48 protein-coding genes and 1 pseudogene (1 of these 49 running past the window's edge) are annotated in these 46,172 nt (G+C 60.0%); 25 read left to right on the top strand and 24 right to left on the bottom strand.

The annotated features are described in order from the left end of the window. The 3 genes and pseudogenes from QRN41_RS13480 to QRN41_RS13470 all read right to left on the bottom strand — a co-directional run. Nucleotides 1-1,253 (bottom strand): annotated as a pseudogene (locus tag QRN41_RS13480) (type IV secretion protein Rhs); the annotation flags it as partial. Between the two features lie 198 nt (nt 1,254-1,451). After that, nucleotides 1,452-2,933 (bottom strand): methyl-accepting chemotaxis protein, encoded by a 1,482-nt coding sequence (locus QRN41_RS13475; protein WP_167417607.1) that lies wholly within the window; start codon nt 2,931-2,933, stop codon nt 1,452-1,454. A 96-nt stretch (nt 2,934-3,029) separates the two neighbouring features. Further along, nucleotides 3,030-3,836 carry a TatD family hydrolase gene (locus QRN41_RS13470; protein ID WP_167417606.1) on the bottom strand — a complete coding sequence of 269 codons (807 nt, stop codon included), beginning with the start codon at nt 3,834-3,836 and terminating at the stop codon, nt 3,030-3,032. 234 nt (nt 3,837-4,070) lie between these two features. Here QRN41_RS13470 and QRN41_RS13465 point away from each other — a divergent pair, with 234 nt between their 5' ends. The 3 genes from QRN41_RS13465 to QRN41_RS13455 all read left to right on the top strand — a co-directional run bounded on the left by QRN41_RS13465 (nt 4,071) and on the right by QRN41_RS13455 (nt 6,599). Continuing rightward, a complete protein-coding gene (locus QRN41_RS13465; RefSeq protein ID WP_167417605.1) occupies nt 4,071-5,492 on the top strand; it encodes an MltF family protein in 1,422 nt (473 codons plus the stop codon). 103 nt (nt 5,493-5,595) lie between these two features. Further along, complete coding sequence (locus QRN41_RS13460) at nt 5,596-6,030, top strand: DoxX family protein (RefSeq protein ID WP_123480400.1); 435 nt, start codon at nt 5,596-5,598, stop codon at nt 6,028-6,030. Between the two features lie 260 nt (nt 6,031-6,290). Further along, a complete protein-coding gene (locus QRN41_RS13455; RefSeq protein WP_094066176.1) occupies nt 6,291-6,599 on the top strand; it encodes a hypothetical protein in 309 nt (102 codons plus the stop codon). Between the two features lie 4 nt (nt 6,600-6,603). Here QRN41_RS13455 and QRN41_RS13450 read toward each other — a convergent pair whose 3' ends face one another. From QRN41_RS13450 to QRN41_RS13440, 3 genes are read right to left on the bottom strand one after another with little or no spacing between them, the layout of a single operon-like run. Continuing rightward, the gene (locus QRN41_RS13450; protein WP_167417604.1) at nt 6,604-8,349 is read right to left on the bottom strand and encodes a Gldg family protein; all 1,746 of its coding nucleotides are present in this window, start codon (nt 8,347-8,349) and stop codon (nt 6,604-6,606) included. Between the two features lie 15 nt (nt 8,350-8,364). Next, nucleotides 8,365-9,090 (bottom strand): ABC-2 transporter permease, encoded by a 726-nt coding sequence (locus tag QRN41_RS13445; RefSeq protein WP_123480398.1) that lies wholly within the window; start codon nt 9,088-9,090, stop codon nt 8,365-8,367. After that, nucleotides 9,087-10,013, bottom strand: a complete 927-nt coding sequence (locus QRN41_RS13440) for an ATP-binding cassette domain-containing protein (protein ID WP_094066179.1) — start codon at nt 10,011-10,013, stop codon at nt 9,087-9,089. The genes QRN41_RS13445 and QRN41_RS13440 overlap by 4 nt, the downstream gene beginning before the upstream one ends. A 224-nt stretch (nt 10,014-10,237) precedes the next feature. Between QRN41_RS13440 and QRN41_RS13435 the strand changes: the two genes are divergently transcribed. Both QRN41_RS13435 and greB read left to right on the top strand, forming a co-directional pair. Next, nucleotides 10,238-11,239 carry a hypothetical protein gene (locus QRN41_RS13435; RefSeq protein ID WP_167417603.1) on the top strand — a complete coding sequence of 334 codons (1,002 nt, stop codon included), beginning with the start codon at nt 10,238-10,240 and terminating at the stop codon, nt 11,237-11,239. Between the two features lie 116 nt (nt 11,240-11,355). Then, the gene (gene greB / locus QRN41_RS13430) at nt 11,356-11,829 is read left to right on the top strand and encodes a transcription elongation factor GreB (protein ID WP_094066273.1); all 474 of its coding nucleotides are present in this window, start codon (nt 11,356-11,358) and stop codon (nt 11,827-11,829) included. 34 nt (nt 11,830-11,863) lie between these two features. Here the strand turns inward: greB and QRN41_RS13425 are convergent, their stop codons facing one another. Continuing rightward, the gene (locus QRN41_RS13425; RefSeq protein ID WP_285421655.1) at nt 11,864-14,374 is read right to left on the bottom strand and encodes an ABC transporter permease; all 2,511 of its coding nucleotides are present in this window, start codon (nt 14,372-14,374) and stop codon (nt 11,864-11,866) included. Further along, nucleotides 14,374-15,057, bottom strand: a complete 684-nt coding sequence (locus tag QRN41_RS13420) for an ABC transporter ATP-binding protein (protein ID WP_034112578.1) — start codon at nt 15,055-15,057, stop codon at nt 14,374-14,376. Before QRN41_RS13420 ends, QRN41_RS13425 begins: the two co-directional genes overlap by 1 nt. A gap of 10 nt (nt 15,058-15,067) precedes the next feature. On the opposite strand from QRN41_RS13420, the gene QRN41_RS13415 reads away from it, so the two are divergent. The 3 genes from QRN41_RS13415 to QRN41_RS13405 all read left to right on the top strand — a co-directional run bounded on the left by QRN41_RS13415 (nt 15,068) and on the right by QRN41_RS13405 (nt 17,077). Continuing rightward, nucleotides 15,068-15,673 carry an arylesterase gene (locus QRN41_RS13415; protein ID WP_034096578.1) on the top strand — a complete coding sequence of 202 codons (606 nt, stop codon included), beginning with the start codon at nt 15,068-15,070 and terminating at the stop codon, nt 15,671-15,673. A gap of 58 nt (nt 15,674-15,731) precedes the next feature. Then, on the top strand, nt 15,732-16,025 hold the full coding sequence (locus tag QRN41_RS13410; RefSeq protein WP_003172705.1) for a hypothetical protein: 294 nt from the start codon (nt 15,732-15,734) through the stop codon (nt 16,023-16,025). Between the two features lie 83 nt (nt 16,026-16,108). After that, a complete protein-coding gene (locus QRN41_RS13405) occupies nt 16,109-17,077 on the top strand; it encodes a L,D-transpeptidase family protein (RefSeq protein ID WP_034096579.1) in 969 nt (322 codons plus the stop codon). A gap of 133 nt (nt 17,078-17,210) precedes the next feature. On the opposite strand, the gene oprI is transcribed toward QRN41_RS13405, so the two are convergent. Continuing rightward, nucleotides 17,211-17,462, bottom strand: coding sequence for an outer membrane lipoprotei OprI (gene oprI / locus QRN41_RS13400; protein WP_003172710.1), 252 nt, complete (start codon nt 17,460-17,462; stop codon nt 17,211-17,213). 611 nt (nt 17,463-18,073) lie between these two features. Between oprI and QRN41_RS13395 the strand changes: the two genes are divergently transcribed. Further along, entirely contained in the window at nt 18,074-18,355 is a 282-nt protein-coding gene (locus tag QRN41_RS13395; RefSeq protein WP_034096580.1) for a GNAT family N-acetyltransferase, read from the top strand. Nucleotides 18,356-18,425: 70 nt separating this feature from the next. Here the strand turns inward: QRN41_RS13395 and QRN41_RS13390 are convergent, their stop codons facing one another. After that, entirely contained in the window at nt 18,426-19,502 is a 1,077-nt protein-coding gene (locus QRN41_RS13390; protein ID WP_034096581.1) for a 3-deoxy-7-phosphoheptulonate synthase, read from the bottom strand. Nucleotides 19,503-19,632: 130 nt separating this feature from the next. Further along, nucleotides 19,633-20,067, bottom strand: a complete 435-nt coding sequence (locus QRN41_RS13385; RefSeq protein WP_167417602.1) for a PilZ domain-containing protein — start codon at nt 20,065-20,067, stop codon at nt 19,633-19,635. Between QRN41_RS13385 and QRN41_RS13380 the strand changes: the two genes are divergently transcribed. The 5 genes from QRN41_RS13380 to cysB all read left to right on the top strand — a co-directional run bounded on the left by QRN41_RS13380 (nt 20,066) and on the right by cysB (nt 23,988). Next, complete coding sequence (locus QRN41_RS13380) at nt 20,066-20,452, top strand: YbbN family protein (RefSeq protein ID WP_094066185.1); 387 nt, start codon at nt 20,066-20,068, stop codon at nt 20,450-20,452. The two genes, QRN41_RS13385 and QRN41_RS13380, sit on opposite strands and share 2 nt — an antisense overlap. After that, a complete protein-coding gene (locus QRN41_RS13375) occupies nt 20,449-21,411 on the top strand; it encodes a putative 2-dehydropantoate 2-reductase (RefSeq protein WP_167417601.1) in 963 nt (320 codons plus the stop codon). The genes QRN41_RS13380 and QRN41_RS13375 overlap by 4 nt, the downstream gene beginning before the upstream one ends. A gap of 15 nt (nt 21,412-21,426) precedes the next feature. Then, entirely contained in the window at nt 21,427-22,338 is a 912-nt protein-coding gene (locus tag QRN41_RS13370; protein ID WP_285421654.1) for a 5'-nucleotidase, read from the top strand. A 71-nt stretch (nt 22,339-22,409) separates the two neighbouring features. Beyond that, entirely contained in the window at nt 22,410-22,910 is a 501-nt protein-coding gene (locus QRN41_RS13365) for a universal stress protein (protein ID WP_034096586.1), read from the top strand. Nucleotides 22,911-23,013: 103 nt separating this feature from the next. Next, nucleotides 23,014-23,988, top strand: a complete 975-nt coding sequence (gene cysB / locus QRN41_RS13360) for an HTH-type transcriptional regulator CysB (RefSeq protein WP_003189876.1) — start codon at nt 23,014-23,016, stop codon at nt 23,986-23,988. Nucleotides 23,989-24,067: 79 nt separating this feature from the next. Here cysB and QRN41_RS13355 read toward each other — a convergent pair whose 3' ends face one another. After that, nucleotides 24,068-24,550 carry a GreA/GreB family elongation factor gene (locus QRN41_RS13355; protein ID WP_034096791.1) on the bottom strand — a complete coding sequence of 161 codons (483 nt, stop codon included), beginning with the start codon at nt 24,548-24,550 and terminating at the stop codon, nt 24,068-24,070. A 5-nt stretch (nt 24,551-24,555) separates the two neighbouring features. Then, a complete protein-coding gene (locus QRN41_RS13350) occupies nt 24,556-24,927 on the bottom strand; it encodes a hypothetical protein (RefSeq protein WP_285421653.1) in 372 nt (123 codons plus the stop codon). A 132-nt stretch (nt 24,928-25,059) separates the two neighbouring features. On the opposite strand from QRN41_RS13350, the gene earP reads away from it, so the two are divergent. Both earP and QRN41_RS13340 read left to right on the top strand, forming a co-directional pair. Next, nucleotides 25,060-26,193 carry an elongation factor P maturation arginine rhamnosyltransferase EarP gene (gene earP / locus QRN41_RS13345; protein ID WP_285421652.1) on the top strand — a complete coding sequence of 378 codons (1,134 nt, stop codon included), beginning with the start codon at nt 25,060-25,062 and terminating at the stop codon, nt 26,191-26,193. Between the two features lie 49 nt (nt 26,194-26,242). Continuing rightward, nucleotides 26,243-26,815: an elongation factor P gene (locus QRN41_RS13340; protein WP_003172723.1), complete on the top strand. Its 573-nt coding sequence runs from the start codon at nt 26,243-26,245 to the stop codon at nt 26,813-26,815. A 63-nt stretch (nt 26,816-26,878) separates the two neighbouring features. Here QRN41_RS13340 and QRN41_RS13335 read toward each other — a convergent pair whose 3' ends face one another. The 4 genes from QRN41_RS13335 to QRN41_RS13320 form a co-directional block, all read right to left on the bottom strand. Continuing rightward, a complete protein-coding gene (locus QRN41_RS13335; protein WP_285421651.1) occupies nt 26,879-27,895 on the bottom strand; it encodes an alpha/beta hydrolase in 1,017 nt (338 codons plus the stop codon). Between the two features lie 27 nt (nt 27,896-27,922). Beyond that, nucleotides 27,923-28,342: an organic hydroperoxide resistance protein gene (locus tag QRN41_RS13330; RefSeq protein ID WP_034137508.1), complete on the bottom strand. Its 420-nt coding sequence runs from the start codon at nt 28,340-28,342 to the stop codon at nt 27,923-27,925. A gap of 230 nt (nt 28,343-28,572) precedes the next feature. Then, nucleotides 28,573-29,025, bottom strand: coding sequence for a MarR family winged helix-turn-helix transcriptional regulator (locus tag QRN41_RS13325; protein WP_034137509.1), 453 nt, complete (start codon nt 29,023-29,025; stop codon nt 28,573-28,575). 78 nt (nt 29,026-29,103) lie between these two features. Continuing rightward, nucleotides 29,104-30,054 (bottom strand): LysR family transcriptional regulator, encoded by a 951-nt coding sequence (locus QRN41_RS13320; RefSeq protein ID WP_034096592.1) that lies wholly within the window; start codon nt 30,052-30,054, stop codon nt 29,104-29,106. Between the two features lie 108 nt (nt 30,055-30,162). On the opposite strand from QRN41_RS13320, the gene QRN41_RS13315 reads away from it, so the two are divergent. Then, a complete protein-coding gene (locus QRN41_RS13315; RefSeq protein WP_285421650.1) occupies nt 30,163-30,912 on the top strand; it encodes a sulfite exporter TauE/SafE family protein in 750 nt (249 codons plus the stop codon). Here QRN41_RS13315 and QRN41_RS13310 read toward each other — a convergent pair. Next, the gene (locus QRN41_RS13310) at nt 30,902-31,783 is read right to left on the bottom strand and encodes a LysR family transcriptional regulator (protein ID WP_034137512.1); all 882 of its coding nucleotides are present in this window, start codon (nt 31,781-31,783) and stop codon (nt 30,902-30,904) included. The genes QRN41_RS13315 and QRN41_RS13310 overlap by 11 nt on opposite strands. A 70-nt stretch (nt 31,784-31,853) precedes the next feature. On the opposite strand from QRN41_RS13310, the gene QRN41_RS13305 reads away from it, so the two are divergent. Together QRN41_RS13305 and QRN41_RS13300 are read left to right on the top strand one after the other, a co-directional pair. After that, on the top strand, nt 31,854-32,060 hold the full coding sequence (locus tag QRN41_RS13305) for a DUF1127 domain-containing protein (protein ID WP_034137513.1): 207 nt from the start codon (nt 31,854-31,856) through the stop codon (nt 32,058-32,060). Nucleotides 32,061-32,105: 45 nt separating this feature from the next. Continuing rightward, entirely contained in the window at nt 32,106-33,335 is a 1,230-nt protein-coding gene (locus tag QRN41_RS13300; RefSeq protein ID WP_285421649.1) for a winged helix-turn-helix domain-containing protein, read from the top strand. 98 nt (nt 33,336-33,433) lie between these two features. Here QRN41_RS13300 and QRN41_RS13295 read toward each other — a convergent pair whose 3' ends face one another. Continuing rightward, a complete protein-coding gene (locus tag QRN41_RS13295) occupies nt 33,434-34,780 on the bottom strand; it encodes a class II 3-deoxy-7-phosphoheptulonate synthase (protein ID WP_034137515.1) in 1,347 nt (448 codons plus the stop codon). A 124-nt stretch (nt 34,781-34,904) separates the two neighbouring features. Between QRN41_RS13295 and QRN41_RS13290 the strand changes: the two genes are divergently transcribed. Next, nucleotides 34,905-35,660: a spermidine synthase gene (locus QRN41_RS13290; protein WP_167417595.1), complete on the top strand. Its 756-nt coding sequence runs from the start codon at nt 34,905-34,907 to the stop codon at nt 35,658-35,660. A gap of 4 nt (nt 35,661-35,664) precedes the next feature. Here QRN41_RS13290 and QRN41_RS13285 read toward each other — a convergent pair whose 3' ends face one another. Next, nucleotides 35,665-36,456: a crotonase/enoyl-CoA hydratase family protein gene (locus QRN41_RS13285; protein WP_034137517.1), complete on the bottom strand. Its 792-nt coding sequence runs from the start codon at nt 36,454-36,456 to the stop codon at nt 35,665-35,667. A gap of 423 nt (nt 36,457-36,879) precedes the next feature. Between QRN41_RS13285 and QRN41_RS13280 the strand changes: the two genes are divergently transcribed. Next, nucleotides 36,880-38,553: a DEAD/DEAH box helicase gene (locus QRN41_RS13280; RefSeq protein ID WP_014717677.1), complete on the top strand. Its 1,674-nt coding sequence runs from the start codon at nt 36,880-36,882 to the stop codon at nt 38,551-38,553. Between the two features lie 75 nt (nt 38,554-38,628). On the opposite strand, the gene QRN41_RS13275 is transcribed toward QRN41_RS13280, so the two are convergent. After that, nucleotides 38,629-39,396, bottom strand: a complete 768-nt coding sequence (locus QRN41_RS13275) for a DODA-type extradiol aromatic ring-opening family dioxygenase (protein WP_034112660.1) — start codon at nt 39,394-39,396, stop codon at nt 38,629-38,631. A 103-nt stretch (nt 39,397-39,499) separates the two neighbouring features. Between QRN41_RS13275 and QRN41_RS13270 the strand changes: the two genes are divergently transcribed. After that, a complete protein-coding gene (locus QRN41_RS13270) occupies nt 39,500-40,156 on the top strand; it encodes a thiopurine S-methyltransferase (protein ID WP_034096600.1) in 657 nt (218 codons plus the stop codon). Nucleotides 40,157-40,214: 58 nt separating this feature from the next. Here QRN41_RS13270 and htpX read toward each other — a convergent pair whose 3' ends face one another. Beyond that, complete coding sequence (gene htpX / locus QRN41_RS13265) at nt 40,215-41,102, bottom strand: protease HtpX (protein ID WP_034096601.1); 888 nt, start codon at nt 41,100-41,102, stop codon at nt 40,215-40,217. A gap of 303 nt (nt 41,103-41,405) precedes the next feature. Next, the gene (locus QRN41_RS13260; RefSeq protein ID WP_213549160.1) at nt 41,406-42,617 is read right to left on the bottom strand and encodes a pyridoxal phosphate-dependent aminotransferase; all 1,212 of its coding nucleotides are present in this window, start codon (nt 42,615-42,617) and stop codon (nt 41,406-41,408) included. Between the two features lie 202 nt (nt 42,618-42,819). Between QRN41_RS13260 and msrB the strand changes: the two genes are divergently transcribed. From msrB to QRN41_RS13245, 3 genes are all read left to right on the top strand, one after another. Beyond that, the gene (gene msrB / locus QRN41_RS13255) at nt 42,820-43,212 is read left to right on the top strand and encodes a peptide-methionine (R)-S-oxide reductase MsrB (protein WP_034096603.1); all 393 of its coding nucleotides are present in this window, start codon (nt 42,820-42,822) and stop codon (nt 43,210-43,212) included. Nucleotides 43,213-43,362: 150 nt separating this feature from the next. Beyond that, nucleotides 43,363-43,848 carry a glutathione peroxidase gene (locus QRN41_RS13250; protein ID WP_167417593.1) on the top strand — a complete coding sequence of 162 codons (486 nt, stop codon included), beginning with the start codon at nt 43,363-43,365 and terminating at the stop codon, nt 43,846-43,848. Continuing rightward, nucleotides 43,845-44,336: a MarR family winged helix-turn-helix transcriptional regulator gene (locus QRN41_RS13245; protein WP_167417592.1), complete on the top strand. Its 492-nt coding sequence runs from the start codon at nt 43,845-43,847 to the stop codon at nt 44,334-44,336. Before QRN41_RS13250 ends, QRN41_RS13245 begins: the two co-directional genes overlap by 4 nt. On the opposite strand, the gene QRN41_RS13240 is transcribed toward QRN41_RS13245, so the two are convergent. Continuing rightward, nucleotides 44,290-46,172, bottom strand: partial view of a response regulator gene (locus QRN41_RS13240; protein WP_167417591.1) — the 3' portion only. It continues 427 nt past the right edge of the window; only the last 1,883 of its 2,310 coding nucleotides appear in the window; the start codon falls outside the window, past its right edge; its stop codon occupies nt 44,290-44,292. The genes QRN41_RS13245 and QRN41_RS13240 overlap by 47 nt on opposite strands.

Raw genomic sequence — 46,172 nt, 5'->3', positions numbered from 1 at the left:
GCAGAAGCCGCCGCATCGCCGTTCGGGTTTTTTCCCGAAACTGGCACGTCATCCACAGGCTCCTGCCGCACCAACACCGTTCGTTGAGCCTTGCGACGAACCGCCGGCACCGCGTTCGTAACCACCTGCTCCCCAGCCTTCAACGGCGCAACCGGCACTGTTTTGATCGGCGTCGGCGCGCTGCCCAGCAGCAATGGCCTGGCCTCTGCGACATGGGGTTCCAGCCTGGGCCCCTTGAGGTGCTTGGCGAGCAACGCCAACAACGCTCGCGCCCGCGCGGATTTGATGCTGCTGAGCGTCTGAGCACCCAGGCGCAGTGCCACGCCCATGCCTGCTGTGGCCCAGATCAGCAGCAGATTGATCAGCACTTCCCCGGTCAGTTCGCCGACCAGTTCGTACATCTCGGGCGGCGGTAGCAGGCGCATCCAACTGACCATGGCCGCCAGATAAATGAACAGCAGCGGCTCATCGCTGAGCACCAGCAAACCCTGGGCAATCGCGTCGCTGCCGAGTGCCAGCAGCGCATCGAGTTCGGCCTGGGAGATGTAGGCCAACAGCTTTTCGCTGTGGGCCTTGAGGTCCGATAGCAGCTCATACAACTGCGTGACGTTGTCCCACAGGTTGTACAGCGCCTTGGCCAAGCCACTTGAAAACGCCATGCCCTGCATGGCGCTGCGCTCAAGCGCGGTGGCGTGGGAAAAATCGTCCCAGCGGGGTTTGAAGGTCTTTGCCCATTCATCGCGCAGGTCCGTTTCCAGCCCCGCGATCACCGCCTGATAAGACGCATACAGCGCCTTGACGTGATCCTGGGAAACGTTGGGATAAAAGGTGATCTGGTAGGCCTGGTCGCGGGTGCATTCCTTGAGTTCAAGAATGCCGCTGGGGCCGATGGTGTGATGCTGGGGCGCGCCCATCGCGCTGCCATCGGCGGCCAAGGCTTGAAGCATCACCGGCGTGTTGCCGATGGGGACGAAGCGGGTGCTTTCGAACAGGTGCACCAGGGTCAACGAGCCCTGGGCATCACACTGAGCAACAACCGCGTTGGGCTTTTTTGAAGAAACCGGTTCGACCAGCCCGACGTCATCGCCGACTTTAAATACCTGCTCCACCTGCAGGGCCGAGCCACTCCAGAAGCTCTCGGCCCAGTCGTCGAAGGTGTTGAGGCAGTCGCGAAAATCACGCAGGACGCCTTCGATGTCTGGCGCCTTGGGGTCCATGGGAGCCAGGACGAAGCTGGCGATGACCGGAATCAAGAGACAGCCCTGTCGAGCAGGGCCATAAAAGCGGAGTGCATCAGCGATCCCTCGCACTGAATGATCAGGCGAGAGACTTTGGAGGGATTATCAGAGCAAAGAAGTCGGCGTTATTCGCCGGCAGGGTGAGGACGTTTCGCCAAAAGCGCGGGCAAATCGTGGGGTTGCTGTAGGGATAGGATTACAGCTTGAACAGCCTTACAGCTTCAGTTGCCCAATCGCCTTGCTCAACTCCCCAGCCAAGGTGGCCAGGTCATTGCTGGTGGTGGCGGAGCCCACTGTCTGTTGCACGGTGTTTTCGGTCACGTCGCGGATGCTGACCACTGCGCGGTTCATCTCTTCAGCAACGTGGCTCTGCTGCTCGGCCGCGACGGCGATCTGAGTGTTGCTCTCGCGCATCTGCGCCACGGCGTCGGTGATTTCGGCAAGGGCGCCGGCGGCGTCCTGGGCCTGTTGCACACAATCGTCGGCCTTGAATGAGCTTTCCTGCATAAAGTCCACCGCATCGCGGGTGCCGGCCTGCAAGGCCGAAACCATGCGGGTGATTTCGTCGGTGGAGCTTTGCACGCGTTTGGCCAGGTTGCGCACTTCGTCGGCGACCACGGCGAAACCGCGGCCCATTTCACCGGCGCGGGCGGCCTCAATGGCAGCGTTGAGGGCCAGCAGGTTGGTCTGTTCGGCGATGCTGTGGATCACGCTGACCACGCCGTTGATTTTCTGGCTGTCTTCGGCGAGTTTCTGGATCATTTCCGCGGTTTGCTGCACGCCAGTGGACAGCCCGGCGATCGAGCGTTGCACGCGGGTGACCACTTCGCGGCCGCTGCCGGCCAGGGTATCGGCGGTTTTGGACAGGTCGCGGGTAGCGCCGGCGTGCTGGGCAATGTGGTGCACGGTAGCGGTCATTTCATTGATCGCGGTGGCGGCCTGGTCGGTTTCGCTTTGCTGGCCGAGCATGCCGTGCTGCACATCGTTCATGCTGCTGGCCAGGCGCGCGGCACCTTCGTCGAGCAACCGGGCGGTGCTCGCGACAGTGTTGACTACCCGCTGGTAGCCGGCCTGCATGGCGTTGAACGCGCTGGCCATCTGGCCGACTTCATCTTTGCATGCCAATGGCACACGGGCCGACAGGTCGCCGGTTTTCTCCACATGCAGCATCACGTCCTTGAGGGTGTTGAGCTGGCTGAGCAGGAAGCGGATCAACAGCTGCGAGGCGCACAGCATCGCCAGCATCAGGATCAACACCGCTGCGGCGTACTGGGTAAAGCGTTCGCTGAACACCTGGCTGAAGCTGGGGGCGTAGGCGAGTGCGGCGATTTGTTGGCCGTCCGCGCGGGCGACAACTTGCGCCCCCGCCACAACATTCTCACCGAACAATGGCATAGGGTTGAGTTCGACCCAGCCGCTGGCGCCGTTCAGGGCTGACAGATCCTGGTCGGCCAGTTGTGGGGCTTGGCCGCGCGGGAACGTCAGCCACATCTCGCCCTTGGGCAAAGCCTTATCGGCCGGCCAGGCGCTGAGCAGTTGCGCCTGGGCCTGCGCCGACGCGTAGGATTGCGCGGTGCGGGCCTGCTGTTCGAGGTGCACGGCATAGAGCACCAGCAGCAGGGTGGTGACAAAGGCGACCGCGTTAACGGCCCAGAATTTGTATTTCAGCGAGATATTGCTAAGCCAGGCACCCATGGAAGGTTTTCTCTGATAGCGAAAGCAGCATTGGCAAGGTGCCAGTATTGTGCCTTTATCATAAAAAACCCTTTTGACATGGGTCAATGCGCCGCATCAATCCAGAGTGGGCAACCCAAAAAACCGACGGGCGCAGGCGGTGGTGTGTAGGGCCAGGTCCTCTACGCGTTCCTGGCGGTGCAGGGCGACTTCACGCAGCACTTCCACGAGATAGGCTGGTTCGTTGCGGCCATTTTTCGGTTTGGGGCGCAGCGTGCGTGGTAACAGATAAGGCGCGTCGCTCTCCAGCATCAGACGTCCTCGGGGGATTTCTCCGACGAGCGGGTGCAAATGGGTCCCACGGCGTTCGTCGCAGATCCAACCGGTAACGCCAATGTGCAAATCGAGGTCGAGATAGCTGAACAGTGCCTGCCGTTCGCCGGTGAAGCAATGCACCACAGCAGCGGTGAGGTGGTCGCGGTAGTCCTTGAGGATTTCCAACAGGCGCTGGTTGGCATCACGTTCATGTAGGAACACTGGCAGTTTCAGCTCTGCGGCCAGGGCCAGGTGAGCTTCCAGGACCTTTTCTTGTTGCGGGCGCGGGGAGAAATCCCGATTGAAATCCAACCCGCATTCGCCGACGGCACGCACCCGGGGCTCACTGAGCAAAGCACGCAGACGCTGAGCGCTGTCACCGTTCCAGTCACTGGCGGAGTGGGGGTGAATGCCCGCCGTACTGAACAGGCGCTGGCTGCTTTGATCGAGTTTTACGCACAGCTCCAAGGCCTGTTCGCTGCCTTCGACACTGGTGCCGGTGAGTACCAATTGCTGCACGCCGGCGGCATAGGCGCGGTCGAGAACGGCCTGGTGTTTATCGTCGAAACTGGCATTGGTCAGGTTGACGCCGATATCAATGAGCTGCATGGTGCTATCTCCGCCTGCGGCCGGAAAGCATATCAGAGCTGTAGATTTATAAGAAAAACCAAGAACTACAACGGTTTATAGCTGTCTTTGAACGTTGCGACCGAGATGGCTGATGGCTAAATGCCTTGCCCATGCTTGCGTTGCTCGCGAAGCCTGCGCTCAAAGCGCTCTGTTTCTGACTCCCAGCCCCTCGTTTTTCCGAGGGTGTTGACCAGTATTCTTTCCGGAGAGCGGATGATCCGACCCTCGGCGTTATTAATGTTATGCCTCACGCTGCTGCTGCCCGTGGCGGCGGTCGCGCGACTGGAAGGGCCGCTGGAGGTGACCAAGCCCAGCAAAGTCCGCGATCTGGCGGAGATTCGCTCAAGCCGTACCTTGCGCGTACTGGTCAACCAGAGCCGTAACAGTTCCGGCGAAGTGCAGGGGCAGGCCATTGGTGTCGAATACCATCGCCTGCGTGCGTTCGAGCAATACCTCAATGGCCATGCTCGCGATGGTCAGCAGATCAATCTCAAGATCATTCCCAAAGCCAAGGATCAGTTGCTCGCCGCGCTGGCCCGTGGCGAAGGCGATCTGGTGGCCCCGGGTGAATTGCTGGATATAAACGCAGCTCACAAGATCGCCACCAGTGACCCGATTGTCAGCGATGTGCCGTTGTGGTTGGTGGGGGTCAAGGGCGAGCGGCGGTTTACCAAGCTGGAGCAGTTGTCCGGTCGTACCGTGGCGCTGACCACCGGCAGCGCGGCGGCGGATGCTGTCAGCCAGGCCAATCAGAAACTGGCCCTGCACAAACGGCCGCCGATCACGGTGGAGTGGGTGGACCCGAGCTTGGCGGTGGAGGATGTGCTGGAGATGGTCCATGCTGGGATTTTCCACCTGACCATCGTCGAGAAGCCCATTGCCGAGCGCTGGTCGAAGATCCTGCCCAAGTTGCGCTTCGACAAGCAGGTCGCGATTACCGCGCCCGGCGACGAGTTTTGGTTTGTGCGCCAGGATGCGTCGATGCTGCGCGCCAGTATCGACCGATTCCTCAAGACCTATCGAACCCCGGCGGATCAGGATGTGGCGTTTCAGCGCATCTACCGTCGTCTCTACCAGGTGCGTAATCCGCTAGCCCGCATCGACCGCCAGCGTCTGGAGAAACTGCGTCCGGTCCTGCAGAAGTACGCTGAGGCGCAGGGCATGGACTGGTTGAACCTGGCGGCGTTGGCGTTCAAGGAGTCGGCTCTGGATCCGAGCGCGCGTAACAGCGGCGGCCCCACCGGGTTGATGCAGATCACCCCGTCGGCTGCACAACGGGTGGGTGTCAACAATATCGAAACGCTCGACAGCAATGTGCAGGCCGGCGCGCGGTATCTGGCGATGATCCGTCGCAAATTCTTCGCCAGCCCCATGCTCAACGAGCGTGAGCGCATGGCGTTTGTCCTGGCGGCCTACAACATGGGCCCCGAGCGCGTTCAGGGCATGCGCACCGAAGCCAGGCGCCGCGGACTCAACCCCAATCAGTGGTTTTTCCAGGTGGAACGCATCGCCATGGAGCAAGTCGGGATGAGCGCCGTCAGCTATGTGAATAGCGTCAATAAGTACTATTTGGCGTTCGACAGGGAGCGAGAGTCGCTGGAGCCGACGGCCACCAAAATTGCCTCAAGGAAGTGATCGATTTTATTGATATTAATCAGGCATTTTTTGCGCTTTTATCATCCTTTAAGCTGATTAATATAGCGGCCAACCAACCTCTACTTCAAAAAGGATGTACGCCATGAGCCCACTGATCAAAAGCCTTCTGTCCACCCGCGCCGGTTATGGCCTGACGATTCTGCGTATTGTCGTCGGCATCATCTTCGCCGCCCACGGTTCGCAAAAACTCTTTGGCTGGTTTGGCGGCTACGGTCTGGCGGGCACTGCCCAGTGGATGGAAAGCATTGGCCTGGCGCCGGGTACGCTGATGGCACTGCTGTCGGGCGGTACTGAGTTCTTCGCCGGCCTGGCGCTGATCATTGGTTTGCTGGTGCGCCCTGCGGCGCTGGGCTTGACCATCCTGACGCTGGTAGCGATCTTCTCGGTGCATATCCATAACGGTCTGTTCATGGCCAACAACGGTTATGAATTCGCCCTGGCGTTGCTCGGCGGCGCACTGGCAGTGTTGCTGGAAGGTGCTGGCAAGCTCTCTGCCGACCGCGCCATCGCCAACTGACTGACTGGCAACGCTCTGAAAAGGCCCACGCTTGCGTGGGCCTTTTCGTTGCTGGCGATTCTTGACACCGCCCCACCGGCTTCTCTAGGATGCCGTCCATGCGCCGATTTAAACAGCTAATTGCGGGGCGCCACTGGGACTCGATGCAGCCCGACAGAAGCGTGTTCTCCCGTGCGAGATACCTTCGAAATACCGCTAAAGCGCTGGTTCGGTGTTGCCTCTCACCTGCCCGCAGACTTTTGAGGCAGAGACACGACACGATGAATGCACTACGTCCTCTGATACGCCTGGCCCCGATCACCGCGGACCTCACTCAACGCAATCCGAAAATCCTCCTGGGCGGCAAGCACCAACCGACGCTGTTGCGTTATCTGGACGGCTGGCCGCGTCGCACTGGGCGGCCCTCCGCGTTCCTGATTCAGTTCGTCGAAGACGGCGATTCTCTCGCTCGATTTGCCAATGACAGCTTCGATCTCGCGGTCATCCAGGCCCCCAGTGCCGATGACGCTGAAGAAGTGATTCGGCACTTGACCCGAATTGCCCGGCAGGGGTTGATTGCGCGGCGGTAAGTATTCAGTAGAGCAGCGAGTATGGCTGCGAGCGACGATGCTGCTGACGCAGCCACACGGCCCAGGCTATCAGGCATAGCGTCAGAGGCACCGCAGCGATCAACCCCAGCTTGATCATTAACTCCAGACGGTGCACTGGCTTGTACGTCTGGGCTTTCAGCGCATGCAATTCCATAGGCAGGCGCAGTCGCTCCTTGTTGAGGGCTTGCAGCTGGATATTAGGGTCTACCGCTTGGGTTCCGACGCTGTTTGCCGGCGGGGTCAACAGTTGCCATTCCTGCTCGGTTCGCTGAAGACGTCGCTCCAGCTCGGTGGCTTTCTCGCGGTAGGCTTGTGCGGCCTTATCGCGCATCGTGTGCAATGTTCGTGGCGGGTTGTTCGTCACTATCCGAGGGCGAAGGCTGGCGAGGGGGGCAGGCACGGACAAGTTATCCAGCGTATTCAAAATAAACTGCGCGTTGCCGCCAGGTGCCGTGTTGGCGACCTCATCCATCAGTAAATCGGTGTCGGCCACTACGACCACATGGATGCGTTCGGCTTTTTGCAAACCGGGTGGTTGTCCCTTGATACCATTGGGGAATGCCGAATAGGCCGGGCCTTCGATACGCGCGGCAAGGGTATGGCGTTGGACGTGTGGGGATATTTCATCGCTCAGCGCATCGAATTTGAGCGCCGAAGCGAATCGGTCGGTTTCCAGCAATGCAGACTGCCAGGAGCTTTGCAGGAGAGGGGTGAAGGTGGTGCGACTTTTCGTTCGCGGCGAAAGGGCACCGCTGCTCGATACCGTCACCGTTTTGAGTTTCCAGCTACTGATGTCACTGGAGCTCATTGCTTCACGCGGCAGATTCAATCTGGCCGGATGCCGTACGGCTGGTTTCCCGGCACCGGTGATCACCGAGGACGCATAGAGGTGATCGATCAGCAGTTTGTCGGGAAATACCTGAATACCCCAGGCCGTGAGCATCTCGTCCAGGCGAGAGTTGGCGGGCAGGGCACCAGCACCGTGCTCACTGATGGGGTCGATAAACATCAGTAATCTGCCGCCCCTCAACGTAAATTGTTCAATCGCATACAGCGTGCGGTAAGGCAGTGCGCGGGGTTGGACCACCATCAACGTCTTGATGCTTGCAGGCACTTGTTCAAGGGCCGGTTCCAGATTGATCAGGTCGAAGTGGCGCTGCAGTTCCCCCATCAGGCGCCCTGCGGATTCGCCCATGTTCAACCCGCTGAGCAGCCCGATTGTGCGGGGCTCTGGATGCTGCAACTGGTAGATCAGGTGGTTGATTTCATATTCAAGCAATGGCTCACGGTCGAGGCTGAATGCTCCGATTCGTTGTGCTCCATGGCCCGCCCGGTTGCCGATCAACCCCAGAAAGCCCGTTTGGTCATCGAGACCATATAAAGCGGCTTTGTAGGCGTCTTCTGAAAAAGGCGCAGGCTCAATCAGGTGCAGATTGATCATGCCTTTCGCGGTTTTTTCATATTCGCGAAGCAAGTCTTCGATGCGCTTGCCGTAGCGGTTTAACGCATGGGTTCGTTTTGGGTTGTTGTGTGCATTGAAATAATACAAGTCCAACGGCGCCTTCAGTGACATAAGCAAATTCTGCGTCGGTGGCGATAGCGTATGGATTTGGTGTTGCGTAAAGTCCCAGCGAAGCTCAGGAAGTTTGGCGGTCCAAACCAGGTTTAATGCAAGAAATAACAAAAAAATGACGGCAAGTGTCAGTCCGGTGCGCAGAGTGGAACGCATGCAGGGCTTTCCTTCTCAGCGGAGTTTGTAATTGAGTGTGACAATCGACGCAGTGAGGAAGGCGACGATCATGCTGACGAAATAAAGACTGTCATGAAGGGTAAACTTTCCATTGTCGATTGTGCTGAATCTCGACTGTGGGTTAAGGGCGCTTAAACTGTCGATAATCCAAATAGGGGCTTGGCGCTCCAGAGCGTCTACCCATGAAGAAAGTGCAGTGGCTGCCAGTAATAAACTTATCGTCAATATAAAAATAACCACACGTTGACGTGCCAACGTACACACAAAGCAACCGACGGACAGGTAGCTTCCCGCCAATAACCAGCTCGCCGCGAATTGCGAGGCGATGAGGCCATTATCGGCGCTACCCAAGTAATTGGCGGCCACGACCAGAGGGAAGCTGAGGATCAATGCCATGCCCGCCACGACCCAGGCGGCGACGAACTTGCCGATCACCCGTTCGGCGGCCGTGATGGGTAATGCGCTCATAAGGTCGGCAAAACCGGGATCGGCCTCATCTGACCAGAGTTGTATGGTCAACGCCGGTATCAGCAATAGATAGAGCCAGGGGTGCCATTGGAAAAACACCAGCAGGTCACCACTGTCCTGTTCCACCCAGCGGTGAAGATACAACCCCGCCATGGTGGACAGGGCTAGAAACAGCGCAACGCTGAGATAGGTCGCGGGCGAAGAGGCATAGTTGGCGAGTTGGCGCTTGAAAATAACCGGCAGCAGCTTCAATGGGACCTCTCCTGGCTCAGTTGCTGAACCACATCGTTCACGCGACCGGGCTCCAGGTTCAATGTGTTGATTTTCCAACGGCGGTTGGCAATGAGCGTGTGTATATGTGGATAGATGGCATGCCCGGGCATGGCCAGAACGGTGACCGTGCCAGGCGCGTGGCGATGCTCCTCAATGCCGGCGACGCCGGGTAGTACCGCCAGGGCCAGTAAGTCCAGAGGGGTGTCGGCTGAGAGGGTGACGGCCTGGAAGTGACGGGAACTACGCTGCAAATCGGGCAGAGGGGTGTCGGCTACCAGGCGACCACCGGCGATGAGCAGGGCTCGCGTGCAGAGTTCGGCCAACTCCTCACTGTTACGAGAGGCGATGATGACCGTCATCTCCTGCGCGAGCGAACGGATCAGCGCCTTGAGCGACAGTGCCTGATCCGCCGCCAGTCCCGCAGTCGGCTCGTCCAATAGCAGCAGTGCAGGCGTATGCAGGATGGCCTGGGCGACGGACACCCTACGTTTGGTACATGCGCAGAGCGCGTCGAGGGGAGCATTGAGCGCTGGGTACAAATCCAGTCGTGTCACCGCTTGTTCCACTCGAGCGCGTTTTTCGGCTCCGCAGTAACCACGGAGCGCGGCGATATAGTTGAGAAATGTTTTAACGGACATTGTCGGGTGACTGAGGTCCTTAAAACGTTGGTAGCCGATAACTTGCTTGGCTTTATGTGGATAGATTTGCGCGTTGATCCCGTCGATGTTTATGTGACCGCGGGTTGGGTGTGTCGAACCCGATAGCAAGTTCAAAAGCGTGGTCTTAACATCAGGCCCCTCCCCAAATAATCCTAGGCACTCTTGCTGACGGGCACTGAATGAAAAATCGCTGATGATATTTTTCTTGTTCAGGGTTTTAGTCAGATTGCTTATTTCGATCATTTTTTTACCGAATAAGTTAGGCATGACGTAGGGCTAGGATTTAAAAAGGGTACGGTTAATGCTCGCCCTTGGGAACGACGGTCAGTGTTAATAAGACAAGTCCTACGTGCGCGCCAGGTGAGTCACTGAAACAATTGTTTTGTGTTTTTAGATGTTTGTGTTGGTAAGTGTTTATTCGGCGTTTATATGAACATTCGATTCATTTTTAATGAGGCCCGATTACTATGATGCTTCTACGTACCCTTGTTCTTGAGCGTAACGGTCAGGATGCTCCGGTCAACGGCGCGCTGCTCTGTGGGTTCGCGGTAGGGCAGATCGCCTCTAACTTCCTTGTGTATAGTCTGGATGAGGAAGTTGAACCTGGGAGCTCCAGGGTTTATATCGCGGCGCTGCGCAAGAAACTCGAACGCTACTTCCTCAGCGGTGTTGAATCCAAGGAAGACCTGCAAATAGCCATGCATGTGTTCAAACAGATTCTTATGTTGGCCGCAGCGTCAGGTACCAAGGCGGCCGGGGTCACCGAAACCCAGGTGCCTTATCATTTTGTCGATCTGAGGGGGTGTAAATTGCCGCCCGCGCGGCCTGAAGATCATCATTCGGTGACCATCAAGAAGGCGCTGGTGATGAAGGTGATCACTTTAGGCATGAATGCCTCCACACTGCCGGCGATCGAAAGTACCTCGTTGATCGTGCCCTCCATTCGCTTTTCCTCCCAAATGATCTCCCCGCCCAAAGCGACAAACTCATCCGAAGCGGATGCTCAATCGGTGCTTGAACATCCTGTTGAAGAACCTCGACCGCTGCCTGTCGAGCCACCCGAAACGGTCGTTCAGGTTGAGACGCCCATCGCCACCGCGCAAGAACCTGAGCCGTCGCCGCCGCCGCCTTCGAAACTGCCCGCACCGATGGAGCAAAGCGCACTGTTTGAAGTGGACAGCACATTGTCCAGTCTGGCCCGGGTCGCCCATGAGTTGACTCAACAGAAGCTCGCCGCGGCTGAGCGAGAGACCGCGTTGGAGCAGTGGCAGAATCGGCTGTTGCAGGAGCAGAACCAGATCGGCGAGCAGGTCAAGGATCTGGAGCAGCGCACATTTCAACTGCGTGATCAGTCGCAGGACATCCAACGCAAGACCGAGACGCTAGCCGCGTTGAAGTCGCAGTTGTCGGGCCTGCGTCATACGCTGCGGGGCATGTTGCATGAATTGGATCAGGCGTTGGATAGCTAGGAGTGAACGGCCCTGGCTACTTTCTTCGGTTCATTTATCATCAAGCGCAGCCCGTCGACGCCAGGGCCATCCCTGGTGCATCGGTGTTTATGGATATTGCCTGGGGATGCGAGCGTTTGAGTACCAAGCTGATCACCAAAGAAGGTCATGAGGCGCTGAAAAAAGAGCTGGATTACCTGTGGCGCGAGAAGCGCCCGGATACCACGCGCAAAGTGACATGGGCGGCGTCGCTGGGGGACCGCAGCGAAAACGCCGATTATCAGTACAACAAGAAACTGCTGCGTGAGATCGATCGCCGTGTGCGCTACCTGCGCAAGCGTCTCGAAGACATGCGCGTGGTGGAATACGCACCGGAGCAGGAAGGCAAGGTGTTCTTCGGTGCTTGGGTCGAGATTGAAAACGAGCAGGGCGAAACCAAGCGTTTGCGCATTGTCGGCTATGACGAAATTTATGAGCGGATGGATTACATCTCCATCGATTCGCCGATGGCTCGTGCTCTGTTGCGCAAGCAAGTCGACGATGAGGCCATCGTGCAGACGCCAACGGGCGAGGTGTGCTGGTGGATCACCGCGATCGAATATGAGAAGTGAAAGTAACAGGCCCGCCGAGCGGGCCTGAGGTGTCTCAGCCTTCGCGCAGCACCGTCAGCGGGCTGGCATTGAGTGCGCGGCGGGTGCCGAACACGCCTGCGCCGCCAATCAACACGGCACCGATGACGGGCAGCAGCAACAGCCACGGATGAGGCTGCCAGACCAGGTCGAATGCATAGCGGTACAGCGCCCAGGTCACCAGTTCAGTGCCCAGCGCCGCCAACAGTCCGCTCGCGGCGCCCAGTAACCCGAATTCGATGCGCCTGGCTTTGACCAGTAACTTGCGTTCGGCTCCCAACGCGCGCAGCAGCGCACCCTGGCGGATGCGCTCATCCAGCGTCGCTTGCAGGCCGGAGAACAGCACGGCCATCCCGGCGGCCAATACAAACAACAGCACGTACTCCACGGCCAGCGTCACTTGCGCAAGGATGCTGCGCAATTGCTCCAGCAACGCCTCCACCTGCAGGATGGTCACGGCCGGGAAGGCGCGGGCCAGGTCGACGATCTGCTGATCATGACCGGGAGCCAGGTAGAAGCTGGTCAGGTATGTGGTCGGCAGATTCTTCAACGTACCAGGCTGGAAGATCATGAAGAAGTTGGGCTGGAAGTTATCCCAGTTGATGGTGCGCAGACTCGTGACCCGCGCTTCGCGATTTTCCCCACCTATCGTAAAGACCAAATGGTCGTCGAGTTTGAGCTTGAGGCTTTCGGCCACCTTGGCCTCAACCGAGACGCCGGGAATACCATCGGAGGGTTGCTGGGACCACCAAGTGCCCGCCGTCAGGGCATTGCCCGGTGGCAGGTCGGCGGCCCAGGTCAGGCTGAGGTCGCGTTGCACGGCGCGGTCGCCACTGGAGTCCTTGCTGACGATCTCCTGCACCGGTTCGCCGTTGATGCTGATCAGCCGCCCCGGCACCACCGGGTACAGCGGTGCCGATTGCGCCTGGACGTCCAGCAGGCGTGCGCCGAAAGCATCTTTGTCGGCCGGCAGGATGTTCAAGGCAAAATAATTGGGTGCATCTTTGGGCAACTGGTTTTGCCAGGTGTCGAGCAACTCGCCGCGCAACAGGGCGATCAAGCCCATGGACAGCAGTATCAGCCCAAATGCCAGGGCCTGACCGGCGGCGGCCAGCGGGTGGCGCAGCAATTGGCCCAGGCCCAGGCGCCAGGGCAGGGTCGCACCGGCTAACAGCCGACGCAGACTTTGCAACAGCAGCAAGAGCAAGCCGCCGAGCACCAATGCGGCCACCACGCCACCTCCCAGCAAGGCGAAGGTGAGCACCAGGTCGAGGCTCAGACGCCACATGATCAGGCCCAAGGCGAACAGCGCAGCTCCGTAGACCATCCAGGTACTGGACGGGATGGGTAGCAGATCGCGGCGCAATACCCGCAGCGGCGGGACGCGCCCTAGCGCAGCCAACGGCGGCAAGGCGAAGCCCGCCAGCGCGACCAGCCCGGTGCCGATTCCTGCCACGGCCGGCAGCAGCCCGCCAGGTGGCACGTCCGCCGGCAGCAGATCCCGCAGGAAATAAAACAGACCGAACTGCGCCAGCCAGCCGAGGAGAGCGCCAGCGAGACTGGCCAGCAGGCCCAGTACGCTCAATTGCAGACTGAACAACAGCATGGCTTCGCGGCGCGACAATCCCAGGCAACGCAACAGCGCGCTGGCGTCAAAGCGTCGCGTGGCAAAGCGGTTGGCCGACAAGGCCACCGCCACCCCCGCCAATAGAACGGCCACCAGGCTGGCCATGTTCAGATAGCGTTCGGCCTTGCCCAGGGCGCCGCCGATCCGTTGGTTGCCGTCTCGGGAATCCTGCAAGCGCTGGTTGGCGGCGAGGCCGGGCTTGATCAGGTCGCGATAGGTTTGCAGCGCGGTACTGCCCTGGGGCGCGCGCCACAGTTCGCGGTAGCTGACGCGGCTGCCGGGCTGTACCACGCCGGTGGCTTGCAGGTCGGCGAGGTTGATCATCACCCTGGGGGTGAGGCTGTAGAAATTGCCGGCGCGGTCCGGTTCATAAGTAAGTACCCGCGCCAGGCGCAGGGTTTTCATGCCCACGTCGATGCTGTCGCCGACTTTTAGGTCGAGGGCCGTCAGCAGCCGCGCTTCTACCCAGGCTTCGCCGGGTTTCGGGCCGCCGCCTGGGGTTTCCTCGGCAAAGGGCGCGGCGGCACTCTTGAGCGCGCCACGCAGCGGGTATTGCTCGTTGACCGCCTTGATGCTGGAGAGCTGAATACCATTGTCGGTGGCAATCACGCTGGAGAATTCCACCACCCGGGCATGATCCAGGCCCAGCTCGGTACCGGACTTGATTTGCTCAGGGCGGGCGGGCGAGCTGCCTTCCAGCACCAGGTCGGCGCCGAGGAACTCGGTAGCGCGCAGTAGCATCGCGCCGTTGAGGCGGGCGCCGAAGTAGCCGATGGCGGTGCTGGCGGCCACGGCGACCAGCAGGGCGAAGAACAACACGCGCAATTCGCCGGCACGGGCATCGCGCAGTAATTGGCGCAGGGCAAGGCTGAACAGACGCAACAGCGGCAAACGTGCCATCAAGGCTCCAGGGGCGCGACCATCAGGCCGGCTTCAAGGCGGATCAGGCGTCGGCAACGGTGGGCCAGGCGCTCGTCGTGGGTGACCAGCACCAGGGTCGTGCCGCTCTCTTTATTGAGTTCGAACAGCAGATCGCTGATGCGCTCGCCGGTGTGGCTGTCGAGGTTGCCGGTAGGTTCATCGGCGAACAGCACGTCGGGCTCGGCGGCGAACGCCCGAGCAATCGCCACCCGTTGCTGTTCGCCACCGGACAACTGACGGGGCGAGTGGGTCAGGCGTTGCCCCAGGCCCACGCGCTCAAGCAAGTGCCTGGCGCGTTCGCGGGCGTCTTTGCGACCGTCCAGTTCCAGCGGCAGCATGACGTTTTCCAGCGCATTGAGGCTGTCGAGCAATTGAAAGGATTGGAAGACGAAGCCCACATGCTCGGCGCGGATGCGCGCCCGTTGGTCTTCGTCCAGGCGGCTCAGGGCTTGCCCGGCGAGGGTGACTTCGCCGCCGCTGGGCAGGTCGAGGCCGGCCAGCAGGCCCAGGAGCGTGGATTTGCCGGAACCGGAACTGCCGACGATAGCCAGGCTGTCGCCCTTGTTCAGTTCCAGGCTCAGTTCGTGCAGGATAGTCAGTTCACCTTCCGCGCTGGGAACCACTTTGCTAAGGTTCCGCGCGGTGAGAATGCTTGCGCCCATGGAGAATCCGATGCGAATGTGGTTTTTGAGTGCTGGCCTGGCCTTGATGTGCATGGCCCAGAACGCAGCGGCGGGTACAGTCCTGATCGTTGGCGATAGTATCAGTGCCGGTTTCGGCCTGGATACCCGCAAAGGGTGGGTGGCGCTGCTGGAGCAACGGCTCAAGAACGAAGGGTTTGACGATACCGTGGTCAACGCTTCCATCAGTGGCGATACCAGTGCGGGAGGGCTTGCGCGGCTGCCGGCGGCGCTTGCAGCGCATAAGCCGGAGGTGGTGATCATTGAGCTGGGGGGCAACGACGGGCTGCGCGGTCAGCCGCCGGCGCAATTGCAACAAAATCTTGCTTCGATGATTCAGCAGTCTCGGGACAGTGGAGCGAAGGTGTTGCTGCTCGGCATGCAGATCCCACCCAATTATGGAAAACGCTATGTCGAAGCCTTTAATAAGGTGTTCGGCGATGTGGCGCAGGAAAAAAAGGTGCCGCTGGTGCCGTTTTTCCTGGAGGGCGTGGGAGGGCATCCCGAGCTGATGCAGGCCGACGGTCTGCACCCGGCGGTCGGTGCTCAGGACAAGTTGCTGGAAAATGTCTGGCCATCGCTCAAACCGCTGTTATGACGCTTTTCTACCGGCAGGCTTTCGGCTAAGGTGGCGCCCCCTTGATTTGGAGCCCTCGATGTCGCGTCCTGCCTGGTCCCTGTTTAACTACCAACTGATCGAGCCGGACGAGCAGCTGGATCTGTTCGCCTGCCAGGAAGTGCGGGTGCATCTGGTGACGCGTCAATTGGAACTGGGCGGCTCCATCGATCGCACGCTGTGCGGCACGTTATTGCCGGCGCAGCCGCGTTGGTCGCTGGTGGATCGGTCGATTTTCCAGGACCAGCGTTTGTGCCCTCTGTGCCGGGCTATCCTTGAGTCTCAGAAGCGCGGCACACCGCCGATCTGGCCGGAGCTGCGCTTTGAACTCTAGAAGCAGCTGCAAGCGTCAAGCTATAAGCTGTAAGCTAGCAATTGGCTTTTAACTTACCCGTCGTTCTGCGAAGGATTTTTCGGATGTTGTCGCGCCTTTCCGTCGTTACCTGCTGCCTGTCGCTTGCTGCCCTGTGTGCGGCCGGTTCGGCAGCGGCCCTGCAGTTGCCCTTGCCACCCCCGGGGGAAGACATCGTCGGCCAAGTCCAAGTGATCAAGGCCAAGTACGAAGACACCTTTGCCGATCTTGGCACTGCGTATGACCTGGGCTACTCGGAGATGGTCGCGGCCAACCCGGGCGTGGATGCCTGGTTGCCGGGCGCGGGCACCGAGATCGTGCTGCCGACGCGCTTCATCCTGCCGCCGGGGCCGCGCGAAGGCATTGTGATCAACCTCGCGGAATACCGGCTCTACTACTACCCCAAAGGCCAGAACGTGGTTTACACGTTCCCGTTGGGGATCGGTCGTGAAGGCTGGGGCTCACCGATTGCCCACACCAGCATTATCGCTAAGACGCCCAACCCGACCTGGACACCGCCGGCCTCGATCAAGGCCGAGCACGCCGCCAATGGCGACCCGCTGCCCAACGTGGTGCCGGCAGGGCCGAACAACCCCTTGGGGCCGTTCAAGTTCACGCTGGGAACGCCGGGGTACCTGATCCACGGTTCCAACATGAAGTTCGGCATCGGCACGCGTACCAGTCATGGCTGCTTCCGCATGTTCAACAATAACGTGTTGGAGATGGCCGATATGGTGCCGGTCGGCACATCGGTGCGCATCATCAACGATGCCTATAAGTTCGGCAGCAGTGGCGGCAAGGTGTATCTGGAGGCGCATACGCCCCTGAACGATGACGGCACGCCATCGGTAGTGGACAAACATACGGCGGTGATCAACGCCTTGCTCAAGCGCGAAGACTTGGCCAATAACCTGCGGGTCAATTGGGATCAGGTGCGTGACGTGGTGGCGGCGGAAGACGGTCTGCCCACTGAAATCGGTGTGCCAGGCGCGGCGCCCATGGTATCCAGTACGCCGATCGATCTGCAGCAGTAAACCTGCAACCTGCCAAGCCCGCCCCGGCCCGGTGCCGCGGCGGGTTTTTTATTGGCCGGGGTTACGGGTGAATCCCAGGCAATAAAAAGCCGATCCAAAAATGGATCGGCTTGATAACAACCCCGAGGGGTTATTACTTGCGGCTAGCTTTTTCAAGCATGCGCAGAGCGCGCTCGTTAGCTTCGTCAGCAGTCTGTTGTGCTTTTTGAGCAGCAGCCAGAGCTTCATCAGCTTTACGGTAGGCTTCGTCTGCACGAGCCTGGGAGCGAGCTGCTGCGTCTTCAGTTGCAGTCAGACGAGCTTCGGTTTCTTTGGAGACGCTGCTGCAACCGGTAGCCAGAACTGCGGCCAGAGCCAGAGCAGAGAATTTCAGAACGTTGTTCATCGTGTTCCCCTTCAAGGACTTTCTATTAAATGGCTACTTCTCAGATTGAGCTTATAGCCGGCGTACATACTACCCATTACTTGTAGTAAGTAAACTGACGTAGCGCAAGAAGCAAAAAAAATTCTTGCGGCGAATCTGTTTTGGCGAACCTTGCGTGGGTTTGTATAAAAACTGTCCAATTTTTTTTCACTGGGCACGCATCGAGCCTCGCTGAAAGCGCCAGCCTGCCTGTGTTGGGTCTTGTACATAGATGAAAATTTATATAACTATCCGAGCACTTCCGTTGCGCTTGGCGGTGCATGGCCTGGCATCTTTTTAAGCATGTAGAGGTGACTTTAAGAGCGCCTGTTCGTCTCAAGGTTCAACTGCCGGCAATGTTCAGGCTTTCGATCATCGATGGGTCGAAGCCCTTTCTGTATCCACCAGCGGCGGGGGATGGTGCATGCGCCTTGAGCAATTGCAGGATTGGTGCCTACTATTCCCTACGGGCTGGTTGCGAGCGCTAGAGGTATTCTCGTTGTCGAAACCGGCACGGGTTGGCGTAGATGTTCCTTCGCCGGAAAAACATCGGTAAGGTAGGGGTCAGAAACCAAGACCCGCGAGGAGTAGTGATGAGCGAGGCGTTGTCCATCCACCATGACCAGACGGGTCATCAGTTCGAGACCACTGTGGACGGTCATCGTGCCTACTTGACCTATATGGACCTTGGCAAACAGACCCTGGATATCTATCGCACCTTCGTGCCTAACGCGTTGAGAGGGCGTGGTATTGCGGCAGCGCTGACCGAGGAGGCCTTGAAGTTCGCCGAGGCGGCGGGCTACACGGTGATCCCGTCCTGCTCTTATGTAGAGCGTTATATGGAGCGCCACCAGCGCCATGCCGCCAAGTTGTAAGGCACCCAGATCAGCATAAAAAACGCCGGGCTCAGCCCGGCGTTTTTGTGTGCGTAAACCCGAGCCGGGTTCAGCCGCGTTGGCGCTTGGGCAATACATCCTTGAGCTTGGCGTGCATGCTGCGCAGGGTGTTCTCGGTGGCCGCCCAATCGATGCAGGCATCGGTGATCGACACGCCGTACTGCAAGTCGGCCAGGTCTTTGGGAATCGCCTGGCAACCCCAGTTCAAATGGCTCTCGACCATCAAGCCGATGATCGACTGGTTGCCTTCCAGGATCTGGTTGGCAACGTTTTCCATCACCAGCGGTTGCAGGGCCGGGTCCTTGTTGGAGTTGGCGTGGCTGCAGTCGACCATGATGTTCGGCTTGATCTTGGCCTTGTTCAGCGCCTGTTCGCACAATGCGACACTGACCGAATCATAGTTGGGCTTACCGTTGCCGCCACGCAGCACCACATGGCCGTAGGCATTGCCTTTGGTGGTGACGATGGAGACGCCGCCTTCCGGGTTGATACCCAGGAAACGGTGAGGGCTGGAGACCGATTGCAGTGCGTTGATCGCTACGGTCAGGCCGCCGTCGGTGCCATTCTTGAAGCCCACGGCCGACGACAGGCCGGACGCCATTTCGCGGTGGGTCTGGGATTCGGTGGTGCGTGCGCCAATGGCCGACCAACTGATCAGATCCTGCAGGTATTGCGGGGAGATCGGGTCCAGTGCTTCGGTGGCGGTGGGCAGGCCCATTTCGGCCAGATCCAGCAGCAATTGACGACCGATGTGCAAACCGTCCTGGATCTTGAACGAGTCGTCCAGGTACGGGTCGTTGATCAGACCTTTCCAGCCGACGGTGGTGCGCGGCTTTTCGAAGTAGACACGCATGACCAGATACAGGGTATCGGAGACTTCTGCCGCCAATACCTTGAGGCGCTCGGCGTATTCGTGAGCCGCCTTGAGGTCGTGGATCGAGCAAGGGCCGATCACCACGAAGAGGCGATGGTCGGTGCCGTCGAGGATATTACGAATGACTTCGCGGCCTTTGGTAACGGTCTGCAGGGCAGTCTCGCTCAAAGGGATTTCGCGCTTGAGCTGATCGGGGGTGATCAGAGTCTCGTTGGATTCGACGTTAAGGTCATTGATCGGTAAATCAGCCATCGTGTTACTCGTCAGGGTCACGGGTGCCGGCCGCCAGCCGTTCCCGTGCGGCGGTGCACAGCATGATTTGGATGCAGGGGGGAGGAACCTTAGCGCGTATTACGGGCCCGCGACAATGGGCGGCGCGGGTTTAATCCCGCGCGGGCTGCACAAACGCGTCGTGGGAGAACTCTAACGCGTGCCGCGCAACCCACTCCCTGGCCAGGGCCTCGAACTGCTGAGGGGAGGGCTCGGCATCTTCGTGCTGGCGGCAGTAGCGTTCTATCCGGCATGCTTGCTCGCCCATGCGCGCGCCGAACAGGGCATGTTCATCGGTGAACGAGATGCCCACACGATAGCCACCTTCAACCTTGCGGCACCAGGCCACGTACCCCGGATAGCGGGCGCTGGCGCCCAAGGATGGGATGTGCAGTTCCACCGCCGTGCCTTGTCGCCAGGCGCGCGGCCAATGACAAGCAATGCCGCCCAAGCCGGCAGTGAGGAGGCGTTGACGGGGAATGGCGGGAGAGGGGCGTTGGATTAACTCGACAGCGACATCATCAGGGTGAGGTAAAAAACGACCCATGTACACGGACTCCGAGCACCGTCCAGTTGACGGCGGTGGCAGCAGTATAGTGAAGGAACTGGAATTGACCGACCTGGATATTGACCAGCAATTGCTGGGATTGCCAGGGATTTCGCTGGTGGTATTTGTCAGCGCCGGCTGTTCCAGTTGCCGCTGGGCGCGTCAGCAAATGCCGGGCTGGCGCTTGCCGGTGGACCGCGTGTGCTGGGTGGATGCCGGGCATAACGGCGGTGCGGTCGAACGTTACCAGATCTTTCATTTGCCGGCGTTGTTCGTGGTGTGCGAGGGTCAATTCCTTGGGCAATTGCAGACACGTCTTACACCTGCGGCCGTTGTCGAGGCAGTAAATGAAGCGCTTACCCGCACACCGGAGGAGTTGCCATGACCACAGTTACACCCCAGTCGCCTCGCATTGGCATCATCGGCACCGGCGCCATTGGCGGTTTTTATGGCTTGATGCTGGCGCGCGCCGGGTTTGATGTGCACTTTCTGCTGCGCAGCGAATATGCCGCGGTCAGCGAGCAGGGGTTGCGCGTGAACAGCAGTGTGCATGGTGCTTTGCATCTGCACCCCGTGCAGGCTTACGCCCAGGCAGCCGATATGCCGCCCTGCGATTGGTTGTTGGTAGGCACCAAGTCCACCGGTAATGTGGAGCTGGCGCCGACCCTGGCCCAGGTTGCGGCGCCGGATGCCAAAGTGGTGTTGTTGCAAAACGGCCTCGATGTTGAGGACAGCCTGCGTGAACACTTGCCGGTATCGCTGCACCTGCTGGGCGGCTTGTGCTACATCGGCGTACACCGTTCCGGCCCCGGTGTGGTCGAGCACCAGGCCCTGGGGCGGGTCAACCTCGGTTATCACAGCGGCTCGGCCGCCAACGATGAAAACCGTCAGAAGGCGATTGTCGAGGCCGGCGCCGCGTTGTTTCATCAGGCCGGTATCGAGTCACAGGCCATGGCCAATGTGCATCAGGCGCGCTGGCATAAACTGGTGTGGAACGTGCCTTTCAACGGTCTCTCGGTTTTATTGAAGGCCGGCACCACGAACCTGATGGCCGACGCCTCCAGCCGCGAGCTGATCCAGGCGCTGATGGCCGAAGTGATACAGGGCGCCCATGCGTGTGGCCACGAAATCCCGGCCAGCTATGCCGAGCAGATGTTCGCCATGACCGAGACCATGGACGACTACCTGCCGAGCATGTATCACGACTATATGCACAAGCGCCCGCTGGAACTGGCGGCGATCTATGCACGGCCGTTATCCGCCGCCAAGGCCGCCGGGTGCGAGCTGCCGCGCATGCAGGCACTGCACCAGGCTTTGAGTTTTATTGATCGGCACAATCGCTGATCGGGAGGAGCACAGATGGCAAAGGGATTGGGTGACAAACTGGTGCTGGCGATTTCGTCGCGGGCGCTGTTCGACCTCAGCGAAAGTCACAAAATCTACCTGGCCGAAGGCGTGGAGACTTATCGTAAATACCAGATCGAACATGAAGAAGAGATCCTGGAACCCGGCGATGCCTTCCCGCTGGTCAAGAAACTGCTGAGCCTTAACGCCAGCCTGGGCCGTGCCCGTGTCGAGGTGGTCCTGGTGTCGCGCAACAGCGCCGACACCGGCCTACGCGTGTTCAATTCCATCCAGCATTACGGCCTGGATATTTCTCGCGCCGCGTTCGTCGGAGGACGTAGTCCTTATCCTTATTTGGCGGCATTTGGTTGCCATCTGTTTTTGTCCACCCATGCCGAAGATGTGCGCAGCGCCCTGGATGCCGGTTTCGCGGCGGCGACGATTTTGTCCGGCGGTGCGCGCCGGGCCGGCAGCGAGGAATTGCGCATCGCCTTCGACGGCGACGCGGTGCTGTTCTCCGATGAATCCGAGCGTGTGTACCAGGCCGGAGGGCTCGAAGCATTCCAGGCCAGCGAGCGCGAATCGGCACGCCAGCCGTTGCATGGTGGGCCTTTCAAAGGGTTTCTGGCGGCGCTCAACTTGCTGCAACGTGAGTTTCCGGACGAGGCATGTCCAATCCGTACCGCACTGGTGACCGCGCGTTCGGCGCCGTCCCATGAGCGGGTGATCCGCACTTTGCGAGAGTGGGACATCCGGCTGGACGAGTCGCTGTTTCTCGGCGGGTTGGAGAAATCCGCGTTTCTTGAGGCATTCGCCGCCGATGTGTTTTTCGATGATCAGGCCGGTCATTGCGAGAAAGTCAGGGAGGTAGTCGCCACCGGGCATGTGCCTCATGGCATTAGCAATGAACTGAAGAGCCCGGTCTGAGCCAATCCAACTCCGCACGGCGCTGCTAAGCTGTTTTGATCTCCGCCATCCTGGCTGTCCAGGAGGTTTTTATGATTCGTTCGATGCTGTACGCCACGGACCTCGGCCTGTATGCGCCGTATGTGATGCAACATGCCTTGGCGCTGGCGCGGACGTTCAAGGCTGACCTGTACGTGATTCATGTGGTTGAACCTATCGGTCTGTTCGCCGAATCGGTGTTGCAGAGCTACCTTGATGAAAAGGCCTTGATTGAATGGCAGAGCCAGGGCCTGAGTACCATGATCGCAACGATCGAGCAGCGTGTACTGGAGAGTTTTCGTGAGGAGTTGGGGGAGGGCGAGCAGGACTTGAAGTGGATCCGCTCGGTGCGCGTGATTCAGGGCGACCCATGCGAGGTGATTCTCGACCAACTGCGTAAACTTTCCGTCGACTTGTTGATCGTAGGAAGTCATAGCTCTACCAGCGCGCAGGCCACGCCATTGGGGCGTACTGCCACGCGGGTAGTGCAGCTGTCTACGGTGCCGGTTTACCTGGTGCCGTCGCTACAACGTCGACGCAGTGATGACGTGTAAATGGGAGATGGGATAAAAAGTTCTAGATTTATCCTTCTGACCTTTAATATAGTTATATATCGCTGCTGATACCCGTGGCGTCTATCTGCTTTGAGGGACACATATGAAGCTTCAACAACTGCGCTACATCTGGGAAGTGGCGCACCACGACCTCAACGTTTCCGCTACCGCTCAAAGCCTTTACACCTCGCAACCCGGTATCAGCAAGCAGATCCGCCTGCTCGAAGACGAGTTGGGCGTCGAAGTGTTCGCGCGCAGCGGCAAGCACCTCACCCGCGTGACACCGGCCGGTGAGCGCATCATCACCACCGCCGGCGAGATCCTGCGTAAAGTCGAAAGCATCAAACAGATCGCCCAGGAATTTTCCAACGAGAAAAAAGGCACCTTGTCGATCGCCACCACCCACACCCAGGCCCGTTATGCACTGCCACCGGTGATTCGCGATTTCATCAAACAGTACCCGGACGTGGCGTTGCACATGCACCAAGGGTCGCCGATGCAGATCGCCGAGATGGCCGCCGACGGCACCGTCGATTTCGCCATCGCCACCGAGGCGCTGGAGCTGTTCGGCGATCTGGTGATGATGCCGTGCTATCGCTGGAACCGTTGCGTGGTGGTGCCTCAGGGCCACCCGTTGGCCAAGCTGCCGAAACTGACCCTCGAAGCCTTGGCGGAATACCCGATCGTCACCTACGTGTTCGGGTTCACCGGCCGTTCCAAGCTTGATGAAGCCTTCAGTCATCGTGGCCTCACGCCGAAAGTGGTGTTTACCGCGGCCGACGCCGACGTAATCAAGACTTACGTGCGCCTGGGACTGGGGGTGGGTATCGTCGCCAAGATGGCGGTGGACACCAACCTCGATAAAGACTTGGTTGTGCTGGATGCCAGCGAATTGTTCGAGTCCAGCGTGACCAAGATCGGCTTCCGTCGCGGTACGTTCCTGCGCGGGTTCATGTGCGATTTCATCGAGAAGTTCGCCCCACACCTGACCCGCGAAGTGATGGCCAAGGCCATCCAGTGCCATAACAAGCAGGAGCTGGAAGAACTGTTCGACGGCGTGGAACTGCCGGTTCACTGACCTTAGGCGTTCGTACTCAGGGATCACGCAGGGCGCCAGGGTGAACAGGGCGTCCTATACGAACAAGCGCGCCTACCGATTATTTGGCGTCGGTAACCGTGAAGTACTGCCGGGCGCCAGCCACCAGCACTTCCACCTCATCGCCTTCGAACTTGCCCAGCAGGCTTTTGCCCAGGGGCGAGCGCGGGGTGATGACGGTCACCGGCTGGCCTACCACATCCACTTTCAATCCGGCCGCATCGGGCGCCAGGAACAGCCACTGCTGGCGACCGTTCTGATCTTCCAGGCCCAGTAACGCACCGACTTCTATACCGCGCTGCTCATCGTAGGGCCGCACTGGCAGGTTCTGGCACAGTGTCAGGGCCTGCTTGATTTCCTCTACGCGCCTGGCTTGCCCGGTCGCCAGGTAAGAGGCTTCCAGCCCGAGGGTGTCGTATTTGTTCTCGGCGATGTTTTCTTCATGGGTCGCGGTTTCGTAGGCGGTCTGCGCGGCACGTTGAGCGATGTCGAGATCGACGCCGAGTTTTTCCAGGATGAGCGTGTGGACAGCGTATTTATTCATGTTCATCAATCGCAGAATTGCAGCACGTTGGCGCGGGACTTCTCGGTCGGGGCGTTCTGGTCCTGTTGCAGCCAGAACTGGCATTTGGGGTTGGACAGGTTGCGCGCATTGTTGCGCGCCTGATCCAGGGCTTGTTGCTGCTCCTGTTTTTGCAAGTTCTGCTGGTACTGCTCGAACATTCGGTTGGGCGGTTCCGGCGCTACAGCGGCGGCGGGCGTGCCCCATTGTTGGACGGCCTGGGCTACTGGAGCGAAGGCTTGAGGGAAGAGGTAGCGCGAGGCCAGCCAAGTGGTCAGCACAATGGCGACGAACCCCAGCCATAGGCCCAGGGCGATGGCGAGCATAAGTTTGGGCAGCGATAACGGACGGTCAGACATGGCGGCCTCCTGGCGGGCATTGACGGCATGGCGGCGATTGTCGCACAGCCCCTGTGCAGAATAATCACGATCAAGCCTTCTGCATCCGTGCATTTATGCGGACAATCGCCCCTTTGATCGATGGAGCCCGGAATGAAAGCCCGCTGGGATATTTTTTGCAGCGTCGTCGATAACTACGGCGACATCGGCGTGACCTGGCGCCTGGCCCGGCAATTGGTGGTGGAGCACGCTTGCGCCGTGCGCTTGTGGGTCGATGACCTGCGCGCCTTCGAACGTATGTGCCCGGACATTGACACTCAGCTCGACCAGCAATGGCAAGAGGGCGTCGACGTGCGCCACTGGCCGGCCGAGTGGGCACAGGCTTCGGCGGCGGATGTGGTGATTGCAGCGTTCGCCTGTCAGTTGCCGCCGGACTATATGGAAGCCATGGCCGCGTGCGAACGGACTCCGCTGTGGATGAACCTGGATTACCTCAGCGCCGAAGATTGGGTGGTGGGTTGCCATCGTTTGCCGTCGGTGAAGTTCAAGGGCGTGCAGAAGTACTTCTTCTTTCCGGGGTTCCGCGAAGGCACTGGAGGGTTATTGCGAGAGGCTGGGTTGCTGGAGCAACGTCAGGCTTTTCAGCAAGACGCCGAGGCGCAGCGACAATTCCTGCATGCGATGGGCGTATTTCCGACCATTGGCACGCGATTGATCTCACTGTTTGCTTACGAAAACCCTGGGCTGGCCCCATGGCTGGACGTGTTATCGACGGACGGGACCGCCACTCATCTGTTGGTGCCCGAGGGGCGCATACTCGGCGATGTGCAGCGCTGGCTCGGCGTGGATGGGCTGGCAGCCGGGGATATTCATCGGCGCCAAGCCCTGACCGTACAGGTGCTGCCGTTCGTGCGCCAAGAGCAATACGACCGTCTGCTCTGGTGCTGCGACTTCAATGCCGTGCGCGGCGAAGACTCGTTCGTGCGCGCCCAGTGGGCTGGCCGACCGCTGTTGTGGCACATCTATCGCCAGGACGAAGACATTCATCTGGACAAACTCGACGCGTTTCTAAACCTCTACACTGCCGCGCTTTCTCCGGCGGCGAAAACTGCGCTCGTGGCTCTCTGGCAAGCCTGGAACACCGAGGGTGATATGGCCAGCGCTTGGAAAATGCTGCTGGAACACTGGCCCGAGGTAGCCCGGCATGCCGAGTCGTGGTGTCTGGAACAGGCATTGCAGGACGATCTTGCGACGGCGCTGGTACAGTTTTATGAAAGTTGGATATGATACGCGACCTTGATTTTTGTAAATCCCATCCAAATTTCGGATATACGTAATGAAAACTGGTAAAGAACTGAAACCCGGTACAGTGATCCGTCTCGAAAACGACCCTTGGCTGGTTCAGAAAGCTGAGTTCACCAAGTCTGGTCGTAACAGCGCAATCATGAAGACCAAGCTGAAGAACCTGCTGACCGGTTACAAGACCGAGATCGTCTACAGCGCCGACGACAAATTGGACGACGTGATCCTCGACCGCAAAGAAGCGACCCTGTCCTTCATCAGCGGCGACACCTACACGTTTATGGACACTACCGACTACACCATGTACGAGCTGAACGCTGAAGACATCGAAGCCGTTCTGCCGTTCATCGAAGAAGGCATGGAAGACGTCTGCGAAGCGATTTTCTTCGAAGAGCGCCTGGTTTCCGTAGAGCTGCCGACCACTATCGTGCGTAAGGTTGCCTACACCGAAGGTTCCGCCCGTGGCGACACTTCCGGCAAGGTGATGAAGCCTGCCAAGCTGAGCAACGGCACCGAACTGCAAGTAGCCGATTTCATCGAAATCGACGACCTGATCGAAATCGACACCCGTGAAGGTGGTTCGTACAAAGGTCGCGCCAAGAAGTAATTCTGGCTTCGCCGATACGAAAAAAAGCCCGACCTAGCGTCGGGCTTTTTCGTGGGCGGTGGGTTACTTCAGGTGTTGCTTGAGTTCATCGGACGCCTGCAACAGTGCCGAACGCACCGCCGGCACCTGGCTGACCACGTTAAGCAACCCGTAGTCGTGAATCATGCCGTTGTAACGCACAGCGGTCACCGGCACGCCGGCCTCGTCCAGCTTGCGCGCGTACGCCTCGCCTTCGTCGCGCAGTACGTCGGCGCCGGCGGTCTGCACCATTGCTGGTGGTAGACCCTTGAGTTGCGCGGTGGTGGCGCGCAGCGGTGAGGCGTAGATCTCGGCGCGTTGCTTGGCGTCGGTGGTGTAGTTGTCCCAGAACCACTTCATCATGTTTTTGGTAAGGAAGTGCCCTTCGGCGTACTGGTTGTAGGAAGCCGTCTCGAAGTTGGCGTCCGTTACCGGCCATAACAGCAACTGGAACTTGATTGCCGGCGTACCCTTGTCTTTGGCCATCAGGCTGACCACTGCGGCCATGTTGCCGCCGACGCTGTTACCGGCCACCGCCAGGCGCTTGCCGTCGACGTTGATCTCTTTGCCATGCTCGGCCACCCACTTCGTGGCGGCATAGGCCTGATTGATCGCCACCGGGTAATGGGCCTCGGGTGAAGGCGTGTAGTTGACGAACACTGCCGCCGCTCCCGAACCCGCCACCAGATCCCGTACCAAGCGTTCATGGGTAGGGTAATCCCCCAGCACCCAGCCGCCACCGTGGAAGAACATAAACACCGGCAATGTGCCCTTGACCCCGGCTGGACGCACGATGGTCAGATCCAGCGGCTGGCCATCGACCTGGATGGTCTTGTGGCTCACGTCCGCCTGGGGCAGCGTCAGCTTCACCCCGGTCTGAGCGCCGGCCAGCACCGCACGGGCGTCTTTCGGCGTCAGTTGTTCGATGGGTTTGCCGGTACCGGCATTCAACGCATCCAGAAAAGCCTGGGTGTTGTGCTCCACCTCGCCGGTCGCCGCGAAGGCGCTGCCGATGGACAGGGCGAGCAGGGTGCCGGTGAGTGCTTTACCAATGGTGTTCATATGCTTCTCCTTAGGCGACAGCGTTGATCAGACGGTTACATGCAGACGTACGTCGACGTTGCCACGGGTGGCGTTGGAGTACGGGCAGACCTGGTGAGCGGCGTCGACCAGGCTTTGCGCATCCTCCTGGGTCAGGCCTGGCAGGCTGATGTGCAGGTCGATATCCAAGCCGAAACCGCCGGGGATCTGGCCGATACCGACGTGAGCGGTGATCGCGGCGTTATCCGGGATTTTGCGTTTGGTCTGGCTGGCGACGAACTTCAGTGCGCCGATAAAGCAGGCCGAGTAACCGGCGGCGAACAGTTGTTCCGGGTTGGTGGCCTGGCCGCCGGCACCGCCGAGTTCTTTCGGGGTGGAGAGCTTGACGTCGAGGATGTTATCGCTGGAAACAGCACGACCATCACGGCCGCCGGTGGCGGTGGCTACTGCGGTATAGAGCGTTTGCATGGTGGAGCCCTCGTTTTGTTTAGCGCTAAAGTTTTGTGCGCTAAGTAGTTGGTGAGGGCAAATGTATAGCGCTAATGTTTAGCGCGCAAGATAAAAGTTAAAAATATTTTCGTCCCGCTCTAAATCGCTGTGGGAGGGGGCTTGCCCCCGATGGCGGTTTATCAGTCGACAAATTTTTGACCGAGCTGCCGCAATCGGGGGCAAGCCCCTCCCTCATGTCTTTGCTGTGTTCAGATCGCGCTTTGCAAGTTGCCGCGCAACGCGAGCAGATCCGCTTGCAGCTTGCGCAGTTGGTCCAGCTCCAGACCGCTGGCGCCGAGAATGCATTGAGGGATCCCCATGGCCTTGTCTTGCAAGGCGCGGCCAGCATCGGTCAACTCCACCACCACCACGCGCTCGTCTTCGCGGCTGCGGGTGCGGCTGAGCAGACCTTCGGCTTCCAGACGCTTGAGCAGGGGAGTGAGGGAGCCGGGATCGGTCAACAGTCGGCTACTGATTTCGCCGACGGTTAAACCGTCCTCTTCCCACAACACCATCATGGCCAGGTACTGCGGGTAGGTCAGGCCCAGCGCTTGCAGCAGCGGCTTGTAGACCTTGGTCATCAGCAGTGAGGTGGAATGCAGGGCGAAACACAGCTGGTTGTCCAGCATCAGGGATTCGCAGGGGGCAGGGTTCTTGCTCATGGTGGCGCCTTAAAAACGTGTCTGCCCTGGAATCTAGCGGGCAAATCTTTAATGCGCCAGGTAATTCTGCCCTAACGGTCAGATCAAGCCGCTCTGCAGTGCCAGATCCCACGGTGGCACTGGGCTGAAACGCGTTTTCAAGTATTCGAGCAGCAGACGACTGCGGGCGTTGGGTTGTTGCTCCAGGCGCAAGGCGTAGATCCCGGTGGTTTCCGGACTGGGCAAACCGTTTTCGCAAAACAGCGGTAACAGTTCGCCGCGCACTAGGTACTCACTGGCCAACCATGTCGGCAGATGGGCGATACCCAGCCCGGCGAGCGCTCCGCAAAGCAAGGCTTCGGCGTTATTGGCGCTCATGCGGATGCGCTGCGGGCGGTAGGTGGCGCGACGCCCATCCAGCTCGAAGCGCCAGGCAAACATAGGCGCCAGTCCGTCCCAGTCCAAGCCATCGTGGTCGCTCAGTTCCCGAGGATGGGTCGGCGTGCCGCGGCTTTTCAGATAGGCCGGGCTGGCGCAGGCGATGCGCACGATGCTGGCCAATGGGGTGGCGATCAGCCGCGTATCGACGATATGCCCGGCGCGCAACACCAGATCGACTTTGCCCAGGTGCGCGCCCTGCATGTCCACGAAGCTATCGATCAGATGCAGGTGCACATCCAGCCCGGGGTATACGTTGAGGAAGTCGGCAATCACCGGTGCGAGGTGGCGTCGCCCAAAAGCGGCCGGCGCATCCACCCGGATCAAGCCTTCCGGCGCATGGCTTAGGGACACCGCTTCGGCTCTTGCCAGTTGTAGCTCGCTGACAATCCGCCGCGCCCGTTCGGCAAAGGCCAGGCCCGCCGGTGTCGGCACCACCGCGTGGGTGCTGCGCTGGAACAGACGACTGCCCACCGAATTTTCCAGGCTGTCGATACGCCGGGCCACGGCCGACGGCGTCAGCGGATGGCGACGCGCCGCGGCGGAGAAGCTGCCGGTCTCCAATACGTCGAGAAACAGGCTCAGTTGGTCGGTCAAGATGTTCGGGTTCATGGCGGCTGCTTGTGCGAGATTGGCACAGCCATTGTGCGTTGCTGTGCGTTTCCGCGCTAGGCGCGACTGCGTAGCATGCGAGGTCTTGGGTTGGTGGAGTAATGCGCGGTGTTGGATTTAGCGATTTATCTGGTATTGGGCGCAGCCCTCGGCACGGTCGGCGGGTTGTTCGGCATTGGCGGTGGGCTGATTGCTATCCCGGTGCTCGGCGTGCTGTTCGGCCTGGATCAACAGATTGCCCAGGGCACCGCGCTGGTCATGGTGGTGCCCAATGTGATGCTGGCGCTGTGGCGCTATCATCAGCGCAATCGCATCGAATTGCGCCACGCCTTACCCTTGGGCGTAATGGGTTTTATCTTCGCCTGGCTGGGATCGATCTGGGCGGTCGGCCTGGACGCCGGAGCGATGCGCATCGGCTTTATCGTGTTTTTGCTGGTGCTGTCGGCCTACAACCTGGTGCGAATGTTCACGCGCAACGCACCAGCCAGCGCGCAGATGCGCTACGCCTGGCCTTGGCTTGGCGTGCTGGGCGCGGCTTCCGGGTCCATGGGGGGCTTGTTCGGAGTGGGCGGCGCCGTGGTCGCCACGCCGGTGCTGACCAGCGTGTTCGGCACCACGCAGGTGGTCGCCCAAGGATTGTCCCTGGCGCTGGCGCTGCCCAGCACTGGCGTGACCCTGGTGACCTACGCCTGGCACCACGAAGTGGACTGGATGATCGGCTTGCCGCTGGCCATCGGCGGCCTGCTCAGCATCAGTTGGGGCGTGAAGGTCGCCCATGCCATGCCGGAACGCCTGCTACGCGGCCTGTTCTGCGCCTTCCTGGTGGTGTGCGCGGTGATGCTGACGTTTAAAGTCTGAAGCCCTCTCGGATGTAATCGGCCAGGCACTCGGTGATCGGCGAGGTCATGCTGGCGTTGCGTAACAGGTGCAGGTTCATCGACGGCAGCGGCGGGAAGCCTTCGTCGCTGCCCAGTACCCGCAGTTCCTCGGTCACCAGGCTTTCCATGCAGATCATCACCGCCAGCCCGGCATTCACTACCGCCTGGATCGCCGCGACGTTGGAGCTGTGATACGCCAGGCGGTAGTCCCGTCCGGCCGCCTCCAGCGCGGCGCAGGTCCATTGGGTATAGACGCAATCGGTGCCGGAGACCGCCAGCGGCAGCGCATCATGTTCGTCCACGCAAAAGCACGGCGATGCCGCCCACACCATGCGTTCGGTACGCAGCAGCTCGCCGATTTCATGGCCCGGCTCGCGGCTGACCACGGTCAATGCCAGGTCCCGGCGCTGCATCAACACCGTGGACGACTCGCAGTGCATCTCGATCTGGATCAACGGGTATGCCTTGGAAAACGGCTTGAGAATGCCCGGCAGGAACCGCATTACGTAGTCGTCGGGCGTGCCGATGCGCACCAGCCCCACCATATGCGGCTCGCGCAAGGTGTTGAACACTTCGCTGTGCAGCTTGAGGATGCGTCGCGCATACCCCAGCAACACCTGGCCCTCGGGCGTCAACCGCACTTGGCGGCCATCGCGCTCGAACAGTTTGCGCTGCAGCACGTCTTCCTCCAGGCGCTTCATCTGCATGCTCACCGCCGACTGCGTGCGGTTGACCAGCTCTCCAGCGCGGGTGAACCCGCCGTGATCGGCGATGGCGACGAAGGTGCGCAGCACATCCGTATCAATGCTTGGGTAACCGGACAATTGATCAATCTCCGAGATGGATTGCATAAGAAACATTCGTTGGATTGATCATAGTGCCAAGCACACACTGGCGTCATCCCCAAGGGAGGGTGACGAGATGAAAGGTCAGAAAGGTTTTGTGCTGTTGGCGAAACGCCCGTTTGCCGGGCTATTTCAGGTGCTGAGCCGTTGGCAGGTACTGCATCAGGAGCGTCGGTTGCTGGCGAGCTTGAGCGATGACGCATTGAAGGACATCGGCCTCAACCGCGCCGATGTGGAGCGCGAGCGTCATCAGCATTTCTGGCAGGACCCGCTGCGAAAATAACCATGGATGCAGTAGGGTAGGCGGCGAGCCCCCACGGAGACTGCCATGCCTGCCGACCTGTGTTTTTCCCTCAAACAAGCGCGACGCCTGGCGCTGGCAGCCCAAGGGTTTTCCGGGCGTCAGCCGCCGGCGTTGGTCAAGGCCACCCATGTCAATCGCTTGATCGAGCGACTCGGGGTGTTGCAGATCGACTCTGTCAATGCGCTGGTGCGTTCCCATTACCTGCCATTGTTTTCCAGGCTAGGCCAGTACTCACCGGCGTTGCTGGAGCACGCCGCCTGGAGCCAGGGGCGGCGACGTTCGCTGTTCGAATATTGGGGGCACGAAGCCTCATTACTGCCCATGGCGTTGTATCCATTGCTGCGCTGGCGCATGGCACGGGCTCAGCAGGGGCAGGGCATTTATACGCAGATGGCGCGCTTTGGCCGCGAACAGCAAGCCGTTATCCAGCGCGTGCTGAAGACGGTGGAACAACAGGGCGCGCTGGGTGCCGGCAGTCTGTCGACCCGCGAGGAACGTGCCGGCCCGTGGTGGGACTGGAGTGACGAAAAGCACGCGCTGGAATGGCTGTTTGCTGCGGGCCTGGTCACCGTTGCCGGTCGGCGTGGGTTCGAGCGCCTCTACGATTTGCCTGAACGGGTGATCCCCGACGCCATCCTGAACACCCAGGTGAGTGAAGCTGAAGCGCAACGTGGCCTGTTGTTGCACAGCGCCGCCGCGTTGGGGGTGGGTACTGAAAAAGACCTGCGCGATTACTTTCGTCTGGACCCCGCCGACAGCCGCATTCGCGTTGCCGAACTGGTGGAAGCGGGCCAGCTGCTCAGTTGTCGTGTGCAGGATTGGAAGCAACCGGCGTACTGCCTGCCAGCCCCAACCGTGCCGCGCAAAGTGCCGGCCAGTGCCTTGCTGTCGCCGTTCGATTCGCTGATCTGGGAGCGCAGCCGCACCGAGCGTCTGTTCGATTTCCGTTACCGCCTGGAGATCTACACGCCGCAACACAAGCGCGTGTACGGCTACTACGTGCTGCCGTTTCTGCACAATGAATGCATCGCCGCCCGGGTTGACCTGCGCGCCGAACGCGCCCACTCACGCCTGGCGGTGCATGCAGTGCACGAAGAAGCGCCAGGTCTGGACGAGGAGGGGATGCAGGCGTTGGCCGTGAATTTGCGCCAGATGGCCGGCTGGCTGGGGTTGCAGCAGGTACAACTCAATTGCCAGAGGCCCAGTGCCGACCGATTGCGCAGTGCGATGATCGGCTTGGATGTTGGCCGTTAGGGCCTCATCGTGGGCAAGCCCACACATTGGAATGCAGGGTTCGATTGCAATGCATTCCCTGTGGGAGTGGGCTTGCCCACGAGGGCGTCGGCCCAGTCTCAGCGTTTGACCTGCTTCAACGTCTCGGCAATCAGGAACGCCAGCTCCAGCGACTGATCGGCATTCATCCGTGGGTCGCAGTGGGTGTGGTAGCGGTCTGACAAACCATCCTCGGTGATCGGCCGGGCGCCGCCGATGCATTCGGTGACGTTCTGCCCGGTCATCTCGATATGAATCCCGCCGGCATAGGTGCCCTCGGCCTGATGCACCTGGAAGAATGCCTTCACCTCCGCCAGGATCTGCGCAAAGTCCCGGGTCTTGTAGCCGCTGCTGGCCTTGATGGTGTTGCCGTGCATCGGGTCGGAACTCCACAGCACTTGCTTGCCCTCGCGCTGCACGGCGCGGATCAGATTGGGCAGGTGGTCGCCGACCTTGCCGGCGCCCATGCGCGCAATCAGGTTGAGGCGGCCGGGGTCGTTGTCCGGGTTGAGAATGTCGATCAGGCGGATCAGATCGTCCGGGTCCATGCTTGGGCCGACCTTGACGCCGATCGGGTTATTCACCCCGCGTAGGAACTCGACGTGGGCGCCATCCAACTGACGGGTGCGGTCACCGATCCACAGCATATGGGCCGAGCAGTCGTAGTAATCGTTGGTCAGGCTGTCACGGCGCACGAAGGCTTGTTCGTAATTGAGCAGCAGCGCTTCGTGGGCGGTGAAGAAGCTGGTCTCGCGCAGTTGCGGCGAACTGTCCATGCCGCAGGCGCGCATGAACGCCAACGTTTCGTCGATGCGGTCGGCCAGTTGGCTGTATTTGTCGGCCAGCGCGGAGTTGGCGATGAAGTCCAGGTTCCACTTGTGCACTTGGTGCAGGTCGGCAAACCCGCCCTGGGCGAAGGCGCGCAGCAGGTTGAGGGTGGCGGTGGACTGGTGGTAGGACTGCAGCAGCCGCTCCGGGTCCGGCACGCGGCTTTTTTCGTCGAAGCCAATGCCGTTGACGATATCGCCTCGGTAGGCGGGCAGGGTGATGCCATCGATGGTTTCATCGTTGGCCGAGCGCGGCTTGGCGAATTGACCGGCCATACGCCCGACTTTCACCACCGGGCAACCGGCAGCGAAGGTCATGACGATGGCCATCTGCAGCAGCACCTTGAAGGTGTCGCGGATTTTCGCGGCGGAGAACTCGGCAAAACTTTCGGCGCAGTCACCGCCCTGCAACAGGAAGGCGCGGCCTTGGGTCACTTCGGCAAACTGACGGCGCAACTCGCGGGCTTCCCCGGCGAACACCAGCGGCGGGTAGCTGGACAGGCTTTGCTCCACTTGCAACAGGTGCGCTGCATCCGGGTACTGGGGTTGTTGCTGGATCGGCAGGGCGCGCCAGCTCTCGGGGCTCCACGGTTGGCTCATCTTGAACTCGATTGGCTGATTGACGGTCGGGCGCCAATGTTATCAGCAATTAGTGCGTGACCTGTTGCCGCCGGTTGGCCGACAATCGCGCCTTTGCCCAGCGGTAAACCCTTTAGGAGCAGTGATGACAGAGGAGCGTGTCGAGCGCGTGCTGGCCGAGGTCCATGATGACTTCGGCATGATCCGAGTGCTCGAAGTGGCCGACTACCGGTTTCTCGAATTCGGCGATGCCATCGAGCAAAGCTGTGTGTTCACCGCCGACCCGAGCTGGCTGGAGTACGACTACACCCGCGCCATGCTGATCGGCGCGTTGTGCCACGAGCAGCCCGAGAGCGCGCTGTTCCTTGGCCTGGGCGCCGGTACGCTGACCCAGGCATGCCTCAAGTTCCTGCCGTTGGAGGATGTCGAAGCCATCGAACTGCGCCCCGATGTGCCGCGCCTGGCCATCGAATACATGGGTTTGGACGACGATCCGCGCCTGTATATCCGCATCGGCGATGCCCTGGAGTTGCTGGAAAGCGCCGAACCGGCCGATCTGGTGTTCGTCGACCTGTATACCGATGTGGGCCCCGGCGTTGGGCACCTGGCGTGGGCCTTTCTGGAGAACTGCCAGAAGAAACTCAACGCCGGCGGCTGGCTGGTGATCAACCAGTGGGCCACCGACGACGGCAAACCGCTGGGCGCGGCGTTGCTGCGCGGTTTGTATCACCGGCATTACTGGGAATTGCCGGTGAAGGAGGGCAACGTCATCCTGTTGGTGCCGTCGGAATTGGATCAAGAGCTGGACATGCAAGCACTCTCGGCTCGCGCCGAAGCGCTGGCAGTGCGATTGGGGTACTCGTTGCAGCCGCTGATCAAGGCGATTCGGCCGGCTACTTAGTCGTCTACATACCTTTGAACACGCCGGGGCGCTTTTCGAGCATGGCGCGTACGCCTTCCCTGGCATCCTCGCTGTTGAGCAACTGGTCGACCAGCGGTGGTAACGCGGCGGCGGCAGCGGTTTCGCCCTCGATGCGCGCCTGGCGTGCCGACATCAAGGTGGCCTGCACACCCAGCGGTGCCTGGCGTGCGATGCGGTTGGCCAGCTCGATGGCGCGGGGCAATAGGTCTTCGCTGGCCATGACCTCCTGCACCAGACCCAGGCGCAGGGCCTCGTGGGCGTCGAATTCATCGCCAGTGAGCAACCAGCGCATCGCGTTGCCCCAGCCGGCGATCTGATGGAAGCGTAATGTCGCACCGCCGAACGGAAAGATCCCACGTTGCACTTCCATTTGCGCAAAGCGCGTGTTGCTTGCGCACAGGTTGATATCCGCCGCCAGCATCAGCTCGATGCCTATGGTCAGGCAGTAGCCTTGTGCTGCGACGATGACCGGTTTACTCACCCTGGGGCCGGCGAACACGCCCCAGGGATCGCAGCCGCCCAACGGAGGTTGCCAGCCGCCGGCCATCACCGCCCTGACATTGGCCAGGTCCAGGCCGGCGGTGAAGTGCTCGCCGTGGGCAAACACTACCGCCACTCGTGCCTGGTCGTTTCGATCAAATTCGCCATAGGCCAGGCTCAACTCATTGAGCAGATCCAGATCAAAGGCGTTGCGCTTGGCCACCCGGTCAAGCCCCAGCAGCAGGACATGTCCCAGAAGTTCACGACTGACGCGGCTACTGCTGGCTTGATTCATGGGACGAACCCTCGGGTGTGGAGGAAGGTTTCAGACCGAAGGGGCCTGAAGGTCAGGTGAACCGTTTAAGCGTTCTGACCAGCAGGACCGGGCCTCTGAAAAATAGACCCTGCCGGTGTGATCTGCAAAAGTGGTGAGGCACTGCGGTTTATCGGTGTTCTCCGATAAAAAAAGCTCCCTTTTTCAGCTATTTCCGGTATAGTGCGCGCCGGCCTTTAACCGGGCCGCGTTTAGGTAGCGCAATTCCCCGAAGTCAGCTTCGGCTGCACGTCCGCACAGCGGACTCTCCCTTGACGAATCTTTTTCATTCATTCGTTTTCGCAAATCCCCGCCGACAAAGCAGCCAGGGCGACTCTTGAGTCTCAACACGGCATGCGCAGCTTTGGAGCATGGGTCTTTGCGGATGCACTCAGAGGCAGACCCATGACCCAGGAAACCGGCGGCTTCGCCGCTTTTAATCTTAATCCGAACATTCTTGCAGCCGTCGCAGCGACCGGCTACGAAGAACCTTCGGCTATTCAGCAGCAATCGATCCCAATCATCATGGCCGGTAAGGACATGATTGGCCAGGCGCAAACCGGTACCGGTAAAACCGCCGCGTTTGCCCTGCCTATCCTGCATTGCATCGATCCTGCCAAGCGCGAACCGCAAGCCCTGATCCTGGCGCCAACCCGTGAGTTGGCGCTGCAAGTAGCAACCGCTTTTGAAACCTACGCCAAGCAAATGCCTGGTGTAACCGTTGTGGCCGTTTACGGCGGCGCGCCGATGGGCCCACAACTGAAAGCCATCCGTAATGGCGCACAGATCGTTGTCGCCACCCCGGGCCGTCTGTGCGACCACCTGCGTCGTGACGAGAAAGTCCTGTCGACCGTGAACCACTTGGTTCTCGACGAAGCTGACGAAATGTTGAAGCTGGGCTTCATGGACGATCTGGAAGTCATCTTCAAGGCTCTGCCAGCCACCCGTCAGACCGTACTGTTCTCGGCCACGCTGCCTCAGTCGATCCGTGCCATTGCCGAACGCCACCTGCGCGATCCGGAGCACGTGAAGATCCAGACCAAGACTCAGACCGTTACCGCGATCGAACAGGCTCACCTGTTGGTTCACGCTGACCAGAAGACCTCGGCTGTATTGAGCCTGCTGGAAGTCGAAGACTTCGACGCCCTGATCATGTTCGTGCGCACCAAGCAAGCGACCCTGGATCTGGCCAGTGCCCTGGAAGCCAAAGGCTACAAGGCCGCTGCGCTGAACGGTGACATCGCCCAGAACCAACGTGAGCGCGTGATCGACTCCCTCAAGGATGGCCGTCTGGACATCGTTGTGGCGACCGACGTTGCTGCTCGCGGCCTCGACGTTCCACGTATCACCCACGTGTTCAACGTTGACATGCCGTACGATCCGGAATCCTACGTTCACCGTATCGGCCGTACCGGCCGTGCCGGTCGCGAAGGTCGTGCCTTGCTGCTGGTGACGCCGCGTGAGCGCCGCATGCTGCAAGTGATCGAGCGTGTGACCGGTCAGAAGGTGGCCGAAGTCCGCCTGCCGGATGCCCAGGCCGTTCTCGATGCCCGCATCAAGAAACTGACCAACAGCCTGGCACCCCTGGTGGCTGACGCTGAATCGACCCACGGCGACTTGCTGGACCGCCTGACCGCCGATATCGGTTGCACCCCGCGTGCTCTGGCCGCCGCACTGCTGCGCAAGGCCACCAACGGTCAGGCCCTGACCCTGGCCGCCATAGAGAAAGAACGCCCACTGGTTCCGAACAGCGCCCCGCGCGGTGATCGTCCAGAGCGTTCCGGCGACCGTCCGGACCGTGGTGATCGTGAGCGTCGCGCTCCGGTGCCATTGGCCGAAGGCCGTGCCCGTTGCCGTACCGCGCTGGGTGCGCGTGACGGTATCGCTGCCAAGAACCTGCTGGGCGCTATCCTCAACGAGGGTGGCCTGGCGCGTGAGGCTATCGGTCGCATTCAGGTCCGTGACAGCTTCTCCCTGGTGGAGCTGCCGGAAGACGGTCTGGAAAAACTGCTGGCCAAGCTGAAAGACACTCGCGTTGCCGGTAAGCAGCTGAAGCTGCGTCGCTACCGCGAAGATTGATCGGCCCTTGGGCTGATTGATCGAAAATAAAAAATCCCCGACTGGTTCGGGGATTTTTTTTGCCTGACTTTACGGTTAGTCGAATCGGTAGATGTCCATGCCGAGCGCGCCCATCGTGAAGCCTTGGTGCGCCACACCGAACGTGCCGCCGGCGCCACGCGCGAAGAACAACGGCAACAGGTGTTCGTCGCTCGGATGGCTGCGCACGGCATAGGGCGCCTGGCGACGGTAGTCATGCAGGGCCGCTTCATCATTGGCCGCCAGTTTATCCACCACCCAATCGCGGAACTCCCGCGCCCAGGGCTCGATGCTCTCCGGTCCCGCGTGCCAGTCCAGTTCACCCAGGTTATGGGTGATGCTGCCGGAACCGATCAGCAACACGCCTTGGCTGCGCAGGCCCGCAAGGGCGTGGCCAATGCGAGTTTGCAGGGCAGGGCCCATACGACTGGGAAGGGAAACTTGCACCACGGGAATGTCGGCTGCCGGGTACATCAGCGAGAGCGGCACCCAAGTGCCATGATCAAAAGGGCGGCGCTCATCGACTCTCGCATTCAAGCCGTCGGCGTGGAGCAATGCGACAACTTCGCTGGCCAACTGCGGGTCCCCTGGCGCCGGGTACTGCACGGCGAACAGCTCGCGGGGAAAACCGCCGAAGTCGTGCCAGGTTTGCGGGGCGGCACTGCCGCTGACCAGTAATTCCTCGCTTTCCCAGTGGGCCGACACAACTACAATGGCCTTCGGTCTGGGCAATTGCGCGGCGAGGCGCTGCAGGGCAGGACCGCTGGCGCCAGGTTGCAGGGCCAGCATGGGCGAGCCATGGGAGATAAACAGGCTAGGGAGCATTTGAAGGGTCCTGAGCGTTAACATGGGCCCATCTTCAATCAGATCATTGATCTAAATCTAATATAAGTTTTAGCAGTATTTGATCGAATTTTTGGAGTGATCCATGGAACCTGAGTTTTGGCATGACCGTTGGGCGACCAACCAGATCGGCTTTCATCAGTCCGACATCAATCCTTATTTGCTGCGGCATTGGCCCTCACTGGCCCTAGCTCACGGTGCTCAGGTGTTGGTGCCGCTGTGCGGCAAGAGCCTGGACCTGATATGGCTGGCCAGTCTGGGGCATCGGGTGCTTGGGGTGGAGCTATCGGAACAGGCTGTGCAGACGTTCTTCAGTGAGCAGGGGCTGCACCCGCGAATTCATCAGCATGGTGCGTTCACGGTGTATCAGGCTGGGTTGATCGAGGTGTGGTGCGGTGACTTCTTTGCATTGGACGCCGAGGTGTTGGCCGACTGCGCTGCGTTGTATGACCGTGCCGCGTTGATCGCTTTGCCGCCGTTGATGCGGGCACGTTATGCAGCGCACTTGAATCGTTGCCTGCGTGCGGGCTGTGAGGGCCTGTTAATCACCTTGGATTACGACCAGGCGCTGAAAGCCGGTCCGCCCTTTGCGGTCACGCAGGATGAGGTGAGGGTGTTGCTCGCGTCGCACTGGACGCTGCAAGTGCTGGAGGAGCAAGACATTCTGGGCGAGAGCTGGAAATTCGTGCAGGACGGCGTGCCGCGCCTGGACGAACGCGCATACCGACTGACCAGGGTGTAAATCGCGCCCACTAAAAAGGGGCGATCAGATCGCCCCTTTTCGGTATTGCCGGTTGCCGTCAGCCGCGACGACGCAAGGCGTCGATGCGCTCTTCCAGCGGTGGGTGGCTCATAAACATGCGAGCCAGGCCCTGTTTGATGCCGCCGTTGATGCCGAAGGCGGTCAGGCTGTCCGGCATATGCACCGGCAGGCCCTGTTCGGAGCGCAGGTGTTGCAGCGCTGCGATCATCGCCCCGGTGCCGGCCAGGCGTGCACCGGCTTCGTCCGCGCGGAATTCGCGTTTGCGCGAGAACCACATCACGATGGCGCTGGCCAGGAAGCCGAGTACCACTTCCGCGAAGATGGTCGCCACGAAGTAGGCAATGCCACGGCCTTCTTCGTTCTTGAAGATCACCTTGTCGACGAAGTTACCGATGATCCGTGCGAAGAACATCACGAAGGTGTTCACCACGCCCTGGACCAGTGCGAGGGTGACCATGTCACCGTTGGCCACGTGGCCGATCTCGTGGGCCAGCACGGCCTTCACTTCATCGTACGAGAAGCGTTCGAGCATGCCCTGACTCACGGCAACGAGCGCGTCGTTCTTGTTCCAGCCGGTCGCGAAGGCGTTGGCTTCATAGGCCGGGAAAATTCCGACTTCAGGCATCTTGATGCCCGCCTCGCGGGACAGCTGTTCAACGGTTTGCAGTAACCATTGTTCGTGGCGGGTACGGGGCTGAGTGATGACCTGGGTGCTGGTACTCATCTTCGCCATCCACTTGGAGATGAACAGCGAGAAGAGCGAGCCGGCAAAACCAAAGACCGCACAGAAAATCAGCAGCTGATTGAGGTTCAGGTCAACCCCATTGGCCGCCATGAACCCGTTGAAGCCAAAAAGGCTCAGGGTGACGCTGGCAATCAGCACGACCGCCAGGTTAGTGGCCAAAAACAGCAGGATGCGCATCATGGTTGTAGAGTTCTCCTCATGCTTAATATGTTGCGTACTGCGGGGTATATAAGGTGCGTCATGGGGCTATTCAACCGAGCGACTATTTCAAACTGTGTCCTACAGCATGAATGTAGAGCCTTGAAGGGATTTTCCCACATGAAACACCGCTCGATATCTGTCCTTAGTTGCCATATTTCCCCATGATTATAGGGAGATGGGGGCAAATAACAGGTTAACGCAGTAAGTGGGGAGGGTGGCGGAATAGAAGTGTTGCCAGATGCTCGCTGTACGACCGGATCTCGGCCGTACAGCGACGTTTCACTACTGGCGATAAGACTTCAGGAAGTTGCCGATACGACCGATGGCCATCTCCAAGTCATCCACGCGCGGCAAGGTGACGACGCGGAAGTGATCCGGCCATGGCCAGTTGAATGCCGTGCCCTGTACGACCAGCAGTTTTTCCGATAGCAGCAGGTCGAGCACGAATTTCTCGTCGTTGAGAATCGGGCAGACTTTCGGATCGATCCGTGGGAAGGCGTACAGCGCGCCCATGGGTTTGACGCAACTGACGCCAGGGATGGCGTTGAGCAGCTCCCAGGTGCGGTTGCGCTGTTCCAGCAGCCGGCCTTGTGGCAGCACCAGGTCGTTGATGCTTTGATAGCCGCCCAGGGCGGTCTGGATCGCATGCTGGCTCGGAACGTTGGCACACAGGCGCATATTGGCCAGTATGTCGATGCCTTCAATGTAGCTCTGGGCGTTGTGCTTGGGGCCGGAGATGGCGATCCAACCGGAGCGGAAACCCGCCACGCGGTAGGACTTGGACAGGCCGTTGAAGGTCAGGCACAACAGGTCCGGCGCCAGGGAGGCGGTGCACACATGTACGGCATCGTCGTACAGGATCTTGTCGTAGATTTCGTCGGAGAACACCACCAGGTTGTGCTGGCGCGCCAGTTCGAGCATACCCAGCAGCACTTCCTTGGAATACACCGCGCCGGTAGGGTTGTTCGGGTTGATGATCACCAGCGCCTTGGTGTTCGGGGTGATCTTGGCCTTGATGTCGGCCAGGTCCGGAAACCAGTTGGCGCCTTCGTCACACAGGTAGTGAACGGGGTGGCCGCCGGCCAGGGTCACGGCGGCGGTCCACAATGGGTAATCAGGCGCAGGTACCAGCACTTCGTCGCCGTTGTTGAGCAAGGCCTGCATGGACATCACGATCAGCTCGGACACGCCGTTGCCCAGGTAGATGTCCTCGATGCCGACGCCTTCCACCTGCTTCTGCTGGTAGTACTGCATCACCGCCTTGCGCGCGCTGAACAGGCCTTTGGAGTCGCTGTAGCCTTGGGCGGTGGGCAGGTTGCGGATCACGTCTTGGAGGATTTCGTCCGGCGCTTCGAAACCAAACGGCGCCGGGTTGCCAATGTTCAGCTTGAGGATGCGATGGCCTTCCTCTTCCAGGCGTTTGGCGTGCTTGAGCACTGGGCCGCGAATGTCGTAGCAGACGTTGGCGAGCTTGTTCGATTTGCTGACCTGCATGGCGATGTGATCCTGAAAATGAACGATCCAGACGGTGTGGGCACTACCGTACTGTGAAGGCTGCGAGGCCCGCACCCAGAAATACGTTTGAATGCCGGTAGCGCGGGTGCCAGACTGGCGTTTTGAAGAGGCGCAATCATACGTGCCGCCTGATCCATGGAAAAGACACAGATCAGGGTTTTTCAGTTGCCGAGGTGTACCGATGGATAAGTTGCAGAAAACCGTTGAAGAATGGAAAGCGATGCTCGATCCGGAGCAGTACAACGTATGTCGCCTCAAAGGTACCGAGCGACCTTTCAGCGGCAAGTACAACGACACCAAAACGGACGGCGTGTACCACTGCATTTGCTGCAATGAGCCGCTGTTCGATTCCAAGGCCAAGTTTGACTCGGGCTGCGGCTGGCCCAGCTTCTACGAGCCGATCGCCGACAGCGCCATGATCGAGATCCGGGACGTCAGCCACGGCATGATCCGTACCGAAGTCACCTGCGCCAAGTGCGATGCGCATCTGGGGCATGTGTTCCCCGATGGTCCGCCACCGACCGGTTTGCGCTACTGCATCAATTCGGTGTGCCTGGATCTGGTGCCTCGTTGAAGTGAGTAGGTAGCGCGTCGGGAGTGAGTGGCGAGATGGCTCGCTCCCAGTCATAAACCTGATCGAGCATGATCAATGCGCTCAATTAAGTTGTGTGCAATTGAATCGCTCGCTATGTTGTGGGCTCTTCCCCCGACACGAGGCACAGCCATGAGCGACAACCTGCTGAGTATTCCCTGCACCACCATCAAGGGTGAGCAAAAGACCTTGGCCGATTTCGCCGGCAAGGCCGTGCTGGTGGTCAACACCGCCAGCAAATGCGGCTTCACCCCGCAGTACAAGGGCCTTGAGCAACTCTGGCAACAGTACAAGGATCAGGGGCTGGTGGTATTGGGGTTCCCTTGCAACCAGTTCGGCAAGCAGGAGCCGGGTGACGAAGGGGCGATTTCTGAATTCTGTGAGCTGAACTACGGTGTCAGCTTCCCGCTGTTCAAGAAAATCGACGTCAATGGCAGCGATGCCCATCCTTTATTTGTGCAATTGAAACTGCAGGCCCCCGGTTTGCTGGGTTCCAAGGGGATCAAATGGAACTTCACCAAGTTCCTGATCGGTCGCAATGGTCAGGTGGTCAAGCGCTTCGGCCCGACCACCAAACCTCAGGACTTGACCCAAGAGATCGAAGCCCTGCTCAAATGACTAACCCACCCCTTGTGTCCCTGGCCCTGGACAACCAGTTGTGTTTCAAGCTCTACGCGGCGTCGCGGGCGGTAACCCGTGCCTACAAGTCGATGCTGGATCCATTGGGCCTGACCTATCCGCAATACCTGGTGATGCTGGTGTTGTGGGAGTGGCATGACGCCCCTCCGGCGCAGCCTACGGTCAAGGCGCTGGGGGACCGTCTGATGCTCGACTCGGGCACCCTCACGCCGTTGCTCAAACGTCTTGAACAACTGGCTTGGGTGCAGCGGCAGCGCAGTACCAGGGATGAGCGGGAAGTGCATTTGAGCTTGAGTGAGGCCGGCGTGCATCTGCGCGAGCGGACTTACCAGATGAAGACGCGACTGTTGTGCGACAGCGGCATCGACCTGAACCAGGCGGACGACCTGCGCGATGGCCTGGACCAATTGCTTGGGCAGATCAGAGCGCTGTCGTCTTCGGCACCCACAGATCCAGCAGGGCATTGAGTTCTTCGCGACGGAAAGGCTTGGCCAGGTAGTCGTTCATCCCGGCGGCGCGGCAGCGTTCGCGTTCTTCGGACATAGCATTGGCGGTCAACGCCACGATCGGCAGGTCCGGCCAGCGTCCACTGCTGCGGATCTGCCGACTGGCCTCGTAGCCATCCATCACCGGCATATTGCAATCCATCAGCACCATGTCGAAGTGTTGCTCTTCCAGGCACTTAAGCGCTTCGCCACCATGGCCGGCCACGACCACCTCACAGCCCAACTTGCTGAGCATGCCCTTGGCCACCAGTTGGTTGACCGGATTGTCCTCCACCAACAGGATGCGCGCGCGGTGCGCTACAGGTGCGGACTCCACTTGGATCGGATCGAGGATCAGGTGCCCATCGCTGCGCAAGGTGCGTTTTAGAATCTGATACAGCGCGTTGCGGCTCAAGGGGCGGGCCTGTTGCTGCAACGGCGCGAGTGCGGCCACTTCTTCGCTGGGCATAAAGTTGCCGTACGCCGTTACCACCAGAATCGGTGCGGTAATGCCCGGCCGCAGTCGGAACAGGCACTCCGGGCAGTCAGTGATCAGCAGGTCCGGGGTTTCTCCGCTCAAATCATGGTCCTGGGCGTAACAGCGTGGCGTCAGCCCCCAGTAGGGCAGGAGCGTGGTCAGTAGTTCCGTGAGGCCGCTGCTGGCATTGGTGATGGCGATCACATCACCGCTGAGCGGCGGCGGCTGCACCGCCGGCAAATGTGCCGGCAGCGGCAGCTCGGCGCAGAATTGGCTGCCAAAGCCGACCTCCGAGCTGATGCTCAAGCGCCCCTGCATGGCTTCACACAGGTTTCGCGTCAGTGCCAGACCCAGGCCCGTACCGCCAAACTGGCGAGTGATGCCAGCGCCGGCCTGGGTAAACGGTTGGAAAATTTTTACCTGAGCTTCCTGCGCGATGCCGATGCCGGTGTCGCAGACTTCAATGTGGACCTTGCCCTCCTGAACGCTGAGACGCACATCCACGCGCCCGAAGCGGGTGAACTTGAGGGCGTTGGACAGCAAGTTGCTGACGATCTGCCGCACGCGCGTCGGGTCGCCCAGCACTTGGGCCGGAAACCTCGGGTCGATCAGGCAGGTCAGCTCTACGCTAGGCGCGGCGTTCTGCGACAGCAGGTTGGCGGTGTCTTCCACCAGCGCGCCCAAATCGAATGGAATGCGCTCCAGTTCCAACTGGCCGGCATCGAATTTGGACAGGTCGAGGATATCGTTGAGCAACTCCACCAGCACTTTGCCCGAATCGTGGGCGATGGACAGTTGCTGACGCTGCTCGGCGTTCAAGCTGCTGTCCAGCGACAGCGCGATCATGCCCAGCAAGCCGTTGAGCGGGGTGCGGATTTCGTGGCTCATGTTCGCCAGGAACGCCGCGCGGGCCTGAGCCATGCCCAGGGCATGCATTTTGGCCGCCTCCAACTCGTCGTTGGACTGGCTCAGCCGCTGGTTACTGGCCTTGAGTTCCAGGGTACGAGCGGAGACGATATCTTCCAGTTGGCCCAGGTATTCGGTCAGCCGGTCTTCGGCGTGGCGGCGCTGCTGGATTTCAGTCTGCATGTTTTCGAATTGCTGGTTGGCCACGGTGACCAGTACGCCGATTTCGTCATTTTCGTGCCCGGGCGGGCAGTCCAGACGCGTGTGTTTGCGCGTGCTCAATTCGCCAATGATGCGTACCAGTGGTTTGGTCAGCATCACATAGAACAGCCCCAACAGGATGCCGGTCAGCAGCAGGCTGCGCACAAAGCCATTGAGCAGTGTGATCTCGGCGCGCCGCAGGAAGCGGCTGCCGAAAGCGTAGGTATCGACGT

Origin of the sequence: Pseudomonas sp. efr-133-TYG-23 (assembly GCF_030209215.1) — a bacterium.
Classification (GTDB): Bacteria; Pseudomonadota; Gammaproteobacteria; order Pseudomonadales; family Pseudomonadaceae; genus Aquipseudomonas; species Aquipseudomonas rhodesiae.
The sequence above is the reverse complement of the archived record's forward strand: the minus strand, read 5'-3'. Positions and strand labels throughout refer to the sequence as shown.

Excerpts from the sequence above, each read along its gene's own strand:
- QRN41_RS13355 (WP_034096791.1), bottom strand. The coding sequence starts at position 24,550 with ATGAATAAATACGCTGTCCACACGCTCATCCTGGAAAAACTCGGCGTC.
- QRN41_RS13450 (WP_167417604.1), bottom strand. The coding sequence starts at position 8,349 with ATGCGTTCCACTCTGCGCACCGGACTGACACTTGCCGTCATTTTTTTG.
- QRN41_RS13335 (WP_285421651.1), bottom strand. The coding sequence starts at position 27,895 with ATGAACACCATTGGTAAAGCACTCACCGGCACCCTGCTCGCCCTGTCC.
- QRN41_RS13455 (WP_094066176.1), top strand. The coding sequence starts at position 6,291 with ATGAATGCACTACGTCCTCTGATACGCCTGGCCCCGATCACCGCGGAC.
- QRN41_RS13465 (WP_167417605.1), top strand. The coding sequence starts at position 4,071 with ATGATCCGACCCTCGGCGTTATTAATGTTATGCCTCACGCTGCTGCTG.
- QRN41_RS13470 (WP_167417606.1), bottom strand. The coding sequence starts at position 3,836 with ATGCAGCTCATTGATATCGGCGTCAACCTGACCAATGCCAGTTTCGAC.
- QRN41_RS13305 (WP_034137513.1), top strand. The coding sequence starts at position 31,854 with ATGAAAGGTCAGAAAGGTTTTGTGCTGTTGGCGAAACGCCCGTTTGCC.
- oprI (WP_003172710.1), bottom strand. The coding sequence starts at position 17,462 with ATGAACAACGTTCTGAAATTCTCTGCTCTGGCTCTGGCCGCAGTTCTG.
- QRN41_RS13340 (WP_003172723.1), top strand. The coding sequence starts at position 26,243 with ATGAAAACTGGTAAAGAACTGAAACCCGGTACAGTGATCCGTCTCGAA.
- QRN41_RS13295 (WP_034137515.1), bottom strand. The coding sequence starts at position 34,780 with ATGAGCCAACCGTGGAGCCCCGAGAGCTGGCGCGCCCTGCCGATCCAG.
- QRN41_RS13310 (WP_034137512.1), bottom strand. The coding sequence starts at position 31,783 with ATGCAATCCATCTCGGAGATTGATCAATTGTCCGGTTACCCAAGCATT.
- QRN41_RS13405 (WP_034096579.1), top strand. The coding sequence starts at position 16,109 with ATGTTGTCGCGCCTTTCCGTCGTTACCTGCTGCCTGTCGCTTGCTGCC.
- QRN41_RS13245 (WP_167417592.1), top strand. The coding sequence starts at position 43,845 with ATGACTAACCCACCCCTTGTGTCCCTGGCCCTGGACAACCAGTTGTGT.
- QRN41_RS13320 (WP_034096592.1), bottom strand. The coding sequence starts at position 30,054 with ATGAACCCGAACATCTTGACCGACCAACTGAGCCTGTTTCTCGACGTA.
- earP (WP_285421652.1), top strand. The coding sequence starts at position 25,060 with ATGAAAGCCCGCTGGGATATTTTTTGCAGCGTCGTCGATAACTACGGC.
- QRN41_RS13415 (WP_034096578.1), top strand. The coding sequence starts at position 15,068 with ATGCGAATGTGGTTTTTGAGTGCTGGCCTGGCCTTGATGTGCATGGCC.
- QRN41_RS13395 (WP_034096580.1), top strand. The coding sequence starts at position 18,074 with ATGAGCGAGGCGTTGTCCATCCACCATGACCAGACGGGTCATCAGTTC.
- QRN41_RS13250 (WP_167417593.1), top strand. The coding sequence starts at position 43,363 with ATGAGCGACAACCTGCTGAGTATTCCCTGCACCACCATCAAGGGTGAG.
- QRN41_RS13370 (WP_285421654.1), top strand. The coding sequence starts at position 21,427 with ATGGCAAAGGGATTGGGTGACAAACTGGTGCTGGCGATTTCGTCGCGG.
- htpX (WP_034096601.1), bottom strand. The coding sequence starts at position 41,102 with ATGATGCGCATCCTGCTGTTTTTGGCCACTAACCTGGCGGTCGTGCTG.
- QRN41_RS13280 (WP_014717677.1), top strand. The coding sequence starts at position 36,880 with ATGACCCAGGAAACCGGCGGCTTCGCCGCTTTTAATCTTAATCCGAAC.
- QRN41_RS13325 (WP_034137509.1), bottom strand. The coding sequence starts at position 29,025 with ATGAGCAAGAACCCTGCCCCCTGCGAATCCCTGATGCTGGACAACCAG.
- QRN41_RS13330 (WP_034137508.1), bottom strand. The coding sequence starts at position 28,342 with ATGCAAACGCTCTATACCGCAGTAGCCACCGCCACCGGCGGCCGTGAT.
- QRN41_RS13275 (WP_034112660.1), bottom strand. The coding sequence starts at position 39,396 with ATGCTCCCTAGCCTGTTTATCTCCCATGGCTCGCCCATGCTGGCCCTG.
- QRN41_RS13440 (WP_094066179.1), bottom strand. The coding sequence starts at position 10,013 with ATGATCGAAATAAGCAATCTGACTAAAACCCTGAACAAGAAAAATATC.
- QRN41_RS13475 (WP_167417607.1), bottom strand. The coding sequence starts at position 2,933 with ATGGGTGCCTGGCTTAGCAATATCTCGCTGAAATACAAATTCTGGGCC.
- QRN41_RS13365 (WP_034096586.1), top strand. The coding sequence starts at position 22,410 with ATGATTCGTTCGATGCTGTACGCCACGGACCTCGGCCTGTATGCGCCG.
- QRN41_RS13285 (WP_034137517.1), bottom strand. The coding sequence starts at position 36,456 with ATGAATCAAGCCAGCAGTAGCCGCGTCAGTCGTGAACTTCTGGGACAT.
- cysB (WP_003189876.1), top strand. The coding sequence starts at position 23,014 with ATGAAGCTTCAACAACTGCGCTACATCTGGGAAGTGGCGCACCACGAC.
- QRN41_RS13425 (WP_285421655.1), bottom strand. The coding sequence starts at position 14,374 with ATGGCACGTTTGCCGCTGTTGCGTCTGTTCAGCCTTGCCCTGCGCCAA.
- QRN41_RS13375 (WP_167417601.1), top strand. The coding sequence starts at position 20,449 with ATGACCACAGTTACACCCCAGTCGCCTCGCATTGGCATCATCGGCACC.
- QRN41_RS13290 (WP_167417595.1), top strand. The coding sequence starts at position 34,905 with ATGACAGAGGAGCGTGTCGAGCGCGTGCTGGCCGAGGTCCATGATGAC.
- msrB (WP_034096603.1), top strand. The coding sequence starts at position 42,820 with ATGGATAAGTTGCAGAAAACCGTTGAAGAATGGAAAGCGATGCTCGAT.
- QRN41_RS13420 (WP_034112578.1), bottom strand. The coding sequence starts at position 15,057 with ATGGGCGCAAGCATTCTCACCGCGCGGAACCTTAGCAAAGTGGTTCCC.
- QRN41_RS13350 (WP_285421653.1), bottom strand. The coding sequence starts at position 24,927 with ATGTCTGACCGTCCGTTATCGCTGCCCAAACTTATGCTCGCCATCGCC.
- QRN41_RS13390 (WP_034096581.1), bottom strand. The coding sequence starts at position 19,502 with ATGGCTGATTTACCGATCAATGACCTTAACGTCGAATCCAACGAGACT.
- QRN41_RS13385 (WP_167417602.1), bottom strand. The coding sequence starts at position 20,067 with ATGGGTCGTTTTTTACCTCACCCTGATGATGTCGCTGTCGAGTTAATC.
- QRN41_RS13410 (WP_003172705.1), top strand. The coding sequence starts at position 15,732 with ATGTCGCGTCCTGCCTGGTCCCTGTTTAACTACCAACTGATCGAGCCG.
- QRN41_RS13380 (WP_094066185.1), top strand. The coding sequence starts at position 20,066 with ATGTACACGGACTCCGAGCACCGTCCAGTTGACGGCGGTGGCAGCAGT.
- QRN41_RS13300 (WP_285421649.1), top strand. The coding sequence starts at position 32,106 with ATGCCTGCCGACCTGTGTTTTTCCCTCAAACAAGCGCGACGCCTGGCG.
- QRN41_RS13260 (WP_213549160.1), bottom strand. The coding sequence starts at position 42,617 with ATGCAGGTCAGCAAATCGAACAAGCTCGCCAACGTCTGCTACGACATT.
- QRN41_RS13270 (WP_034096600.1), top strand. The coding sequence starts at position 39,500 with ATGGAACCTGAGTTTTGGCATGACCGTTGGGCGACCAACCAGATCGGC.
- QRN41_RS13435 (WP_167417603.1), top strand. The coding sequence starts at position 10,238 with ATGATGCTTCTACGTACCCTTGTTCTTGAGCGTAACGGTCAGGATGCT.
- QRN41_RS13460 (WP_123480400.1), top strand. The coding sequence starts at position 5,596 with ATGAGCCCACTGATCAAAAGCCTTCTGTCCACCCGCGCCGGTTATGGC.